This window comes from Roseibium sp., assembly GCF_039982295.1.
Taxonomy (GTDB): Bacteria; Pseudomonadota; Alphaproteobacteria; order Rhizobiales; family Stappiaceae; genus Roseibium.
The window spans coordinates 1-57,671 of the sequence record NZ_JBDWYP010000078.1 but is presented as its reverse complement, the minus strand read 5'-3'; the positions used below and the strand labels follow the sequence as shown (position 1 = coordinate 57,671).

Here is a 57,671-nt window from a genome sequence, read left to right as displayed (position 1 = left end):
CCGGATTGACCGTGCCGCGCGGTGTGGAACCGGCAGAAAACGACTGGTAGCGATCGCTGGCAAGATGACGAAGCAAGCCTTCACCCAGGACAGACCGAGCGGAGTTCGCCGTACAGACGAAGAGAACATTGCGCATTTGAAAATCAAGGCCTCACGTGGCGAAACAGGTCAGTCAATCGGGCGAGCCGGAGGAGGAAGGTTCACACGCAATGATGTTCAACAGCGGCGCACAGAGCTCTGGATTGCCGCCACAGCAATCTTGAAGAAGATATGTCACAAGCGATTGCATGCAGGAGAGCTCCGCACGGTATGTGATCGAGCGTCCGTCGCGATTGGCCTGCACAAGGCCGGACCGCGACAAGACCCCCAGATGGGTCGACAGGGTATTGGGCAACACGCCCAGCGCGTCAGATATGGCGCCCGCAGTCATGCCCTCCTGTCCGGCCCTCACCAACAGGCGAAAGACGTCGAGGCGGGTTTCCTGACCAAGGGCTGCCAAAGCATCGAGAGCAACTTCTTTTTCCATAATTCGAGAATAATCGAAATATAAACGATTGCAAGCCGGAATCCAGGCATGGGCAGCCGACATGCGTCAAAGGCTGAGCTCGGGCACATCGGCCAGATCGGGATTTGGCGCAGTCTCTGCCATGGCCTGACCATCGAACATCAAACATGAGAGGAGCGCGCACGGTATCCCCCCTCGCCCAGCCCCAGCATGGTCTGGAAGCTGCCGCATGGCAGAGACATTTCACTCTTGCCAGCAGGCCTGAATGGACGTGATCGTTGGGACTGCCCTAGTGGCCACCGCCAGCAAGGCCGACGCCGGTCACAAGGGCAATCCAGACCTTGATCCGCAGCCCCCAGGCCTTGATGATTCCAAGACCACCCAGGATGTGACCCAAGACACCATGGGGCAGATTGCGGTCATAGGTCTGCACGATGCAGCCACTGCCGTTGACCAGGACATCCTTGTGCTCGGGATAAACCATCTCGAAGAGCACAGCGACTTCGCCCCGCGCAGAAAACTGTGAGGGCTCCAGAAGCCGCCCTGTGGCCGTGACCTGACCAGCGGCGATCTCGGGCTGGATGGCCAGGATCCGCGCAGGCAGCACCGCATTGACCATGCCAACGTTGAAGTTGGTATCGCAGGCGACCTCGGCCGGCATGCCGACATAAAGCACCGAACGGGCAACCTGGGAGAAGCCGGCGAAGACGCGCTTTGGATGAGCCTCGTCGCGGTCTGGAATGATGAGCATCGCCGGGCTGGTTGCGATCTGGGACGCCCGCGCACCGACGTGCAGGGTCAGCTGATCAATCATGCCACTGACCTCCGATCGCACGACAGTCTTGTCCAGCTCGACCTGCGCCTGCTCCAATGACGCGTTGGCGCTGTCGCGCTGGGCGGGAAGGACTTCCTGCAGCTGAAGATTTGCCTCATCAAGGCTGGCCTGCGCTTGCGCAACCTTGGCCTCGCCGGTCTCCTTGTCCGCAACTGCCGCTTCATAGCGTGTCTCGGTGTAGGCAGCAGAATTGCGTCGGCGCAGCTCTTCCTGATCATTATAGACTTCAATGGCCTGACGGAGCGATGCGTTCTCGCGGTCCAGAGAGGCCTGAGCGGAACGGACCTGAGCCTCAGCCAGATCGAAGGATTTGTCGATCTCCTCCAGCTTGAGTTCGGCCGTTCTGACTGCCGCCTGTTCCGTCGCATCGCTGACAGTGAAGAGAAGCTGGCCCGGTTCAACCCGCGTTCCGTTGTCGACCGCAATCCGGGTCACCGTTCCGCCATTCTCACTGACAACAGGTACTGTGCGGAAAGGAACAAAGCCGGTGTAGGACTTCGGATAATAATAAAAGACCGTGAAGAAAACCACGAAGGCCAGAGCGAGCCAGGCAAAGAGCGCCATATGCACGTTGTAAAGCGTGATCGGCATGCCGCGCCAACGCAGGTAAAGGATCCGCAAGACGAACGGGATGGAGGTAACGGTCAACTCAATCATTGTCGGTCACTCCACCGGATTGTGATACTGGCTTTTGAGGTCCTGGCGATGGTGGTGGCGTCTTCACCTCCCTGCGGGGCTCGGCCGGCACTGGCTGCGCCGGAGAGGCCTCCTCCGGAAACGGCGGCACTCGCTGTCCATACCGGTCATGTTCACCAATATGTTCGCGCTGAAGTTCCTCCAGCATCACTCCGTCAATTTCCCCCTTGAGGGTGTGCTCCTTCACCGGCTCGAACCAGAGCATGAGATCGCGCGCAAGCGCCGTTGCGATCAGCGAAAGCGGCAGCAGAATGCTGAAATGGCTCAGAGGTGGAAAAATCTCATAAGCAAACGCGACCATAAGAAGCGTCGGAACGGTGGTCTGCAACGGTGTTCCCTCGTTGTGCTTCTCGGCAAAGCGATCGAAGCGCGCATAGAGGTGAAAGACACCAAATATCAGTAAGAACAAGAGAACGAGAGCAGAAAACGCCGTCGTGTCGGTCTCGCCGGGAGCAGTCCACCAAGGCGCCGTCTGACCCTCGGACACCGTGCCTTCAGCCATCGCGGGCAGCGGAGCCATCGACACGAGAGCCGGGAGAAGAAACAGGCTGGTCGATCGGCTTCGTTTCATCATATGCCACTCTTCAATCAGATTTTGCCAAAGGACCGCCCAGGCCCGCGCAGTTGATTGATAGGCTGACCCTACGGGAAATGAAAGCCGTAAACGCAAACAAAGACAGGCATTTCGGGCACACGCCACGCCCGGACCTCTTCGGAGCTGCAGACCCCAAAGCAAGAAAGCGCGGACCCGCCGCGCTTTCAAACACTCAGACCTGCAATCGCCGGCCTCAAGCGGCCTTCGCCGCCAGCCTCTTGCGAATGCTGGCGACATCCGCCTGGGGCGTCGCTGCGAAAAGCGTCTTCGTATAGTCGTGCTGCGGGTTCTCGAAGACAGCCTCGCGGGTGCCGTATTCCACCACCTCGCCGAAATACATCACCATCACCTTGTCCGCGAGATAGCGGACGACCGAAAGGTCATGACTGATGAAGACATAGGTGAGGCCCATCTCGTCCTGAAGGTCCTTCAACAGGTTCAGGATCTGTGCCTGGACGGAGAGGTCCAGCGCCGAGACCGGCTCGTCGAGCACCAGCAGCTTGGGCTTGAGCATGATAGCCCTCGCAATGGCGACACGCTGGCGCTGACCGCCGGAGAACATGTGCGGATAACGGCCATAGTGCTCCGGCTGCAACCCGACCTTCTCCAGCATGGCCAGGGCCATGTCCCGGCGCTCGGCCGCACTCATGTCCGTGTTGAGCAGCAAGGGCTCTTCAAGCACGTGACCAATCTTCTGGCGGGGATTGAGCGACCCATAGGGATTCTGGAAGACGATCTGCACCTTTTGGCGCATGTCCCTGGAAATGCCCGTCTTCGAAATGTCGATCGGCAGACCGTCGACCTCGATGGATCCGGAGGTCTGTGCGTCGATCATGGTCAGCATGCGGGCGAGCGTAGACTTGCCGCAGCCACTCTCGCCAACGACAGCGAGTGTCGAGCCGCGCTCAACATCGAAGCTGACACCCTTGACCGCGGCCAGCTGGCTGGCCTTCTTGAACAGGCCGCCGGAAATATCATAGGTCCGATAGAGATCACGAACCTTCAAAATGGCATCGCCGCTCATCAGAAACCTCCCGCGTCTGCAAAATCACTGACAGTCGGCAACCGGTCGCCCGTGGCGTTTTCCGGCAGAGCCGAGAGCAGTGCCTTTGTGTAGGCATGTTGCGGATTTTCGAAGAGGGAGAGCACATCCGACTCTTCCATCTTGCGACCCTTGTATTGAACGATGACCCGATCGGCTGTCTCGGCAACCACGCCCATGTCATGGGTGATCATGATCAGTCCCATGCCGCTTTCCTGCTGCAGCTGAACCAGCAGATCCAGGATCTGCTTCTGGATCGTCACATCAAGCGCAGTGGTCGGCTCGTCCGCAATCAGAAGCTTCGGCGAACAGGCAATCGCCATGGCGATCATGACACGCTGGCATTGGCCTCCGGACATCTGGTGAGGGTAGGCGCTGACGCGGCCTTCCGGGTCCGGGATGCCGACCGCCCGCATCAGCTCAAGCACCCGAGCCTTGCGCGCAGCGCTGTTCAGGTCCGTGTGGATTTTCAAGGTCTCGGCGAGCTGGAAGCCGATGGTGAAACACGGGTTGAGGCTGGCAATCGGCTCCTGGAAGATCATCGAGATGTCTTTGCCGATGACCTTGCGCCGTTCTCTGGAAGACAGGGTCCGAAGGTCCCTGCCCTCGAATTCCATGACATCTGCCGTGATGGTCGCCGTATCGGGCAAGAGCCCCATCACCGCGAGCATGGCCACCGACTTGCCCGAACCGGACTCGCCGACAATGGACAGAACTTCGCCCGCATCGACCGTGTAGTCGACCCCATCCAGCGCCTTGAAAGCGCCTTTCGCGGTTTCGAACTCGACCTTCAGGTTACGAATTTCAAGAAGCGGCATGGGCTCAGCTCCTCTTCAGCTTGGGATCAAGCGCATCACGCAGACCATCGCCGACCAGGTTGATGGCCAGAACGGTGATCAGGATGGCAAGACCGGGGAAGGTCACGACCCACCAGGCCCGCAGGATGAACTCACGCGCTTCGGCCAGCATTGTGCCCCACTCGGGCGTTGGCGGCTGCGCACCCATGCCCAGGAAGCCGAGTGCTGCCGCATCAAGGATCGCGTTCGAGAACGACAGCGTTGCCTGGACGATCAGCGGAGCCAGACAGTTCGGCAGGATGGTCTTGAACATCAGCCGGAAATGGCCCGCACCGGCGACCTTCGCGGCAACCACATAGTCCCGGGATCTTTCGGCCAAAACCGCGGCGCGGGTCAGTCGGACGAAGTGAGGCTGCAGCACGATGGCGATGGCGATCATGGCATTCATCAGCCCCGGCCCGAGGATGGCAACAAGAACCAAAGCCAGAAGCAGGGACGGAAACGCGAGGATGATGTCCATCACACGCATGATGAATGTGTCGACGAAACCACGCATGTAGCCGGCCACGAGACCGATGACGATGCCCCCGACCAGAGCGATGGTCACGACAACGATCCCGATGAAGAGCGAGAACCTTGCGCCAAAGATCAGGCGCGAAAGGATATCGCGTCCAACCGCATCCGTACCAAGCAGAAAGGCAGCCTTGCCCCCCTCCAGCCAGACAGGCGGAACCAGAAAGCTGTCGCGATACTGGACGTCAGGATCATGTGGCGCAACGAGAGGCGCGAAGACCGCGACAAGAACGAGCAGCACAAAGACGGCGAGGCCGAGCACCGCGCCCTTGTTTTGGGAGAAATAGTACCAGAACTCCAGCAGCATCGCCTTTGTGGCGTTGCGGCTTTCCTGTTCCAGCTTGACTTGGGCGGCCGCTGCGACCGGGGTGTTTTTTGTCATTGTCTCGTCCCTCGGCTCAATTGTGCCGAATGCGCGGATTGATCAGGCCGTAAAGCAGGTCGACGATCAGGTTGACCAGCATGATGATGCCCGCGATCAGCAGCAATCCGCCCTGAACCACGAAGTAGTCGCGCCGCGAAATGCTATCGACCAGCCACTTGCCGATACCTGGCCAGGAGAAGATTGTCTCGGTCAGGATCGCCCCCGCCAGAAGCACTCCGACCTGAAGGCCAATGGTGGTGATCACGGGGATCAGCGCGTTGCGCAGCGCATGAAAGCCGATGACGCGGAAGGGAGGCAGGCCCTTGGCACGCGCCGTCCGCACATAGTCTTCACCGAGAACTTCCAGCATCGCCGACCGGGTCTGCCGCGCAATCACCGCCAGAGGGATCGTCGCCAGAACCACAGACGGCAGGATCAGGTGACGCACCGCCGACAGGAAGGCGCCCTTTTCACCCGATAGCAGGCTATCGATCAGCATGAAGCCGGTCACCTGCGGAAAGAAGAACATCAGCGAAATACGTCCCGACACCGGGGTCCACTGCAGGATGCCCGAGAACAGGATGATCAGCAGCAGGCCCCACCAGAAGATCGGCATGGAATAGCCGACAAGGGCCGTTCCCATGATCGCCTGGTCAGCGACAGAACCGCGCTTCACCGCAGCGAAGATACCCGCCGGGATGCCGAGGCAGACTGCAATGATGATCGCGCACAGCGCCAGTTCCGCCGTCGCGGGAAAGAGCGTCAGGAATTCGTCCAGAACGGGCTTCTTCGAGGCAAAGGAAGTGCCGAGATCGCCCTGAAAAATGTTGAGCAGGTAGTCGAGATACTGCTCCCAAAGCGGCCGGTCGAAGCCCATCTGGGCCATCAGCTGAGCCTTGCGTTCGGGGTCGATCCCGCGCTCGCCGGCGAGAAGGTCAAGCGGATCACCCGGCAGAAGTCGAATGAAGCTGAAAGCCACCAGCGTGACCCCGAAGAACGTCGGGATCAGAAGGCCAAGACGGCTGAAAAGAATGCGAAACATATCGTGGGTCCGGATATGACGAACCGGCGGATCTTGCCAGGAAACAGCAGGATGATCGCCGGTCGAATAGACAAAGGCGCCGGCGTTGATCACGCCGGCGCCTGATTTTCAGGTCCGTTTACTCGGCGATGTCGACACCGTCAAACCAGTGACCACCGAGCGGGTCCATGACGTAGCCGGTGACCTTGGAAGACATCGGCATGAAGACGACCGAGTGAGCAATGGTGCCCCAGGGAGCTTCTTCCTTGAAGACGACCTGAGCCTCTTCGTAGAGCTTGGTGCGCTCTGCCTTGTCGGAAACCGTCTTGGCTTTCTGGATCAGGGCCTCGAACTCGTCGTTACACCACTGGGCACGGTTGGAACCGCCAACGCCGTCACAGCCGAGAAGAACGGCCAGGAAGTTGTCGGGGTCGCCGTTGTCGCCGGTCCAGCCGAGGAGCACGGCACCGTCACGATCTTCTGCCTTCGAACGGGACAGGTACTCACCCCATTCGTAGGAAACGATCTCCACGTCAACGCCAACCTTGGCGAAGTCCGCCTGCATGACTTCAGCCATACGACGGGCATTCGGGTTGTACGGACGCTGCACCGGCATTGCCCAGATCTTCATGGACAGGTCGGAAACGCCGGCGTCAGCCAGCATCTTCTTGGCCAGTTCCGGATCGTAGGCATCGTCTTCGATCGCGTTGTTGTAGGACCACATCGTCGGCGGGATCGGGTTCTTCGCAGCCTGGCCGGAGCCCTGGAAAACCGCGTCGAGGATCGCCTGCTTGTTGATCGCGTGATTCAGCGCCTTGCGAACGTTCTTGTTGTCGAACGGAGCAACCTTGGTGTTGTAGGCCAGGTAGCCGACGTTCAGGCCCTGCTGTTCCATCATGGTCAGGCTGTCGTCAGCCTGGATGTCCGCAATGTCAGCCGGAGCCGGGTAAGGCATCACATGACATTCGCCAGCCTTCAGCTTCTGCAGACGAACCGCCGCATCCGGCGTGATCGCGAAGATCAGGTTGTCGATTGGCTGCTTGCCACCCCAATAGTCGGCGAAAGCGTTGTAGCGGATGACCGCATCTTTCTGGTAGCCAACGAAGGAGAACGGGCCGGTGCCGACAGGCTCCTGGTTCAGCATTTCCATCTTGCCGTCAGCTTCCAGCTTGTCGGCGTATTCAGCGGACAGGACAGAAGCGAAGTCCATTGCCAGGTTCGCCAGCATCGGCGCTTCCGGACGGTTCAGGACGAACTTGACCGTGTGATCATCTACCTTGACGATTTCCTTGATCAGGTCCGGCATGGACATGCCGTCGAAATATTCCCATGCAGCACCGGCAGTGTACTGGTTCCAGGCATGGTCCTTCTTGAGCTGGCGCTCGAAAGAGAAGACAACGTCATCGGCGTTGAAATCGCGCGACGGCGTAAAGAAGCTCGTGGTGTGGAACTTCACTCCCTTGCGCAGGTTGAAGGTGTATTCCAGACCGTCTTCGGAAACTTCCCAGCTCTCGGCCAGACCCGGCAGAACTTCCGTGGTTCCACGCTTGAACTCGACAAGACGGTTGTAGAGCGGCTTGGAAGAGGCATCGAAGGTCGTGCCAGCGGTGTAAAGCGCGGTATCAAACCCTTCTGGTGACCCTTCAGAGCAGTAAACCAGTGTCTTTGCGGACACACCGGTCGCCGCGATGGTCGCAAGGCTGACACCGAGTAGGGTAGCCTTCAAGGCTTTCGTCATTTTCATCAAACTGTTCTCCCCTTGATGAAGAATCCGGACACGTTGCCATCATGAAATGTGGCTCGGAGGTGTCTTGGACCGGGGCAAACTAAGGCCGTTCTTTCCGTAAAATCAACAGCAGAAAAATTTCGAATTTTAGGCCATTTTCGAAATATTTTTACTAGGTAAGTGTCACTGCCGTAATAAAGACTACTCGGAACCTTGTTCAGGCAGAACAGGCTTCCCTTATGGAAACCTGTTCGCCACTGACAATTAAACGGTTGTATTTATTGGCATTATACCAAGTTGCGTGAGATGGCGGGCCATCACGTTTCCGAAGAGGTCGAGCGCGTTCGCCGAACGGCGTCGCGCCAACCGGCAAGAAGATGATCACGTTCACTTTTCGCCATGACCGGGGAAAATCTTCTGTCCAGGCGCCATCTTGAGGAGAATTCCTCCTGCCCGGGCCAAACACTTGCTCGTGATCCGGCCAGCCAGGCCGCTCCAAGCGCTGTCGTTTCGGCCACACTTGGCCGATCGACCGGCGCTCCGAGAATGTCGGCGAGGAACTGCATGGTCCAGTCCGAGGCGGTCATGCCACCATCGACGCGCAACACAGTCTCGCCCTGAGCGCTCCAGTCTGCCTGCATGGCATCAATCAGATCGCAGGTCTGATAGCCAACGCTTTCGAGCGCGGCCCTTGCGAAATCTGCTGGCCCCGTCGCGCGGGTCAGGCCGTAGATCGCGCCGCGCGCATCTGCATCCCAATGAGGGGCACCAAGACCGACGAAAGCCGGCACCATGTAGATGGGCTGTTCCCGATCCGCCCTTTCGGCAAGTCCCTGCGTCTCTTCCGCCGACGAGATCAGCCCCAGGCCATCACGCAACCACTGAACAGCCGCGCCTGCAACGAAGATGGATCCTTCGAGCGCATAGGTCGGCTTGCCATTCAAACGATAGGCAATAGTGGTCAGGAGCCGATTGCGCGACGCCACCGGACTGTCACCTGTGTTGATCAAGGCGAAGCACCCGGTGCCATAGGTCGATTTGACCATGCCCGGCTCGAAGCACGCCTGACCGACCGTAGCTGCCTGTTGGTCACCGGCAACGCCCAGGATCGGCAAGGGCTTGCCAAAGAGATCCGCGCGGGTCATGCCGAAATCATCGGCGCAATCGCAAACCTCCGGCAACATGGACATGGGAACGCCGAGCAGCCGGCACAGGTCCTCGTCCCAAACGTTGTCGTGGATGTTGAACAGCAGCGTTCGGGACGCATTGGTCGCATCCGTGACATGACGTTCGCCGCCCGTCAGATGCCAGATCAGCCAGCTGTCGACGGTCCCGAAGGCCAATTCGCCGCGCTCTGCACGCTCTCGAACGCCCTCGACTTGATCGAGGATCCACGCCACTTTGGTGCCGGAGAAATAGGGATCGAGCAAGAGCCCGGTTTTTTCCGTGAACAGTGGTTCATGGCCTTCCTTGCGCAACTTTGCACAGAACTCCGACGTCCGGCGATCCTGCCAGACGATGGCGTTGTAAACGGCCTTGCCTGTCTTGCGGTCCCAAATGACAACGGTTTCGCGCTGATTGGTAATGCCGATGGCCGCGATGGCCGCGACGGACACATGCGCTCGCTCCAATGCCTCGCGGCACACAGCAGCGGTCGTCGACCACAGGTCTTCAGGGTCATGCTCGACCCATCCCGATTTTGGAAAATGTTGCTTGAATTCCATCTGGCCGACACTGATCGGCTGAAAGTCACTGCCAAACACGATCGCCCGGCTGGACGTGGTTCCCTGATCGATGGCCAGAATGGCACCCGCCATGGCAACTTCTCCCTATGTGGATGGGGACCTGTCGCCAAATGCGCAGATCACCTCTGTCTTGTTGGTTTTATGCAGCAGCTTCTGCTTTTTCCGCAAGATAGCGCTTGATGAATGCCTCAAGAACAGCTGTTTCGGTCTCGGAGAAATGCAGACCCAGCTTCGACCGGCGCCACAGGATGTCTTCGGCCGCGCGCCCCCATTCCCGATCAATCAGCCAGCGCACTTCGGGCTCGTACAGATCCGCTCCGAAACACGTTCCAAGATCCTCTGCCCTTTGAGCGTCTCCCAGCAATGGGCTCGCATCGGTTCCGTATGCCCGAACCAGGCGCTCGGCATGGGCTTTGGCAAGGAAGGGGAAATCGGCCTCGAGCGAACTCACCTGCGCATCAAAATCAAGCGGCCCGAAATCACCGCCCGGCAGCGGTGCATAGGCTGTCCAGACACCACGCTTGAAAGGCAGGAACGGCTCGAGTTTCTCAAGCACTTGCTCCGCCAGTTTCCGATACGTGGTGATCTTGCCACCGAAAACTGAAAGCAGGGCTGCGCGGTCGCCCTCGCCGCCCTCAAGCTCCAGCACATAATCACGTGTTGCCGCCTTGGCGTCTTCTGCACCATCGTCATAAAGCGGACGCACACCCGAATAGGTGTGGATCACGTCTTCCGGCGTGACTGTCGAATCAAGATACTCGCTGACTGACTGGCAAAGGTATTCCACCTCTCCGTCCGAGATCTTCACGTCGCCTGGGTCGGCGTCATAGTCGACGTCTGTCGTTCCGATCAGCGTGAAATCGCGCTCATAGGGAATGGCGAAAATGATCCGGCCGTCACCATTTTGGAAAATGAAACAGCGGTCGTGATCAAACAGCCGGCGGACCACGATGTGGCTGCCCTTGACCAGACGCACGTTGGAGGTCCGGTTAGCACCGACGACACCCGACAGCATGTCGGCAACCCACGGCCCGGCCGCGTTGACCAGGGCCTTCGCCGTCACCGTACGTTCCTCTCCGCTTTCAAGATCGCGGAGGACGACTTCCCACAAGCCGCCTTCGCGGCGCGCATTGACACACTTGGTGCGCGTCAGGATTTTTGCGCCCCGGTCGGCTGCATCGCGTGCATTGAGGACCACCATGCGCGCATCCTCGACCCAGCAATCGGAATACTCGAAGCCTCTTTTGAACATGGCCTTGAGACCATGGGAGAACGGTGGCTGGTCCAGTTTGACCGTTTTGGTCGCTGGCAGGAGCTTGCGGCCACCAAGATGATCATAGAGGAAAAGACCCAGGCGCAGCAGCCAGGCGGGACGCAGTTCCTTGTGATGGGGCAGGATGAAACGCAACGGCCAGATGATGTGCGGCGCAGCCCTCCAAAGAACTTCGCGTTCCTTCAACGCTTTGCGCACAAGGTCGAATTCGTAATATTCAAGATACCGCAGTCCGCCGTGGATCAGCTTCGTTGACGCGGAGGACGTCGCACCAGCGAGATCGCCCATCTCAGCCAGGAGAACCGATGCTCCACGGCCAACCGCGTCGCGCGCGATGCCGGTGCCATTGATCCCACCGCCAATAACCACGAGATCATAATCGGGCGTCATTCATTTCTCTCCCGGAATTTTTTGCTCGCGCCCACAAACGCGATTTATCCTTGAAAGCGAAAATAAAACGAAACTTTACGAAATTCAATCAAACAAAAACCGCCACTGGCATCCAGCGGCGGTTTTTCTACTCATCAATGCATGCATTATTCGTCTGGTGCGATAGAAGTATCCAGGGCGGGGATATCAGGCGCCTTGCCCGGCCTGGTCTGCGCCGGGCTCAGCCCCCCTTTTTCGGCAGATGGGAGAGCTCCCGCTTCGGCAGGAGCCGCTGGCACCGCTGAATGATATGTCACCTGCGGGAACGGGATCTCGATGTTCCACTCATCGAAGACCTCTTTCACAAACTCGTTGTAAGCGCGCCCGGTCGACCATTGATCACCTGGCGTGGTCTTGATCCGCACGCGGATGTCAATCGCGCTGTCGCCGAAATTCGTGACGCCATGCATCTCCAGATCGCCAATGATCCGGCCGCCGTATTCACTTTGCTGCAAGCGCTGAAATGCCTCCAGAAGCGCCGCCTTGGCATGCTTGATGTCTGTGTCGTAGGAAACGCCGATGATCGCGACATGGTAGGAAAAGTCGCGCATGAAATTGGAGACCATATCGACAGACGAGAACGGCACGATGTGCGTCGTGCCTTCCAGATCGCGCATGCGCACGGAACGGACCGTCAGTCGTTCAACGGTCCCCGTGACACCACCGACCGTAACCACATCGCCCTCGTTGATGGCGTTTTCGATCTGGATGAAGGCACCCGTAATGATGTCCTTGACCAGGGTTTGTGCACCGAACGAGATTGCAAGACCCACGACACCTGCACCGGCGATCAGCGGAGCGATATCAATCCCGATTTCCGACAGGGACAGCAACGCAGCCATCACGATGATCACCACCGTGAACGCATTGCGGAACAACTGGAATAGCGTTCGAACGCGCGCGGTCACCACATAGCCCGCATGTTCGCGCAGCCGAAGGTCGACCCACGACATGACCGCAAGCCAGATGGCGAAGCCAACCAGAAGCACCAGCGCTGCCGAACCGTAGCGTCCCAGTAGATCAACGCCGCTCGGTGAAGCAACCCAGTTGCTCAAGCTCAAAACGCCCCAGATCTCGAGCAGAACCAGAACCGTCACGACAAAGACGACAAAACGCAAAATCCTAAGGATCCGCGGCAAGAAGGTATTCAACCGCGTCTCAAGCGCAGGAAGGTTCGTGCGCAGGTCTTCCGGAAGCCTGATGCCCCCGGTGATGGCTCGCGTCATGGCCAGTGACACCAGGAACCCGCCCATGATCGTCAAGATCGAATAGCCCGTTGCCTGCATGACAATGGCAACTGCATCAAACGGGCGGGACATCCAGACACCAAGCACCATCAGGATGTAGAGATACGCGAGCCAATGCCAGACATCGGCCAAGCCGACCAAAACACGTTGCGCCAGATCGCTGGACAGGTTCTGGGCGTAGGTCTTGATGCCTTGCGCAACATCGCGGCTGTTTTTGCGAACGAGCGCGAAGAGGAACACCGCAGCGAGAAGCACCACGAGAACCCGAACCGCGTTGCCAACGACGAAGGACACGGTGAGGTTGGCCACCGGAACACCCAGCATCTGTCCGTAGCCGAAGAAGGCCACGACAAAACCGAGGCGTTTCGCCCAATACCGTGCAGACTCATCATCAAAAGGCAGAAGCCGCAGCATGGGTCGCTCCGGCGCAAAGACAAAACGCAGTCCGGCCTTGGCAATGCCCGTCACCAGAAACGCGTTCAGTGCCAGGCTTTCGAGGAGAGACGCACCGCTCTCAAGGCCTCCGAACGTGAAAAGCGCAGCGCTGTTGCCGGCGGCCCAGCCTGCCCCAACCGTTAGAAGGTCGGCAACCGTCGTGACCACCAACAGTAAGGCCCGCATGACCACACCGCCATATTGCGCCTTGAGTACGTATCGCTGGAAGATCATGTGAAGCAGGCGCTGCCCGATCAGGAAAGCGACGAAGGCAACCCCCAGCACAAGGACCACTTCAATCGTCGCCTGCCGGGCTTTCTCCCAGCGCACTTGAACCTCGCCATTGGCCAGAAGCACCAGACCGTTCAGAGCGTGACGGACGCGTGCGAAACTCGCGCCTGCGCTGTCGACCGCAGACCTCGTATACTGCCCTAGGCGAACGGCAAAGGTTTGATCATCGCCTGCTGCAGCGGCGCCACCATCTGATCTGGAGGCGCCGGCTGTTGCCTCACCGCCAGATTGCGCATCATCACTTGCGCTCGTCTCGTCGGATTGATCTGAAGGCAGCTCTTTCAAACGCTGGATCAGCGCGTCGCGGCTTTCCGGGTTCTGTAGAACCTTGATCAAGGCCTCACTGGCCGCATCCAGCGATGGCTCCACATTCGCAGTTTCGCTCGCATCCCCGGAACTGTCAGAGGACGCCGCAGAACCGGGAAGCGGTATATTTTGCGCAAAAGCAGCGGACGGCTGCACCGAGCAGACAAACAGAAGAAATACGAATGCAGAAATGCGGGCAGAAACGGTCATTCATCCAAATCCGGTTGTTTGTCTGGTCGGAGCGTCTTGCATGGCTCTGTTCAAGCGCTGCAATACCCCGTTTTTAACGCACAAGGTAGCGCTACCGTTCCATGCACAAACAGAAAAGGGCGCATACTCAATGCGCCCTCCCCCAACTCTAACAGGACATTTGCCTTCAGGACCGCTTGCCGTTGTCCAGACGCGGGGTGTCCGCTCCCTCCACAAGGGCGTCCGGCAACATGTCAGACAGGAAATTCTGGTAGGAAACCGGCCGCAGGAAGCGTTCGATTGCTTTTGTGCCAACCGACGTGGAGCGCACATCCGTCGAAGCCGGATAGGGGCCGCCATGCATCATTGCGTGACTGACCTCGACTCCGGTCGGGAAGATGTTACGGATCAAACGTCCCGCCTTCCGCTCGACGATCGGAAGCAGAGGTGAGACTGCTTCCAGATCATCATCATCCATAATGAAGGTCGCGGTTAGCTGTCCCTCGAGTGCTTCCGCCACCTTGGCGACCGACGCCGCATCCGCACAGCGCACGACAACCGCCGCCGGTCCGAATACTTCATCGTGAAGGGCAGGGTTTTCCAGCCACACCTCGGAGCTGACGTCGAAGACCACCGGAGCTGCATCGCAAGCGCCACCAGCGCCCTCGCCTTTCATTGCCACTGTCGCCTTGCCGCTTTGTTCGCGTTCGGCAATTGCACTTGCATAAGCCTTGGCTATTCCCGCCGTCAGCATGGTCTGGGCCGGCACATCGCCAAGCGCTTTGCAGGCCGCGCTCAGGAAAGCATCCAGATGCGGTCCATCGAGGGCAATGACGAGACCAGGATTGGTGCAGAACTGACCAACACCCATCGTCAAGGACTGAGCCCATCCGGTGGCAATCTCGTCCCCACGGGACGCCAGAGCCTGTGGCATCAGGAAGGTCGGATTGATCGATCCGAGCTCACCGTAAAACGGGATCGGTTCCGCCCGTGATGTAGCCAGGTCGAAGAGCGCCCGGCCGCCGCGCAAGGATCCGGTGAAGCCAATGGCCTTGATCAGCGGGTGCGTCACCAGAGCACCGCCGGAGGTCTGGCTTGCGCCTTGGACAAGACCGAATGCACCGCTTGGCATACCGGTCTTTTCAATCGCGACACGGATCGCTTCGGCGACAATCTCAGCCGTGCCCGCATGGGCCGGATGCCCCTTTACGACCACCGGGCACCCGGCAGCCAGAGCCGATGCCGTATCCCCGCCTGCGGTCGAAAACGCCAGGGGGAAGTTCGAGGCGCCGAAGACGCCGACAGGACCGATGGGCTTCAGCATCAGCCGGATGTCCGGCCGCGGCAGGGGCTGGCGGTCCGGCATCGCCCGGTCAATCCGCGCATCGAAACAGCTGCCTTCCTCGATCCAGTCTGCGAACAAGCGCAGCTGGCCGGTTGTTCTGCCTCGCTCGCCGTTCAAACGCATTTCAGGAAGCGCCGTCTCCTTGCATCCTGTTTCTGTCAGGTCAGCTCCGCGCGCCTCGATCTCGTCCGCAATCGTCCTGAGGAAATTCGCCCGATCTGCAGTCGACGTACTGCTGAAGCCTGCAAACGCGCGCTCTGCGGCTTCGGCGGCCTTGGCAACCGTTTCTGCATCGGCATCTTGAACGGTCGCCTGCAAAACCTCACCGGTTGCCGGATTGACCGTCTGGAAAGTCCCGCCACCTTAGACCCAGGCCCCATCGATCAAATGCTTACCGTTCAGCATGGCTTTTCCTTCCCAATTTCACTCTTGATACCGCGCGCAGGCGGAGTCGCCAGACACTTGCAAGGGCTTTTCACGCCGTGCCGGCAAATGCAAGCCGCGATCGCGTTGAACCGCGTGCGGAAGTTCCGGTCGAAACCAAAAATTCACCATGTTTCATAACGTAGTTCTAACAAGGTCAGTTGTACTGTTCCGCCAATGGGGGACTGGATGTTTTATCAGCTGCTTGAAATGGCCAAGGAAAACACAGCTGAAGCGCGCGGCGCGCTGATGCTTGGCTTGGCAGATATTCTCGTCCACGACATCGAGAAACGCTCCGAAGAGGAGCTAAAGATGTTCGGCGAGATCGCTGTGTTGCTGTACCGCACAGCGCCCAAACCTGATCGCATCCAGTTGTCGCGCAAGGTCGCGTCCGAGCTCCGGACGCCGGTCAACCTGGCCATGACACTTGCGAGTGATGACATCTCTATCGCCTTGCCGGTACTCGAGAAATTCCCGGCTTTCACCCCGGAGAACCTTCTCCGGCTCGCAGACGAACTGGACGACGAACATCTTCAGGTTCTCGCAAGGCGCGCGGATATCAACACCAAGGTCTCCGACAAGCTGGTTCGGCGCGGATCAAAGGTGGTTCACCGCATACTGGCCGGCAACCGGGAAATACGCCTTTCGCAAGTCGCGTTGAAAGCTCTTGTTCGTCATGCTGTTCAGGATGTCGTGCTGCGTGAGGATCTGGCCCTTCGCTCCGACCTTACCCCGACCGTCTGCACCATGCTCATGCCTCATGTACGAGGAGCAACCCAAAAGCGCCTGCAGAAGCTGATTACCGGGGCACTGTCCAAATCGGACCTGGACAAGCTTGCCCGGCTGCGGGAACTGCGAAAGGAACACGGCACCCATATTGACCAGCTGGACGGCAAGCCACTCTGGAACTACGCACAAGCAAACGAAATCTCGTTGAACGAACTCGTCGTTCTCATGCTTCAGGATGAACGCCTCGCCCACGTGGCTGATCTTCTCGGCCAAAAGGCGCGTGTTGCGGTCGGCACGGCTCGCGACGCGGTCTTCAAGGGCAATGTCGAACGGATCGTCGCCATCGCTCAATCAGCAGGCCTTTCGACCGATGCCTTCTCGCTTCTGGCAAAAGCGCGCTGCAAGCATTTGCGGATTCCCAGTTCCAAGGCCGCCGAATGGATTTCGGCCTATGTAGCTGCTCAGACTGGCAACACCACCAATAAAAAGCGCCGCGGCGACGGAGCATTTGCAGCCAAGCGCAAGATTCGCCCCCCGCGCGATGCGGCCCGCCGCCTTGCCGCTATTTGAGTGTTTTCCGGCGCGCGCACAGAAAGGCGGCCAGCGCCGTTGTGAGTGTGGCAGCTGCGTAGAACCATAGGCCGGGCAGCACACTGGCTGCCGCCAGACCGCTCGTCTTGGCAGCAAACAACACCAGCGCGACCAGCATCACATCAAGCATGGACCACTTGCTGACCATGCTCAGAAAGTGAAGCGATCTGCTCGCCCCGCCTGACAGCGCCGCTACATGGGTCAACAGGATTTTCAGGGCCGGAAATCCGATCGAAACCGCTCCAATCACGATGGCCAGTCCATGCTCCTGATCACGCCAGAGCACCAGAACCATATCCACCAGCGACGGTCGATCCTCCAGGATGAACAGTCTTTCGAACCGCATGAGCGGCAGGGTCAGGCCGAGAGCGAAGGAGAACGTTGCAATGGGCAGCAACAAGGCAATCGCAAAACGCATGCGCGAGTAAAAACCTTCTCAAGGTGGAGCGCGACCCATCCGCGGATCGGCACAACAGACAAAAGTCCCTTGCCGCAGAACCTATACGACAGCCCAGGCCTCGCCAAATCATATCCTGTCTGCGTTTCGCCCCCTGCCTCCAACTTGATGGCCCAGGCGCGACCTTCATTGAGCCAGGCAGCATAAAGGCCCGAACCGGTTTCCCGCTTCGAGCCTTTATGAAATGTCACATCCGCCAGGAGAGCAGAAAAAGATTGATCAGCGTGCCCGGGCGCGGGCCGCAATCTCGTCCAGCTGATCCTGTTCGGCAATTTCCTGGGCCGTGCGCTCACGTTGCTGATCGCGCTCTTCCAGTTGCTCGAACTTTTTCAGTTCTTCGATGGCTTCATTCAGCTCATCGCGCGCGCGCTCAAGTTGCTCATCCAATTCCAGTGCGGAATTTTTCAGATTGTCACGGCGTGTTGCCGCAGCCTTTGCGAACGTCGGATAGGCAAAATGCCCCACGTCGGTAATGCCGACACGTTCCTGCTCACTCCGGATCTGGTCGTCGAGTTCGTCGGCCATCCGGTTGAATTCTGCGATCATCGTCTCGATCTGAGACAACTGCCGCCGTTTGTCATCGACCTGAAAACGCTTCAGGCGAATTAGACTGTCTCGGGTTTTCATTACTCAATACTCCCCTAGCAGAGCGATACTACCCCGGAGTCATTTCCAAAAGGTTGGCAAGCTGCAAATAACCATCCTGAAGTGAGGTTGCCTCGTCCTTGCCTTGGTTCAAAAAGGCCTCCATCGGCTCGAAACGGGCAATCGCCTCATCCACAACTGGATCAGAGCCCTTCCTGTAGGCGCCAAGCCGGATCAGCTCTTCCATGTCGGTATAAGTGGACAGAAGCTGCTTGGCACGGCGCAGGACGGGCAGATTTTCTGACGGCACACAGCGCGGCATCGTTCTGGAAACCGACTTTAGCACATTGATGGCCGGATAGCGCCCTCGCTCGGCGATCCCTCTCTCCATCACCACATGGCCGTCGAGGATACCACGAACGGCATCCGCGACCGGCTCGTTGTGATTGTCCCCTTCCACAAGCACCGTGAAGAGACCGGTGATTGCACCACTCCCGACTTTTCCCGGGCCCGCGCGTTCAAGGAGTCGCGGCAACTCAGTGAAGACCGTTGGCGTATAGCCTTTCGAGGTTGGCGGCTCGCCAATTGAAAGGCCGATTTCCCGTTGTGCCATGGCAAAGCGGGTAATTGAGTCCATCATGCAGAGCACGTTTTGGCCTTCATCGCGAAAATGTTCGGCAACCGTCATGGTCAGATAGGCCGCCTGCCGGCGCATCAGGACACTTTCGTCAGATGTGGCCACGATCACCACCGAACGGGCGAGGCCCTCTTCACCCAGATCATCCTCGATGAATTCCTGAACCTCGCGGCCACGTTCACCGATCAGCCCAATGACAGCGACATCACAATCCGTATTGCGCGCCAGCATCGACATAAGCACGGATTTACCGACGCCAGAACCGGCAAAGATGCCCATGCGCTGACCTTCGCAGCAGGTCACAAAGGTATTGAGCGCACGAACGCCAAGATCCAGAGGACCGCCGACTCGCGCACGATCGGATGCCGGCGGCGGCGAACTTCGCAATTTTCTGGGAACCTCACCGCCAGGCAGATCGCCCTTGCCGTCGATAGGTTCCCCAAGGGCATTGACGACCCGGCCCAGCCAGCCGTTCGCCGGATGCACAACACTGTCACGCGCAGTGATCACGGCCTTGCAGCCCATTCGGACGCCTTCAAGACCCGAGAAAGGCATGCACAGAGCATGGTTATCCCTGAAACCCACAACCTCGGCCGGGACTTTTGGGTTGTCTTCGCCACTGTCGATCATCAGTCGTGAACCCACGCTCATTTCGTGGATAGGGCCGGCAATTTCCACCAAAAGCCCCTGTACCGCGGCGACCCGACCGTAAATTTCAGTCGCCATAAGCGAATCAATTTCGGCAAAAAGCGACTTCAAATCGAATTCCTTTCAGGAGTTAACGGTTTTGGTAACCTATCGTTTACGTCTCTGCTTAATCTTAATGAACGGAACGTTGACAGGCGAGAGCCATTTCAGGGTCCAGCAGTTTTGTGGAGAATGAATCTGAACGGAGTCGGTTAGCACCGCTTCCTAATGTAAAACATTAAGCCTCTTGATTCCGGAAATTTTCTGCGGACTCAAGAACTTGCTGTTTTTCACAGATTACTTCCCCTGGAGCTTGCCGCTGCGAATTAGATTTTGTTAACCATAAACGACTAGCTTTGGGTCGGGGTTAACAACAGTCCTACGTAGCAGGCACCGACAGAGCCGTTGCGACTTGCCCAGGAAAGGCAACATAAGGGGATTGGCATGCGTGTATTGTTGATTGAGGATGACAGTGCGACGGCACAGAGCATTGAGCTCATGCTGAAGTCTGAAAACTTCAACGTCTACACGACAGATCTTGGTGAGGAAGGTATCGACCTCGGCAAGCTGTACGATTATGACATTATTATGCTTGATTTGAACCTGCCGGACATGTCCGGTTATGAGGTTCTTCGCACCTTGCGGGTCTCGAAGGTCAAGACGCCGATCTTGATCCTGTCCGGCAATGCCGGCATCGAAGACAAGGTTCGCGGTCTCGGCTTTGGCGCCGACGACTACATGACCAAGCCATTCCACAAGGATGAGCTTGTCGCACGTATTCACGCCATTGTCCGTCGCTCGAAGGGTCATGCCCAATCGGTGATCGTGACCGGTGACCTCAAGGTCAACCTGGACACCAAGACCGTCGAAGTCGGCGGCCAGCGCGTTCATCTGACCGGCAAGGAATACCAGATGCTCGAGCTGCTTTCCCTACGCAAGGGCACGACCCTTACCAAGGAAATGTTCCTCAACCACCTCTACGGTGGCATGGACGAGCCAGAGCTGAAGATCATCGACGTCTTCATCTGTAAGCTGCGCAAGAAGCTCGCCGCAGCAACATCAGGCAAGAACTACATCGAAACTGTCTGGGGCCGTGGCTACGTGCTGCGCGAACCGGAAGTCGAACAGGCTGCCTGATCCCAGGACCTGGCGGTCCTGATGCTATTTCAAGCCCCCGCCCCGGCGGGGGTTTTTGTTTGTCCGGGCGATCGCAGATAAAAAAACGGCCAGGTCATCAAGACCCGGCCGCTTGGCGCCTCTAATGTTGAATGGTGGGGCCACTCATTAGAGACTAAGCTGATAACTTTCCGCGACATACCGGAAGTTGTCGCCATCCGCCTCGACGTATCCCACTGCCGGGAACGGCATGTGATAGCCAACGAATGGCACCTTGTCGCTTGCGAGCATTCCAAGAACCTTGCGGCGCGTCGCAGCAGCAGCCCCCTTGTCCATGTCGAAGCGCACTTCCCAATCAGGATGCGCCAGTGACCAGACGTAGTGGTTGGCAGTGTCTGCGGCCAACAGAAGCTGCTTGCCCTGACTTTCGAGCATGTAGATCATATGCCCGGGCGTATGACCGCCAGCTGCCATGGCCGTAACACCTGAGACGACGGAACCACCATCTTCCAGGAAGGTCATTTTCTCGGCCAGCGGCTTGACGTTCTTCGCCATAAGTTTGGTCACGCCATTGGCTTCCGGATCCATCTTGGACCAGAAGTCATATTCGGCCGCACCCGTCACATAGCGGGCATTCGCAAATGCCGGCTGGCCGCCTTCCATGAGGCCGCCGATGTGATCTGGATGCATGTGGGTCAGCACGACGATATCGACCTGCTCGGGCGTGTAGCCGGCGCTTTCGACCGCCGCACGCATGTTACCGCGTGCCGGGCGACCACCTTCACCGACGCCGGTATCAAACAGAACCAGCTCTGTCCCTGTGTTCACCAGGGTCGGGGTGAAAAAGGCCTTGAAGCTGTCAGAAGGAATAAAATTGTCCGAGGACACAGCTTCGAACTCGGCTGCCTCCACACCCATTCCGAAGGTCTTCTGCGGGTCACCGGCTGGCACGACACCGTCAAGCAGGGTGTTGACCTCGAAGTCCCCGACACCGTAGCGCGCAACCGGATTGGACAGACCGCCCTGCTTTTCGGCAGAGGCAAAAGCCGGGCCCGAGCCCGCCAGAACAGCACCTGCAGCAGCGCCACCTGCACCCAGAAGTGCGGCGCGGCGGGAAATCTCGACCTTCAGATCGCTCATGTCATTCTCCTGATTTTCGTCAAGGCCCCTCCCGAAGTCATTCTACTGTTTCGAAAACAGAATGAGGCAGCGTCGGTCGGCTACCCGCCTCCACAAACCCGTCAGGGTAAGAGAGGCGGGCGGTCCGCCGCAGGACCGGATCAAATTCCATAGGAGAATGTGGCACCCTGGGCTGTTTCGGAAAGTGGCCCACCCGTTTTCTTCACGAAATGCGCACAAAAAATAAAGCAAGCGCTTTTTATTATATCTGACAATACGTTAGAACGCACCTCCCATTCATGCATCTTAGATGGTAGGGTGAAAATCACACCATCGGAGGCGATTTTGGTTCCATTACCCCTGAAGGAGTTGTCAATCCTGAGCGGCCTGAGTGCCGTTTTGATTGCTGCTACCCAAATTGCCGTGCCAAACGGATGGCATCTTCTCGGCGCCTATGGCTACTGGCTCGTCCGTATTGCACTGGAGGCAGCCCTGTTTGTCGGTGGCCTTCAGGTCGCCGTTCAGATCGCTGGCGTGCAGCGCCATCGCTTTGCTCTGGTTCTCGCAACCTGCCTGACAACGCTCGTCCCGTTTGTTCTTGCAACCACGGCCATGGACATCATCTTGGGTCTCCCGGAACTCGAACGCCTGCCAATGGTCGGTGTTCCCTTCGAGGGCCCGCAAAATGCACACCCGGTCGGCGACAGACTGGTCATCTTTGTTTATGAGCTTTGCTTTCTGCTGGACAACCATCTGGCACTTTGCTTGCTGATCACCGCCCCCTGGATCCTTCGGCAAGGAGCGGAGACGGAGGCCAGTGCCGCAAAAGCTTCTTCTGAGAAGCCGCAAGGGGCAGGACTTGAGGGACACGGCCAAGCCCCCCCGGGCACCCCCGCTGAAGGCGAGTTAGCCTCCGGCGAGGCTACGTCACCACCAGCAACGCCTTTCCTGCAACAACTCGAACCGGCGTTTGAAACACGTCTGCTGCGAGCGGAGGCCCAGGAACACTATGTCCGGCTTATCGGCGAGAGCGAAACCCGCATGATCCTGTTTCGATTTGCTGATCTGATGAGACTGCTTCCCGAAGAAATGGGCAGCCAGGTCCACCGAAGCCATTGGGTCGCCCATGACGAGGTCAAGCATTGCTACAAAGACGGCAGCAACCTGCGCCTGAAGATGAAGGATGGGTCGACGGTCCCGGTGAGCCGCAGCAACGCCAAGAGTGCCATGGAGCGCTTCGGCGCGAGCGCCTGAAAAGCAAACGGCGACCCGTAGGTCGCCGCTGTGTTTTCAGTCATGACAATTGCCTGGTCTTCAGCGCGTGGATGCACCTGCAACCAGTCTCGGGGCAACTGCTCCCGGCCGTGCCGCGGCCTGCTTGCGCTGAAACAGTCCACGCTTGCCCGGGACAGGCTTGAACGCGTCAGTCAGCCCAACGACCGTTTCCGCTGCACCGAGAACCAGGAACCCGTCATCTGGCACCATCTTGGCAAGACGGTCGAGGATTTCCGATTTCGTCTGCTGGTCGAAGTAGATCAACACATTGCGACAGAACAGGATGTCGAATTCGCCGAGATGGCTGAAATTGTCGAGAAGGTTCAGCTTCCGCCACTCGATCATCGCCCGCATTTCCGGGTTGATCTGCCACATGTCGCCCTTCTGATCGAAATACTTCAAAAGCATCTGGATCGGGAGGCCGCGCTGAACTTCGAACTGGCTGTAAAGGCCGGCCTTGGCCTTTTCCAGAACCTCGTTCGACAGATCCGTACCGAGGATGCGCGTGCGCCAGCCTGCCAGCTTCGGGCCGGCTTCCTTGAGGCAAATGCCCAGGGAATAGGGTTCCTGACCCGAAGACGCCGCAGCGCACCAGATCTTCAGCGCACGTGTACGTGCCCTTGCTTCCAGGAGCGCCGGCAGCATGGTTTCGTTGAAATGGTCAAAGGGCGTCTTGTCGCGGAAGAAGAACGATTCATTTGTCGTCATCGCTTCGATGACATCGTTTTCCAGCTTCGAGTTACCACCGCGTTGCATGTTGCCGATCAGGCCACTCAGCGTATCGAGCTTCGCGGTTCTTGCGATTGGCAGCAAGCGGCTTTCAACCAGATATTGCTTGTCGTTGGACAGGACCAGACCAGACTTGTCCTTGAGAAATTTCTTCAGATACTCGAACTCAGCCGGGGTCATCGTGCGTTCCCCTTCAATACGCGCGCTACTTTGGGACCAATTTCAGGAAGCGGCAACACGTCGCTGCACATCCCGGTGTTTGCGGCGGCACCTGGCATACCCCAGACAACGCTCGTGGCTTCATCCTGGGTCAGAACGCTGCCGCCACCTGCAGCAATCGTCTTGACGCCAGCTGCGCCATCATGCCCCATTCCGGTCAGGATAAGACCAAGGGTCGCCGAACCATAGATCTTGGCGACGCTGTCGAAGAGTGGGTCGACAGCCGGCTTACAGAAATTCACAGGCTCACCATCCGTCAGACAGATCTTGACCGCTCCGGCGTCCTTTTCGAGGATCATGTGCTTTCCACCCGGGGCAACGTAAATGTTGCCCGGCTGCAGGACATCACCATGTGCACCCTCTTTCGCGGGACGCATGGCCGCCTTTCCGACGTGTTCAGCGAGAATCGCAGTAAAGGTCGGCGGCATATGCTGAGTGATAACGACCGGAACATCCTGAATGGCCGTTCCAATGTCCTTCATCACCTGCTGAAGTGCCTGAGGCCCGCCGGTGGACGACCCGATCGCGAGGATCCTCGGCTTGACCGCGGCGTAGGGACGAAGCTTGAAGGCGCCAGCCGGGGCCGCAGCCGCACCTGTTCCGCCCTGCGCCATCCGCAGCGGTTCACGTGTATTCGCCAAGCGGCCGACAGGAGCCTGGGAAACCGCCCGTCCTGCATTTGTTGCAGCCCGCATGGTGCGTCCAGGTCCACGCATCCGCCGAGCGCGAGTGCCCAACGCCTTGACCTTGTCGATCAATTCGCGGCGGAAATCGACAGAGGTTGTCACCTCAGAATTTGATTCCGGTTTTGGAACGTAGTCTGCAGCCCCAAGCGACAGGGCCTTCAAGCTGATTTCCGCATTCCGCCTGGTGAGCGTGGAGGCCATTATGACCACGAGGTCACGCTTCTTCGCCAGCATCAGCGGCAGCGCAGTCATGCCGTCCATTTCCGGCATTTCAATATCAAGAACAACCACGTCCGGGTTGCTCTTTTCAATGTCTTCAACGGCCAGCTTGCCGTTTCTGTGTGATCCGACGACTGAAAGTCCGGGATCAGAGTCCAGCCAACGAGTCAGCAAACCTCTGATAACGACGGCATCGTCGACAACCATTACGCGGATGGGGTCCGTGCCCGGGTTGGCCCCGGTCGTCATATTTTGTTGTGCAAAGGCCATTTACAGGGTCCAGTCGCAATTAGATGAGGCCGACTTCCTGAAACTTTGCTTCGACGATTTCGCGGTCGAAGGGCTTCATGATGTACTCGTTGGCACCCGCGCGGATCGCACGGGCGATATGAGCCACGTCGTTCTCCGTCGTGCAGAACACGACAATTGGCTTTTCACCACCATCTTCACCGCGAAGACTGGTCAGGAATTCCAGACCATCCATGACCGGCATGTTCCAATCCAGAAGGATTGCATCCGGCATGCTCTTCCGGCATTCGTCCAGAGCCTGCTGGCCATCTTCCGCTTCGGTAATATCGAAATTCATGTCTTCCAGGATGCGGCGGGCCACTTTCCGGATGACACTTGAATCATCGACGACAAGACATTGTTTCATCTCGTTTGTCTCCGTTGAACGGCCGGCAAAGCCGGCCGATTATCACGCTGCTGCCGCGGCCATTGGCTCTGGGAACATCGTGCCAAGCAGGCGGGCCACATCCAGAATGACCATCAGCTTGCCATCGAGGCGATGCACGCCACCTGAGATCTCGGCCCAACGCTTGTCCAGGTTGGACGGGTTGGATTCTGCGGAACTGCCCGGAAGGTTGAGCACTTCGCCAACAGAGTCGATGACGAGACCGTAGCTTTCCTGCTTGTACTCGATACCGACAGCCATCATCTGACCATCTTCCTGAGGCGGAAGATGGAGACGGCGGCGCATGTCGATCGCAGTCACAATCCGTCCACGGAGATTCAGAACCCCCGCAACTTCTGGAGCAGACAAAGGAACGCGCGTCACGCTTTCAGGCACAAACACATCGTGAACCTGGGAAATCGGGAGGCCAAACAGCTGGCCCCCAATCACCACGGTGACATACTGAATTGTGTCACCACCAGCCGAAACATTGTTTTCGATCATGGTCATGCGGCAACTCCCATTTCACCAGAGAACACATCCTTGAGCGCAGCAATGAGGCCGGGGCGGTCGAACTTGGCGACATAGTCGTCAAAGCCGGCCTGGCGTCCCCGTTCAATCGACGCCGGTGTGACCATGGCCGAGAGGGCCAGGACCGGCATGTTCCGGAAGCGCGGATCCCTGCGAAGGGCTTCGCAGAACTCGAAGCCGTTGATCTCCGGCATCTCGATATCGCTGACGACGGCGTGGAACTGACGTCCCTCCTCCAGCAGATCGAGAGCCTGACGCGGGCTGTTACAAGTGGTCACATCGTAACCAGCTGCCTTCAGAACCGGCGTCAGCATGTTGCGGAAGAACGAGCTGTCATCGACGAACAGAACCTTTTTGGTGAGGGCCTGAATGTCCATTTCCTTGCGCATGAACCAGTCTTCGAAGGCCTGCGGGAGATAGTAACCGAGATCGATAATCTCTGTTGCACGGTCCTTGATGACAGCCGAGCCAAGAACGCCTGGACGTTCGGATCCAACTTCAATGTTCATGTTGTCTTCGACAATGTCGACGATCTCATCGACAACGAGGCCCATGGAGCGACCGCTGTCAGAGAAGACCAGCATGGGCTGGGTTCCCTCGAGCTTATGCTGATCGCCGTCGTTGATGTAGACCAGCGGCATCAGGGCACCGCGATACTGAACCAGATCGCGACCATTTGAGCGCTCGATTTTCGAGACCTCGAACTCTTCCAGGCGTGTAACCAGGGAGAGCGGCACCGCTTTGGGCTCTGGAGCACCGGCACGGAACAAGAGCAGCGAAATAGACGACTGACTTGTATGTGCCTTGCGTGTCAGATCTTCGGCCTCTTCTTCGCTCTGCTCGGCAACCGCACTGGAGGCATGGCTGGCCATCGCGCTTGCGACACCGTTTGGATCGATGATCATGATAACCGAGCCATCACCCAAGATGGTGTTGCCGGAGAACATGTTGAGGTTCCGCAGCATGGTGGACATGGGCTTGACCACGATTTCTTCCGTATGGAAGACGCCGTCAACGACAACACCGAAGGTCTGGCTACCGACCTGCATGACAACGATGAAACCGTTATCGTCGTCGATCGCCTTCTCGATGTCCTCGCCTTCATAGATGCCCAGAAGCTGCGACATATGCACAAGCGGCAAGAGCTTGTTGCGAAGACGCAGGACTGGTGTGTCCTTGATCCGCTCGATACGATGTTCGGAATTGTGCTGAACACGCACCAACTCAACAACCGACAGCTGAGGAATTGCGAAGCGGTCGCCAGCGGCCTCAATGATGAGGGTCGAGACAATCGCCAGCGTCAGCGGGATCTTGATGATGAAGCTGCTGCCCTTGCCCGGCGTGGAGCGCAGGTCAACAGTACCACCGATCAGCTCGATGTTGTTGCGAACGACATCCATGCCGACGCCACGTCCCGATACACTCGTCACTGCTGCAGCTGTAGAGAATCCAGCGGCAAAAATGAACTTGTGGATCTGCGCGTCCGACATCTTGTCGATTTCGGCTTCGGTCGCGAGGCCGCGCTCAAGGACCTTGTCCTTGATCTTGTCGACATCCAGTCCCTTACCATCATCGCGTACTTCGATGATGATGTGACCGCCTTCATGGTAAGCAGCAAGGGTAATGGTACCCTTGTCTTGCTTACCGGCTTCGCGGCGCTCGGCAGGCATTTCGAGACCGTGGTCGGCAGAGTTCCGGACCATGTGGGTCAGCGGATCCTTGATCATCTCAAGGACCTGGCGATCCAGCTCGGTGTCGGCACCGATCATTTCAAGTTCGATCGGCTTCTCAAGTTCCTGACTGAGATCGCGAACGATACGTGGAAGCTTCTGCCAGGCGTTGCCGATTGGCTGCATCCGGGTCGCCATCACGCCCTCTTGCAACTCGGCTGTCACGTTGGACAGGCGCTGCAGAGGAACCTTGAACTCGCTGTCTTCATGACGGCGAACAATTTCCAGAAGCTGGTTGCGTGTCAGCACCAATTCGGAAACCATCGTCATCAGGTGTTCGAGCGTATCGACCGCAACGCGGATCGACTGATTGGAAACGGAAGAACCACCGGCTTTCTTTTCCGCCGGTTCGTCCTGTGCCTTTTCTGCCTTTTTGGCAGCTGGCTTGGCCGGTGCCTCAACCTTGGCAGGTGCGGCAGCTTCGACTGGCGCGGCTGCTTCTTCAGCAGCTGCAGGAGCCTCGGCTTCTCCGTCAGCAACCTCGACCTCAATCTCGGTTTCGCGGAAAGCACGCTCTAGATCATCCAGAGACACTTCACCAGGACGCAATTCGCGTTCCATGGTCTGCTCTGGAAGCACGTCGGCGGCCGCTTCCGGCTCTTCGGCTGGCGCAGCAGCTTCACCACCACTCACGGCAGCTTCTGCACTCATCGACATGCGCTCGAGTTCAGAGATCAGATCGCTGTCGTCGCCTGTAGGCTCTTCGCCTTCAGCCGCTTCCAATTCGCCAAGAATGTCCTTGATGCGATCAATCGAACTCAGGATAAGGGAAACCGCCTCGGGAGTGACCGGCACCCCTTCGCGGAACTTGCCCATGAGAGTTTCGGCGGCATGCGCGATCCCCTCAAGTCGGGGCAGGCCCAAAAAGCCGCATGTTCCTTTGATCGTATGAACGAGACGAAAAATGTTGTTCAAGATCGTCGCGTTGTTGGGTTCCTGCTCGAACTTAACGAGCTCTACGTCAACAACATCGAGACTTTCATTTGTCTCAGTTATAAATTCCCTGAGGAGGTCGTCCATGGCCTGCGCTCACCCGACTTGGTTACTGGTTCCGCGCCTACTGGAGGCGGCTGGACCGGGATGTCCATGTCAGTGAGGTTGGGCCGAAACAGTTAAGATACGCTGAAGCACCCCAAGACTTTTATAAAGTATGTCTATGCAGCCTTTTGAGCGGTGATGCGTACTGTGTCTTCTTCCTTCGACATGGCCAGAGACATTCCGCATTCGCGCGCAAGAAGAACGGTATAAATCGGCTGAACTGAATGGGCGTCAACACGCTCAGGCTCTTCGCCCGAAAGAGTTTCCTGCATGCCCAGAGGGATGCGCGGGTTCAACCCTTTCGCAGTCAGAATAAAGCTCGGGTTGCCCGGCTCGCCTTCCATAAGGACAGAAATCTGACCGCCGCGCGGCACGCACTGGTTTGCGATGAGAATAAGATTGAGCAGAAGTTTGACCAGGTTTTTCGGCATCAGGTGCCGCGCAACCTGCCAATCCAGATCCGACTTCTCATTTTCCATGAAGCCGGTCGCGACCACCTGCGCATCACCCAGGTCAATCTCGGCTCCCGCTGAACCCGCAGCGCCAAACGCAAGACGAGCAAACTGTAACTTTGCGGAAGCTTGGCGCGCACTCTTGCGAATAAGGTCCATGGCGAACTCGCGCATGTCCTCAGAGCCTTCCTCGTCCAGAACCTCGAGGCCATTGGTGATCGCTCCGACCGGACTGATGATGTCGTGACACACACGACTTGCCACCAGAGCGGAAAGATCAAGCGAGGAAAGTTCTTTGAGTTCGGACATGGCGTTTCAAAGCTCTTCAAGGGCGCAGGGCCGACAGGGTGATTCGAATGACAGTTAATTCAGGGATACACACGACAGACTACGCTGCCAAGCCGGAGGCGGAACTTACAAAGCAGGTTTACACCCGGTTTTCTGCGCGTGGACCTCGGCATCGGCCATTAGCTGCTTGGCATTTACGACAAACAAGAAACGATTGACGACAGAGTGGAAGAAAACGAGCTTTCCATCGACCAGCGCGAAAATGAAGGGATTGCCGGCCGTAGCGAAACCTTCCGACAGGGCATAAGCCCCACAGCCTGCGAACAAGGGAGCGTAAGTATCTGGGGCCCTTTTAAAAGCCTCCATATTGCCCTTGTTGACGAAAACCCACTCGGCACCACCCCATTTGAATTCCAGCTTGCGGCTTCCCTGACGCGGCTGCCGGTCCACGAAGTAGGCAACCGGATCGTGCCCGCCAATCGCATAACCGGCAATGGGATCGGGAATAAAAATCTGGGGACGTGCGAAACTTTCGCCAAGGATCATGATGCCAAGGCACGTCACTGCGGACATCAGCCACACACATGACCTATTTACAATACACTTTGGCATTGATTCGCTTCCTGATTCTTCCGATCGACAAGGCGAATCATCGATCGAACCCAGTAGACTCTACATCATCATGGCGCACTGTCCCGCGCCCCGGACGTAGCGAAACGCCTCTGCACAGGAGACCGGCTTAATGAATTGGCTCGCAACTACCTTCGCACAGAGAGCTCTTTTGGCTCTTTTCGCGCTTGGCGTCCTTTCCGCCACCACTCTGGACGGGCGAGCTGATCAGGGAAGCACGCTGCCGCCGCAAACCTACGGCGAAGATGAAATCGTGACGGCAGGCCATCAGTTCTTTGGATCGGTCTCAGGCGGACTTGCCTCGGTTGTCGAACGGGCCTTCAGTCAATTTGGCGAACCCAATGGCTACATTCTGGGGGAGGAAGGCTCAGGTGCCTTCGTCGCTGGGGCACGTTTTGGCGAAGGCAACCTTTATACCCGCAACGCCGGCACCCATAAGATTTTCTGGCAGGGGCCTTCGGTGGGCTGGGATTTCGGCGGCGACGGCGCACGTACCATGATGCTGGTTTATGATCTTCCCTCGATCGAGGCGATCTACAACCGCTTTCTCGGCGTCAATGGCTCAGCCTATCTGATCGGAGGTGTCGGCATGACCGTGCTAACGAACCACGACATCGTCGTCGTGCCGGTACGGGCCGGCGTTGGTGCTCGCCTGGGCGTCAACATGGGATATCTGAAGTTCACCGACAAACCGACCTGGAACCCCTTCTGAAGCAGCAAAACCAAATTAGCGCGACGTTAGAACTTGGCTGAATTGACCGGCTCGTCTATTGATGGGATGCTTTTGTATTCTTGAACAATTGACGGAGCCGGTCGTGATCGAAGCGGCAATGTATATTGCAATCGGTTTTTTCCTCGCCACATTGCTGGCGGCTGCGATCTTTCCCGCGATCTACAAGCGCGCGGTACGCCTCACCAAGGAGGCGATGAAGGCGGTCAATCCGGCCAGTTTCATTGAAGTTCGCGCAGCGCAAGACGTCGAGCGCGCCAAACATGCTCTGGCTCTGCGAAAAGCTGAGCGATTGGCCGAGACCGAGCGTCAGAAAAGCGCTCAACACAGACTGGAAGCCGGCAAACTGACCACTGACATGGTCAAGATGCAGACAGCGCATGCACAGGAACTGTCTGCACTTAAGGCCGAACTTGAAGCGGCACAGCAAAAAGCAGGCGGTCGAAAGGCAAGATCAAGCGCCCTTGCAGCAGAGTTGGAAAAGACCCGTGACCGTCTTGCTGAAACCGAAAAGGCTCTTGCTGCTGCGCGAGCCGATGCCGACCTGCTGAAAAAGGCTGAACCGGTCGCTGCATGGGCTCCCACTGACGATATGGTGGCTTTGACCACTATCACCGGCCTTGAGGCACAAATTGCAACATTGAAGGGGCAATTGGCGCAAACCGAGAACGGTGCACGCACCGATCAAACGCCTGACCCGCTGCTGCAAACCAACGAGACTGAACTGCGAGCCATGGTGACCAGGCTCGAAGCCAATCTCGTTGACGCCGAGACCCAGTACATCTCCGCACAGGCCGAGGTGACCCGACTGTCCCTCATCCTTGATCAGAGCAAAGAGCCAGCAGACGACCAAATCCGTGAACTTCGGCGTGATCTCAAATGGGCCGAGAATGAAAAAGCCAGGCTGACTGCGATTGTTCATGACCGCGAGAGAACCCTCGAACGCGCAAGGGCCCAGGTTGGCAAGTTGCGCCAGGATTTGAGAGCAGCTCCGGAACTTGCAACCGTTCGCTCTGAATTGGCCGCGTTAACCGCCCGAATTTCCAGCGGCGGGAAACCTGCGGCGCCAGGAAAGGCAAAGCCGACCAGAACTGCAAACAAACCGGTAAGCAACAAGGTTGCCTCACCCAGCTCTCCTGCTGCGGCTGACCAAACAGCAAAACCAGCGTCCCGACCATCAGACGCAGCCATTGCCAACGCAAATGCACTGATGAACCGGATCGTGCGCTCAAGCCGCGCCAACGCTGTCCGGTCAGATACATCTGCTGCGAGCGCAGCTCCCGCCCAAAAGACGTCCAGTGCCGTACCTGCCCAACAGAAGGCTTCAACCAGAAAGTCCGAAAAGCCCGCTGCCAGCCCCTCCAAGGAAGCTGGCACTATGGCCAAGACAAAGACGGCCGCCAAGCCCGCCCCTGCGAAACGGCCCGGCACACCTGGAACCAAAAAACGGGATGTTGCCTGAAGCTCCCCCCCAATAACGCCAAGCCCACCGTGTCAGGTCATCGGCCAAGGAAACTACATCACTAATGCTGATTGCCAGACACAATGCCATTTTGGAAATCGCACGTCAGACCGGCCGGGTCAGCGTTGATGATCTGGCAAAACGCTTCGATGTCAGCCCCCAGACGATCCGCAAGGACCTGAACGAGCTTTGTGAACTTCGTCTGCTTGCAAGAACACACGGCGGCGCATTGCTTTCCTCGGGCATCGAGAATGTAGGCTACGAGGCAAGGCGGATTATCTCCAGCAAGGAGAAGGCAGATATCGCCTCGAAGGTCGCGGACGTCATTCCCGACAACGCGTCGCTCTTCATCAACATCGGCACGACGACCGAAGCGGTTGCACAGGCACTGCTCCAGCATCGCGGACTGATGGCCATTACCAACAACATCAATGTCGCCAGTCTGATGCGCGGCTATTCCCAAATCGAGGTGGTCGTCGCCGGCGGCGTCTTGCGCCATGCAGACGGGGGCATCGTGGGTGAAGCGGCCGTCGACTTCATGCGTCAATTCAAGGTCGACTTCGCCATTGTCGGCGCGTCAGCCATCGATCCTGACGGATCACTTCTCGACTATGACTATCGCGAAGTTCGGGTGACACAGACGATCATGGAAAATGCCCGTCACGTGATCCTGGTGGCGGACAGCACCAAGTTTGAGCGCACAGCCCCTGTGCGCGTCGGGCACCTGTCGCAGGTCCACACCTTTGTCACGGATCAATGCCCATCAGAGCGGATCCGGCAGATTGCCAATGAAAAAGAAGTCGACCTGATCGAGACTGGCGAAGTCGACGAGAACTGATTGCGATCGCGCTGATGGGTGCGGGTGGCATCAATCCGAACCACACTGACAGGCAAAGCCTGACAACCAGAAAATCGCAGATAAAACTTCAAAGGGGAAAATGGTACGCCCAAGGGGAATCGAACCCCTGTTTTCGCCGTGAAAGGGCGACGTCCTAACCGCTAGACGATGGGCGCACATTTTGCTCGCGAGCAATGTCTCGAGCTGAGGATTGCGCGTATAAAACCATGGACGGTTCCGCGCAAGTCCCTTTTTGCAATTTACCGCACAGGCCTGTTTATAACTGCAAGTCAGCGCGAGACGAGATTGGTACGGCCGAGCAGATTGCCAGTGGCTGTATCAAAGTGAAGAAGTGCTGTTGCATCGCCTTCGCGGACAAGAACAACCAGTCGTCCATCGACGAGTTCCATGTCCTCGACAACCGCCTTGGGGCCAATTGCGATGCTTGAGGCGATTGTTCCCTTGGGAACGCTGCCATCAGAATAGTTGATCTTGTAGAAGATTGCTGCGAAGACTGCGATAAATCCCGCAAACATGACAAGGGACGATCCCGCCAGCAGACGCTTTAGCCGCGTTTGCACACGCAAGGTCGCCGGATCAAGCGGTTGATCCTCAGGCCCCTGGCCCCCTTTGCCGTCGAGCTCAGGTTGATTCATGAACGATATTACTCCGGAAGACACGGCCAACATGGACGCGGACTTCACCTATCAGGTTGATGCAGAAGACACCAGCAAACGCCTGGATGCCGTCCTGGCGGCACAGCTGGATACTTTGAGCCGTAATCGCGTGCAAGCACTGATCCGTGCCGGCGAGGTCACCGTGGACGGCGCCAAGATACTGGAGCCCAAATTCCGGGTCAACGAAGGGCAACTTTTGGCCCTGACCATTCCGGAAGCTGATGATCCCGAGCCGCAGGGAGAAGACATTCCTCTCAGCATCATCTACGAGGATGATCATCTCATCGTTGTCGACAAGCCGGCCGGGCTTGTGGTTCATCCGGGCGCCGGAAACTGGACCGGCACACTGGTGAACGCGTTGATCCATCATTGCGGCGACAGTCTCTCTGGCGTTGGCGGTGTCAAGCGCCCCGGCATTGTCCACCGCATCGACAAGGAGACCAGCGGCCTGCTGGTCGTCGCCAAGACCGACGTCGCACATCAGGGCCTTTCCGCGCAATTCGCCGATCATGGCAAGACCGGTCCACTTGAGCGCGCTTATTCAGCGCTGGTGTGGGGCGCGCCCTCAAGTCTCAAGGGAACGATCGACGCGAATCTCGCGCGCTCAAATGTCAATCGGCAGAAAATTGCCGTTGTCAAAACCAGTGGTCGGCACGCCATCACCCATTGGCAGGTGAAGGAACGGTTTGGTTCCGAAGATCAACCCGCGCTAGCCTCTCTCATGGAGTGTCGTCTGGAGACAGGCAGAACTCATCAGATCCGGGTCCACATGAGCCATATCCATCATCCCCTGATCGGTGATCAGGATTATGGAGCGGGATACAAGACCAAGGTCAATCGTCTCGAAGAGCCGTTGAAGAGTGTCATAGCAGACTTTTCCCGTCAGGCGTTGCATGCCGGACTATTGGCATTTGCCCACCCCGTGAGCGGAGAAACACTCCGATTTGAGAGCCCATACCCCTTTGACTTCGAAGAGCTTTTGCAAGCATTACGAAAATTTTAGGATAGCTTTCTCCTCTCGAGCCATGCAATCGTCGAATTGATACTTATATTAAAGTCTACGGCGGGCCGGGGAACGGCCGCCGGTAAGGTGCGTTTGCCTCGAGAATTGAGGCTTGGTTTGCGTGGGGGATCTGCGGGACCTGGCTGTCCAGAGGGAACGTTTACTCGGGAGAAAGGGGGCGCATTCGATGGCCCGGAATGTACCGACGTTGACTGCCGGGGAAGGCGGACTTAGCCGCTACCTCGACGAAATTCGCAAGTTTCCAATGCTCCAGCCGCAGGAAGAGTTCATGCTCGCCAAGCGCTACAAGGAGCATGAAGACCCGCAGGCTGCCGAACGCCTGGTGAATTCGCACCTGCGTCTCGTTGCAAAGATTGCCATGGGATATCGCGGCTACGGCCTGCCGATCGGAGAAGTCGTTTCCGAAGGCAACGTGGGCCTCATGCAGGCCGTCAAGCGGTTCGAGCCGGACAAGGGCTTCCGCCTGGCCACATATGCGATGTGGTGGATCAAGGCAGCCATCCAGGAGTATATCCTGCGCTCATGGTCCCTCGTAAAGATGGGCACCACAGCCAATCAGAAGCGCCTGTTCTTCAACCTGCGACGCCTGAAGGGCAAGATCCAGGCTCTGGACGAGGGCGATCTGAAGCCGGATCAGGTCAATCAGATCGCGACCACTCTTGGCGTCAGCGAGGAAGAGGTCGTGTCCATGAACCGCCGCCTTGGTGGAGACGCGAGCCTGAACGCGCCGGTACGCGCCGAGGCTGACGCAGGCGAGTGGCAGGACTGGCTGGTTGACGATGCCGAGAGTCAGGAAACCATGCTCGCCAATCAGGAGGAGCTGGATGTACGTCGCAAGCTCCTGACTGACGCCATGGATGTGCTGAACGACCGCGAGCGCCGCATCTTCGAAGCGCGCCGCTTGACCGAGGACCCAATGACCCTGGAAGACCTTTCAGGCGAATTTGGCGTCAGCCGCGAGCGCGTTCGTCAGATCGAGGTCCGTGCTTTTGAAAAGGTTCAAAAAGCCGTTCGCAGCAGCGCACGTGAATTTGAGCGCCCAAGCGCCTGATCTGAGACCAAGACAAAATTCAAAACCGGGCGCCAACAGGCGCCCGGTTTTTTCTTTGCTCCGCGCTATTCAGATAGATGCTCTACCTAGCGAATTTCGACTGCGTAGCTCTCAACCGGAACCACCTCATCAATAAGCCCGTTAGCCGCCATGAACTCGGCGAAACGCTGATAGCGTCCTTCATCGAGCGTTGACGGCCGCTTGGCAAAGCGCGGCAACGTGTCGGCCCAGGCACGGCTGTTCAACTCATCATCGAGGTTCGGATAAGCCTTGATGAAAGCTTCCCAGGCATCGTCAGGGTGATTGGTGAGATAGATGGTTGCTGCCTCGATCGCCGCCATGAACTTGGTATAGCGTGGGTCTTCGACCTGATCCTGGTGGACGACGTAAATCAGTTCGTCGAACACCGGCACGCCATTTTCTTCAGGATAGAACGCCTTGCCTTTCTTCCCCTCGATCTCGATCTGCGTCAGTTCAAAGTTCCGGTAGGCGCCGATCACGGCGTCGACCTGGCCTGACATCAAAGATGGAGACAGCGCAAAATTCACATTGATCAGTTCAACGTCATCAAAGCCGAGACCGACGGACTTCAACATCTGGCCAAGCATCGCGTCCTCAAACCCCGAAACGGAGAAACCGACCTTCTTTCCCTTGAGATCGGAAAGCTCTTTGACCGGACCGTCTTCCAAAACAATGACGGAGTTCAACGGCGTCGCGACCAGAGTACCGATGCGCTTGAGAGGCAATCCTTCATGGATCTGCGCGTGCAAGGTGGGTTGGTAGGAGATGGCAATATCGCCCTGCCCTGCCGCCACGAGTTTCGGCGGCATAGCCGGATCAGCCGGTTCGATCAGCTCAACATCCAGCCCTTCGGCTTCGAAGAAACCCATGGTTTTTGCCGTGATCACCGGCGCATGGTCCGGATTGGTGAACCAGTCCAGTAGCACCGTCAGCTTTTCGGCGGCCGTCGCGGGCGTTGCTGCCAGCAAAGCAGCCGCTAGAAGCGATGAAAGTAAGGTTTTCAAGGCATTTTCTCCAAAAAAAGGCAGAACTAGTCCTCGCGCTGCCAGGGAACGAGCCGCCGCGTGAGAGCGTCGACGGAAAAACGAAGAGCTAGCACCATGAGCGCAAGCAGGATCAGGGCAGCGAACATCACATCCGTCTGCATCCGCGCATTGCTCTGAAGCATGATGAAGGCAAGGCCACCCTTGGCCCCAACCCACTCCCCGACGATCGCGCCAATCGGTGCGAAAACGGCGGCAATGCGAATGCCGGATGCAAGCGCCGGCAATCCGGCGGGAATGCGGAAGTAGAGCAGCTCCTTGAAGCGGGAGAGCCGATAGAGCCGCGCAAGGTCGGCAAGTCCGCTGTCGGCGCGGCGCAGACCATCATAAAAGGCTGAGGTTACCGCGAAGAAGATCACCAGAACCGCCATGACGATCTTTGACGTCAGACCAAACCCCAGCCACAGGACCAAGATCGGCGCAATGGCGAAGACCGGGAGAGCCTGCGTGACAAGAACCACCGGCAAAACTGCCCTGCGAGCGAGCGGCGACAACCACATCAAGATCGCCAATACCGATCCCGCCAGAACGCCGAAGAAAAACCCGATAAGCGTCTCCGACGCCGTCAGAGCTGCATGTTCTAGAAGAAACAACCAGCGTGCCTGGAATGCAGAAGCAACCCGCATTGGGCCCGGTAACATATAGGGCGGAATGTCGAGCAGCCGGACGAGTAGATCCCAAGCCAGACCAAACAGCAAGAGGCCGACAGCGATGCGAAAAGCAGAAAAAAACGCCGCGACGATCATACTGCACACCTCGGCGAACAGCCGCCGGCAGCGCAGGATGCTTCATGTTTCAGCGGCAGCGCGCGCGCGAACGCACGGGTATTTCTCAACACAAAAGGATCTCCCGTCTTCGGACAAACCGAAACCGACAATGGAGATCCGGGAAAGGCTAAAGGCTTCCGTCCCTTCGCCGGCATGACCCGGATCAGGTTCTAAGGGTTCGGCGCTAAGCCATCTCAGTTCCTGTTCAGGAACACCCCTCGGACCAAAAATGAAAATGCACCGGCGCGTCAGAAAAGACAAGCCGGTGCATTTAAAAAATCAGATGGTCTGGAAAGAGAGCGCGCTAACCAGCCTGCCAAGCCGCGATCGCCTGTTCTACAGCCGAGCTTCCGGCTTCGCCCTTCTCAAGGGTCAGGATACCGCGCTTGCCGTTGTCGTAGAGCATCGGGATATCGATCCAGCCCCTCTCGCGCAGAAGCCCCATATTGCGTTCCATCTCGCTGCTGATGCTGGAAAGTGCGATCCAGAAGTATCCCGGCGAAACCTTGACTGAAGCCCCAATCAGAGCGTCACCGCGGGCTTCTTCGGTCGGTTTCATCACAAGCCCAGGAACATTCACCACATCTCCCGCGGAGAAGGTCTCCGGGAAATCATACTTGATCTCAACGAGATGGCTTGCGGGAAGAGACACGTCATCATTCGGTTTGATCCGAATATCCACGGCAACATTGCGCTCCGGAATGCGAACGACTGCGCTCAGCACGCTTTGTGCATTGCCTTCAAGGTCAGTCTCCTGATCGATGGACCAAACGACCTCACCCTGGGACGCCGTTCCGGCACCATTGGAGTTCTCACCCTCTTCATAGAGGATAGACTTCTGGACACCGGGCGTGGCGTCTGCAGGCGGCGTGGACACGATAGATGGCACGCGATCCTCGGACGTCACCGTGGGCGCGACCACCGGCTCTTCCGGCGCCGTCTCTGGCTGCCCGGCTGTTTCCGGCGTCTCAGCCTCGGATGGAGTGCTGCGCGGCACACTGTCCTCGCCCGGCGTGATCAACGTGGTGGTAACACTTCGCGCATCGGAAGCAGCCGCGGGCTCACCATCCCCACCAAGCAAACGGTCCTCATTCTTCGATGCGTCGTCCGCTTCGGACGAATCTGCAGTGTCAGTCTGTGCCGCAGTCTCGGCCGGTTGCTCATCTTCGACAACAGCTTCGGTCGGATTTTCGGTGGCCGCCGGATCGGATCCCGCCACGATGCCGGAGACCATATCCCTTTGCGAATACAGGACCGCCGCGATGCCGAGCGCGATGATCACCAACGCGCCAACCAATGCCATCGGCAAGATGGAAGACTTTCCGTCTCCCTTGAGCGCTGCCGACGCGCTCTTCCGTTCGCCAGATTTTCGTCGTGACCTGGATCGCTCCGTCTGATCCTCAAGGGGCGGCGCGATCGCATCTACAGGTGCACTCTCGTCCAACGCTTTCCCGTCGGCCGTGTCGAGTGTTTCTTCACCCGAACCAAAGAGTGGTTCCAAGCGTTCCGTAGAACGGTCCCCGACCATCGCATCTTTGGTGTCCTGGACCGCCTTGTGCGAAGCCTCACCAAGGTTTCCAGCTTCTTCCACCACATCTTTCAGCGGCGAAGACGTCGATGGTTCCGGCAAAATTGGTTCGGTTCGAACCGGTTCCGAAGTCCTATTTTGCGGAGCGGACGGAATTTCGGGCGCAGAACCAACAGGGTCGGCGACTGTCGCAGCCGGCGCAGGAGCTTGGGCCGCTGGCGCGGCCGCAGGTTCGGCTGACGGCGACCCCTTGGCTTTCGATGTCAGACCAAGGCTTTCGCGCGCAGCTTCTGCCTCAACCTTCCGAATGGCTTCTTCAAGCCGCAATTGCTCCGAAGTGATCTCGGAGGGAGACAAAGGCGGCTCATAGGCCTTGAGTTGATTGACGATTGCGTTGCGGGCGCGGCTGTAAACACTTCGCCGCGCTGCTCCGTTGTTTTCCGGCAGCGATGCGATCGTCTTTTTCAAAATGGAATAGTAGTCAGCCATCTTCCTGCCCGTCGGATGTACGCCCGGTCAAATCTCTTGTGTCTTAAGACAGGCTTATACCAAACTCTTGCGCAGGCGAAGCCCTTGTTGGCGTTCACAAGTCCCGTGATCCCGACACGCCTCCCGCGCAACTCTTTCGAGTTCTGAAATCATCACGGGCAGCAGCTTCGCATTGTAACCCAAGCAAAAAGAAAAGCGCCGCCTTGTTCCTTCCGGAAACAAAGCGGCGCCGGTCCCAAGCATTTGCAAAACTTGAAAAATCAGCCCTGGAAGGGGTTTTGAACCAGGATTGTATCGTCGCGTTCCGGGCTGGTCGAAAGCAGCGCGACCGGAGCACCAATCAGCTCTTCGACATGACGAACGTATTTGACGGCCTGTGCGGGCAAATCGGCCCAGGTACGTGCACCTTCTGTGGATTCTTTCCAACCCGGCAAGGTTTCGTAAATCGGCACGACCCGTTCCTGCGCACCTTGAGACGCGGGGAGATAATCGATTCGCTCACCGTCGAGCTCATAGCCAACGCAGATTTTGATCTCTTCCAGTCCATCGAGGACGTCGAGCTTGGTCAGCGCTATGCCATTGATACCGGAGGTGCAAACAGTCTGACGAACCAGCACCGCATCAAACCAGCCACAACGCCGCCGACGACCAGTTACCGTGCCGAATTCATGGCCGCGCGTGCCGAGAAACTCGCCGACTTCGTTCTGTTGCTCGGTCGGGAACGGCCCCTCGCCAACGCGCGTCGTGTAGGCCTTGGTGATGCCAAGCACATAGTCGACGGCGCCCGGGCCAAGACCACAGCCGGTGGCAGCCTGACCGGCGACCGTGTTCGAAGACGTCACGAACGGATAGGTACCGTGATCGATATCCAGCAGAGCACCCTGAGCGCCTTCGAACAGGATACGCTTGCCAGCCTTGCGCTGCGCATCGAGCAGATACCAGACGGAGTCCATGAAAGGCAGCACATTGTCGGCAACACTCGACAACTCGTCATAGATCGCTTGTGCCGAAATTTCGTCCTGTCCAAGACCGCGGCGCAGGGCATTGTGATGGGTCAGCAAACGATCGATCTTTGCCGGCAGCGTCGACAGGTTCTTGAGGTCCATCAAACGGATCGCGCGACGGCCGACCTTGTCCTCGTAAGCCGGACCGATACCGCGCTTGGTGGTGCCGATACGTGTTCCGGTGTTTGAATTCTCGCGCAGGGCGTCCAGCTCACGGTGAAGCGAAAGGATCAGCGTCGAATTCTCTGCAATGCGCAGGTTCTCCGGCGTGACAACAATGCCCTGGGACTTGAGGCGCGCAAGTTCGTCCACAAGAGCATGCGGATCCAGAACGACACCATTGCCGATAACCGAGAGCTTCCCGCGCACAACGCCTGACGGCAGAAGGGACAACTTGTAGCTGACGCCATCAATCACCAGCGTATGGCCGGCATTGTGGCCACCCTGGAAACGGACAATCACATCGGCTTGCTCGGACAACCAGTCAACGATCTTGCCTTTGCCTTCGTCCCCCCATTGCGATCCGACGACAACCACATTGGCCATGGAATAAACGCCCTCCTGAAGCGGCATTACAGGCGCCTTTTGAATTAGGCGCAAACACATCAAGCCCCGAACAGGTATCCGAGGCAAACGCGGCGGACTATAGCCATTTGGTCATCAAGTTGCGAGCCCCGGATCCGCTTTTTCGCAAACGCATTAAAAGGCGTTCAATATCAAAGACCTAACCCAGCATGATCCATATCTTGCGGCTCATTTCCAGTCCTTGACGATGAATATCAGACACTCAACCGGAGTTGTCTCTAAGATCGGTTTTCGGGTGTCCCCCGCTGCCGACAGCTGTTAGTGAGCGCGTTCCAACAACCCGCAAGGACGGATACATCCATGACAATGGCGAATTGGTTCTTGCTGTTTCTGCTCGGTACGATCTGGGGCGGTTCCTTTCTATTCGCCAAGCTGGCAGTCGCAGAAATCCCACCGCTCGTTCTGGTCTTCCTGCGAGTTTTGATTGCAGGCGTGGCCCTTCATATCGTTCTGCGGCTTCGCGGCATCTCCTTCCCGCTTTCTCCCGGACTCATCGTCTCTTTTCTCGTCATGGGACTGCTGAACAATGCAGTTCCCTTTTCGCTCCTCTTTTGGGGACAGACCGAAATATCTGCAGGACTCGCGTCGATCCTCAATGCAACGACGCCGATTTTCACCTTTGTCATTGCCGCAGTACTTCTCCAGCAGGAGGCCGTCCAGTTTCATCGAGCTGCAGGTGTTGTTCTGGGCATTGCCGGTGTTGCTCTGATGCTGCTACCGAATTTGACGGGAGCAGGTCACGATCCACTTTGGGCTCAACTCGCTTGCCTGGGTGCGGCTTTGTCCTATGGACTGGCTGCCGCTTATGCGAAGCGCTTCAAGGACCTGCCACCTATCATATCAGCGACCGGCCAGCTTACCGGCTCAAGCCTTATCATGTTGCCGATCGCCGTTCTGTCGTCAGGCACCTGGGCGGTGACCAGTGTTTCTCTCGAAGTCTGGGCCAACGTCCTGGCACTTGGGCTGGTCGCAACAGCGGCGGCCTACCTGATCTATTTCAGGGTCCTTGCAGACGCAGGCGCTACCGATGCATCGCTGGTTACCCTCATCGTACCTGCAACCGCGATCCTTTTTGGCGCAATAGTTTTGGATGAGAGCCTGACAGGCTTCCAGATTGGCGGACTTGGCTTGCTGCTTTTGGGGTTGCTGGTCCTCGACGGCCGCATCCTTCGCCGCCTCGGTCTGGCCTAAAAAAGAAAAGGCGGCCCAAAGAACCGCCTCTTCAACAAATTGGCTCGATGCCCGCTCTCAGAACGACAGAGACTTCACCTGCTTAACATGGGAGACAGCAGCCAAACGATCCATCACCTGCTGGGAAACCTTGCCGTCGACTTCAACAAGACAAATCGCATCCTGCCCAGCTGCATTGCGTCCGAGATTGAAGGTCGCAATGTTGACGCCTGCACTCCCAAGCTCCATGCCCAGATGACCAATGAAACCGGGTTTGTCCTCATTGGTGACATAGAGCATGTGAGAGCCAAGTTCGGCTTCCATGTTGATGCCTTTCACCTGGATGATCCTCGGCTTGCCATCTGCGAACACGGTGCCCGCGACAGAGCGCTCCTGATGCTCTGTGACCAGGGTCAATCGGATGTAGGTCTCATAAGCACCTTTTTTCTCTCGGCGAATTTCTTCCACTTCAATCCCGCGTTCACGGGCCATGACAGGCGCAGACACCATGTTCACAGTCTGAAGCAGAGGGGTGAGAACACCTGTCAGCGCGGCTGAAGTCAGCGCCTTCGTATTAAGATCGGCAACCGCCCCTGCATATTCCAGACGCACCGTCTTGATTCCGCTCTCCGTAAGCTGCCCCGCGAAGGAACCCAGCTGTTCGGCCAATTGGACGAATGGCGTCAGTTTGGGAGCTTCTTCAGCCGATATCGATGGCATGTTGAGCGCGTTGGAAACCGCCCCCTCCAGCAGAAAATCGCACATCTGCTCTGCGACCTGCAGCGCAACATTTTCCTGCGCTTCGCTGGTCGACGCCCCGAGATGCGGCGTCGAGACAAAATTGGGAGCACCGAACAGGGTGTTTTCCTTTGCCGGCTCCTGAACGAAGACATCAAAAGCCGCACCGCCTAGCTTCCCTTCGTCCAATGCTGCTCGAACGGCCGCCTCATCCACCAAGCCACCACGGGCGCAATTGATGATGAACGCACCGGACTTCATTTTCTCAATCGCTGCAGCGTCAATGATGTTGCGGGTTTTGTCAGTCAGAGGCGTATGCAACGTAAGAAAATCAGCACGGCGCAAAAGCTCGTCGAGCTCGACTTTCTCAACGCCCAAAGCCACAGCACGCTCGGGCGTCAGAAACGGATCAAATGCCACCACCTTCATCTTGAGCCCGATCGCACGGTCAGCGACGATGGAACCGATATTGCCGCAGCCAATCAGACCCAGTGTTTTCGCCGTGATTTCCGTTCCCATAAACCGGGACTTTTCCCATTTGCCAGCCTGTGTCGACACATCCGCGGCTGGAATCTGCCGCGCGGCCGAAAACATCATCGCAATTGCATGTTCCGCGGTGGTGATCGCGTTGCCGAACGGCGTGTTCATGACGATGATGCCGCGTGCGGTCGCATGCGGGATATCAACGTTGTCGACGCCGATACCGGCTCGACCAATCACCTTGAGGTTATCGGCTGCAGCAATGATCTTTTCCGTGACCTTTGTGGCCGATCGAATCGCGAGACCATCATAGTCGCCAATGACGGCAAGGAGTTTCTCCTTGTCCTTGCCAAGGTCAGGCTGGAAATCGACGTCGATCCCGCGATCCTTGAAGATCTGGACGGCGGCAGGCGACAGCTTGTCTGAAATCAATACTTTCGGAGCCATAAGGCGCACTCCTCAATTGTGTTGAAGAGGGCTCGGCCGGGTCACCGGTCGAGCACATTTTCCATGTCACTTGAAGGATTTCGGCTTTTAGAGCCGCGCTTTCTGCTCGGCAAAAGCCCAGTCAAGCCAGGCAACCAGTGCCTCGAGATCAGCCGCTTCGATCGTCGCTCCAGACCAGATTCTCAGACCGGATGGGGCATCGCGGTACGCACCGATGTCATAGGCAACGCCTTCCGCATCGAGCGCGGCAACCATCGACTTGGCAAATGCTGCCTGAGCATCCCCAGGAAGCGCCGTCACGTCCGGGTCTACCACCTTGAAACAGACCGACGTATTGGATCTCGTCGCCGGATCCACAGCCAGAAAATCGACCCAGTCGGTCTTCTCGACCCAGTCCGCAAGAACTTTCAAATTGCCATCAGCGCGAGCCCGCAGGCCTTCCAAACCACCAATGGACTGGGACCACTTCAGCGCATCGAGATAGTCTTCAACGCAGAGCATCGACGGTGTGTTGATCGTCTCACCCTTGAAAACGCCTTCGATCAACTTGCCGCCCTTTGTCATGCGGAAGATCTTGGGCAAAGGCCAGGATGGGACATAGCTCTCGAGACGCTCGACAGCCCGCGGGCTCAAGATCAAAACCCCGTGAGCAGCCTCGCCGCCAAGCACTTTTTGCCAGGAGAAAGTCACAACATCGAGCTTGGTAAAATCCAGATTCTGCGCAAACGCAGCAGAAGTGGCGTCACAGATGGTCAGACCCTCACGATCGGCTGGAATCCAATCCGCATTCGGAACTCGAACGCCGGACGTCGTGCCATTCCAGGTGAAGACCACATCGTGGGAAAAGTCGACACTGGCGAGATCGGGCAGTTCGCCATAGGGCGCTTCGATCTTGCGAGCATCGTCTAGCTTCAGCTGCTTCAGGACATCCGTGACCCAACCAGAACCAAAGCTCTCCCAGGCAAGCATGTCGACCGGACGAGCGCCGAGAAGTGACCACATGGCCATTTCGACAGCACCGGTGTCTGATGCAGGGACGATGCCGATACGGTAGTCGGCAGGAACCTTGAGCACTTCGCGTGTCAGGTCTATCGCCTCAGCCAGTTTGGCTTTGCCAACCTTGGCACGATGAGACCGGCCAAGCGGCGCATCGGCGAGGCCCTCAAGGGACCAGCCAGGTCTCTTGGAGCAGGGTCCGGACGAAAAATTGGGATTGGCCGGACGCACGTCCGGCTTCGAGATTCCTATAGTCATGTAATCTACCCTCACAGATAGGAGCCCCTCGTTGGGGAGGGGTGGCCCACTGATGGGGATATGACTGTTCCGGCATTTCGTCAATTCAATTCGAGACAATTGCCACGCAAACAGAAAAAGCCAACCCAATGGGCCGGCTTTTTCGAATCGCTTGCGAGGACCAGCTTAGAAGTTGCTGGTGATCGGCTGTGCCGGATAATAGCTTGGAGCTGCCGCATAGCTATCGAAGGTATAGCGAGCACCCAGACGGAATTCGTGGGCAGTCAGATCCTCGAATTTTACACGAGTGTTCCCAGAATCGTGAATTTTCACAGATTTGCCGGTACCGAGGTTTCTATATTGATACCCGGCGTCAATGCTCCAGTTGTTCGTGACCGCGTAAGATGCCCCAGCCATTAGCGCCCAGGCGAGATTCCACTCACCATTCGAGCCATCATAACTTGGCGTCGTTCCATTCGGATTCACAGAATTGTATCCACTGACGTTCACGTAGGACGCACCGATGCCCGCACCAACATAAGGCGTGATATTGTGCCATGTTCCAATGTCGACATAACCGTTCAACATCACAGTCCAGACATCGATATCAGCCTTTTCGACCGAATAGCCTGGCGCCACACAAGCACACGGCGCACGGCCGGAGTACTCGGCCTTTGTTTCATAATCGATGGTCAGGTCGCCACGGAAATAGTCCGTAAACTGATAACCAACACCAACGCCAATCATCCAGGCATCATCAAGCTCTTCGCGATCATATCGCAGCAGCCCTGAGTTGCCGTTGAATGTGGTATTCGGCTCATTGTAAAGCTTGTAACCGATATCACCACGCAGATACCATCCGCCGGATGCTGGAACTTCGGGAATATGCTCGATGACCGGGGGCGGCAGATCAGCCGCCATGGCCGCAGATGACAGAACCACTGCGGCGCCGGTCAAAGACAATCGCTTTAAAAACATGACCATGTCCTCGTCCTTCAGGTCAGGCGTCCGCATAAACCTCTGCGGGTCGCGCTAGATACATCAAGGGAAGATTGGACAAAAAATATTAAGGTCGACTTAACCCTGTTCTTTAACGTCGTTTTTTTACCTTAACATATACTTAACGGCACTAGCTTCCATTAAGGCATACGAAAGAAAGGCACCACTGAGAAAGTGATGCCTCTTCGTGAATGCATATATTCAATAGTACTTGTGAGGCTGTCAGGCGGCCGTCCTGGCAACAACATCGGCGATGTCATTGACGACCTGCTTGACAAGGCCGGCGTCATCTCCCTCCGCCATGACGCGGATAAGCGGTTCAGTTCCAGATGCGCGAATGACGAGGCGGCCAGAATTGCCAAGCCGGTGTTCACCCTCTTCAATGGCAGCCTTGACGTCAGCCTGCTCAAGAGGGGTACCTCCACTGTAGCGCACGTTCTTCAACAGCTGGGGCACTGGATCGAACCGTCGGCAAACCTCCGAAACCGAACGCCCCATGTCTTTCACGCAGGCCATGACCTGAAGCGCTGCGATCAAGCCGTCTCCCGTCGTCGCAAAATCGGACAGAACAATATGGCCGGACTGCTCACCGCCAACATTATAGCCCTGCGCTCGCATATGCTCGACCACATAGCGGTCACCAACCTTGGTCCGGGCGAGAGACAACCCTAGGCCTCCAAGATAACGCTCGAGGCCAAGGTTTGACATAACGGTCGCAACAATACCTGGTTGGGAAAGACGGTTACGGGCCTGCCAGGACTGGGCGACGACGGCCATCAACTGGTCGCCGTCAATCACGTTACCGTTCTCATCCACGATGATGACCCGGTCCGCATCGCCATCAAGAGCGATGCCTATATCGGCGCGCACCTCATGAACCTTTTTGGCAAGCGCATCGGTAGAGGTCGATCCACAATCCTTGTTGATGTTGAACCCGTCAGGAGACACTCCGAGGCTCACAACATCCGCGCCCAGCTCCCAAAGCGCCTCCGGGGCAACCTTGTAGGCGGCGCCATTGGCACAATCGATCACGACGCGCAGACCCTCGAGGCTCATCTCGCGCGGCAAAGTACGCTTGGCAAACTCGATATAACGTTGCTGCGCACCTTCGATCCGCCTCGCTCTGCCGAGCTCTCCCGAACCGGAAAGACGGCTGGTCATATCACTCTCTGCCAGCGCCTCAATCTCAAGCTCAATGCCATCACTAAGCTTGAACCCGTCCGGCCCGAAAAACTTGATGCCATTGTCGTGGAAGGGATTGTGAGACGCGGAGATCATCACGCCGAGGTCGGCCCTCAGGGATCGGGTCAGCATGGCAACGGAGGGTGTGGGCATCGGGCCAAGGAGGAATACATCCATACCAACGGACGTAAACCCGGCAACAAGCGCATTTTCGATCATATATCCTGACAGCCGCGTATCCTTGCCGATCACCACCCGGTGGCGATGCTCACCATTCTTGAAGGCAAGCCCTGCAGCCATCCCGACCTTGAGTGCCATTTCGGCCGTCATGGGAAATACATTTGCACGGCCGCGGATGCCGTCCGTTCCGAAGAACTTGCGCATGAGAATTGATGTCCCTGTAAGTGTTCGTCGCAGGTCTTTTGAGCCCAGACCTTAACCCGGATCATCCAACAATACGGTTCAAAAATTATGAGCGAATGTTACGGATTTTTGCCAAGAAAAATGCCCGGTCAAGACCGGGCATTTCAATCAACCAACTATGGTTTCATCAGGCCTGCGGTTGAGGCTCCATGCCGCCGCTTGGCTCATCACCACCACGCTTGACCCCTGCCGAGGGCACTGCCGAAGACCGCCCGATAGGCTGATCGTCATCGGTGTCGCGCACAGGTGGCTTGCCATTCAGAAGATTCTTGATCTCGTCACCCGACAGGGTTTCGTACTCAAGAAGCCCCTTGGCGATCGTGTGCAGCTCATCCTCATAATCGCCCAGAACCTTCTTTGCGGTCTCATAGCCCTGATTGACAAAGGACTTGATCTCCGCGTCGACGATCTTCTGAGTTTCGTCGGACACATGCTGGTTCTTGGCAACAGAATGACCAAGGAAAACCTCTTCCTGGTTTTCACCATAGAGCAGCGGTCCGAGCTTGTCGGACATACCAAACTGCGTCGCCATAGCCCTGGCAAGTTTGGTCGCCATCTGGATATCACCAGACGCGCCGGAGGTAACTTTCTCATAGCCGAAGATCATTTCCTCGGCCACGCGTCCACCCATTGCAACAGCGAGGTCGGCCTTGCACTTAGCACGCGTCAAAGAGACCTGATCCTTCTCCGGAAGGCGCATCACCATTCCAAGCGCACGTCCGCGCGGAATGATGGTTGCCTTGTGGATAGGATCGGAAGCTTCCTGATGAAGTGCGACCAGTGCATGGCCGGCTTCATGATAGGCCGTCAGCTTCTTCTCTTCTTCGGTCATGACCAGGGTGCGGCGCTCCGCGCCCATCATCACCTTATCCTTGGCATCCTCGAACTCGGCCATGGTCACCAGACGCTTGGAACGGCGAGCTGCCAGAAGCGCGGCTTCGTTGACCAGGTTCATCAAATCTGCGCCAGAGAAGCCAGGCGTTCCGCGAGCCAGTGTCTTCACATCGACATCAGGCGCGAGCGGCACCTTGCGCATGTGAACCTTGAGGATCTTCTCGCGGCCAGTGATGTCGGGATTCGGCACGACGATCTGACGGTCGAAGCGGCCCGGCCGAAGGAGCGCGGGGTCCAGAACGTCAGGACGGTTGGTCGCAGCAATGATGATGACGCCTTCGTTTGCTTCAAAACCATCCATCTCCACCAGCAACTGGTTCAATGTCTGCTCACGCTCATCATTGCCGCCGCCGAGACCGGCGCCGCGGTGACGTCCAACAGCATCGATTTCATCGATAAAGATGATGCAAGGGGAGTTTTTCTTCGCCTGCTCGAACATATCGCGGACACGACTCGCACCCACACCGACAAACATTTCGACAAAGTCAGAGCCGGAGATGGTGAAAAACGGCACATTCGCCTCACCCGCGACGGCCCGTGCAGTGAGCGTTTTACCAGTTCCTGGAGGACCGACCAGAAGAACGCCGCGCGGGATCCGGCCTCCAAGGCGCTGGAATTTCTGCGGGTCGCGCAGGAACTCAACGATCTCCTGAAGGTCTTCCTTGGCTTCATCAATGCCGGCAACGTCATCAAATGTAACGCGCCCATGAGCTTCGGTGAGCAGCTTGGCCTTGGATTTGCCGAAGCCCATCGCCTTGCCGCCTGCTCCACCTTGCATCTGGCGCATCACAAAGATCCAGATGCCAAGAATAATCAGCATTGGCAGCCATGAGAAAAGTGCGCCAAGCAGAGAGAAATTCTCTGACGGCGGCCGTGCGTTAATCAGCACGCCCTTCTCGCGGAGCAGGTTGACATATTGCGCGTTTTCCGGCGCGTAGGTCTGGAACGAGCCACCGCTGTTGTAATGACCGGAGATCTGCTGCTCCTGAATGGTCACGTCGCGGACTTCCCCGCGTTCGGTCTGGTTCAGGAACTGCGAGAAGGCGACCTCATTGGTCGCACTCCGCTGGCCTGGGCTCTGGAACAGCTGAAACAAGGCGATCAGCAGCAAGGCAATGATCACCCAAAGTGCGAAGTTGCGAAAATTTGCGTTCATTTCGATCCCTTTACCGCCAAGGGCGGCAACGTGCGCGGGTTTGTACTTGATCCCAAGATAGGTCGCAGAGAGCCCTCTGCCAAGGCGGTGCGCCATTCTTGCGCAACTGCACTGACTTTTTTCTTAAATCTCGAAGTGAATCAGGTGCTTTTTTTCTTATCCACGACAAAGCCGGCAAAAAATCGGCGAAATTTTTACGCTTTTACGCCTTGCGCCGGGACAATTCTCGCACGTGCTCCACTGCGAGCGACGCCTCAATCTCCGCATCAGAATGAAAAAGACCCGGAACCAGCAAGAGCTTCTCGCCCCGCCAAATTGCCGGACATGTCGTAAAAGCCTCCTTCGGCATACTGTCAGGAAAGGTGAAGTCGACGTCGGCAGCAGGTGCAGCAGCCAATGGCCCGATCACCAGGTCCTCCTCGACCCTTTCGCTCTGCGCAGCCGAAATACGAAAACGACCATCCCAAACCAAAACGTCCAGCCCTTGAGAGCTTATGGTTTCGGGCAAGCGTCTACCCGCTTCCTTCCAGAAACAAAAACGCTCGCCAAAGCGCACGATCTGCGCACCGCCCAAGGTCAAACGAACCTCGCCATTGGTGCAAAGCGCAAGATCAAGGGCCTCAAGCTTGGCGAGCCGAGGCGGATACGCACTTCCTGTCACCCTGAGAAACAGGCGTGAAAGCAGCCTGAGCCGAACCTCCTCCGGCAATCCTGAATAATGCTCGCAGTGCAAGGCGAGTGGGCCAGCAGAATGTTCCTCAACATTGTTCTGCAAAACATGGTCAACCCAAGTATCAATCGCATCCCCAGCCCGCCGAAGCCTGCCCGCTGTCTCAACCAGCCGCGCAACATCCAGCCCTTCAGCAGCGAGTTCCGCCGCCAGGTGCCTCAATCGCACGCGCTTGTAGGCCGTACTGTCGTTTGAAGGGTCTTCGCGCCACCCCTGCCCCATTTGCTGCAAGGTCGCCTGCAGCTGCGCTTTTGAAACGTCAAGCAATGGCCGCAGGAGTCGCAATCCCTCTGGACCAGAGCGCTCGTCGGCACGCATTGCACCAAGACCATAGACGCCACTGCCACGCGTGAGCCGGTCCAGAAATGTCTCGACCTGGTCATCCATATGATGAGCAAGAACAAGCGCTTCCGCGCCAAACTGTGACATTGCCTCGGCAAAGAGCCTGAAGCGAGCTTTTCGAGCCTCGTCCTGAAGGTTTGATGTTGGCTTGGCAGACACCCAGCGAAGCGTCCTGTGGTCGACGCCAATCTTGAGGCAGAGATCACCTACGAACTTCGCTTCCTCTGCACTTTCTTGCCGAAGACCATGATCCACTGTCAAAACAAGAAAGCGGCCGGGCCAGCGCGAGCGTTGTTGCCAGTCATGCAGCAGACGAAGAAGGGCAAGTGAATCAGAGCCGCCTGACACGCCGATCGCGAGACAGGAAAAGGCATGAAAATTCTTGAAGGTCAGATCGATCTGAACTGGGCTTAGAACCTGACAGCAGGCGTCCTGCTCAGGAGCACTGCGCACGGCTACGTTCTTCCCGCGCCTGGCTGAGAACGGCGGGCGCAGCATTCGGGAACTTGCTCAAGAGCTCGGCAAAAGTCGCGCAGGCGGCGTCCCCTTCGCCAAGGCCGTTCAGGGAAAGCCCAAGCTTTAGGAGGCTGTCGGGGTTTTTGTCGCTTCCCGGATTATCTGTGTAGGTCTTCAGAAAGGCATCGGCAGCATCGCGGTAATTGCGTTGCGCCAGGAGGCTCTCGCCCAACCAGAACTGTGCATTGGGGGCCAACCTGTCGTCAGGATAAGTTTCGATGAAGGCGCGAAAACCTTCTTCCGCCGCCGCATATTGGCCATTGACGGCATAGCTGTAGGCCCGGTCGTAGTCCTCACGCGGGTCACCGCTTGCACTCAGACCGGCAAAAGTCTGCGCCGACTGGGTCGTCAGCGGGTCCTTCGGTGCGTCGAGACCTGTAGGGCCGGATGGAACGTCGGCAGCCCCGCCAGCGAGTGCCGACAGGTCAATTGGTCCGTTGGTTGGCAAGTTCGTTGTGCCGTTTTCATATCCGCCGGTCGCCGACCAATCCGCATCTCCCGAGCCAGGCGCTGGCAAAGTTCCGAGCGGTTTTGGCGCGCCTGAGAACTCCTGCGCGCCATCTGTTTGGGAGGGTGCAACGTCAGAGCGTTTGCCCGGCGTACCGCCTTCGAGCTGCTGGAAGCGATACTCGTTGTCTTCCTGCATGCGCCGCATCTGATCCTGCAGTTCGCGCATTTGGAACGACAGCTGCTCGATCTGGCCGGTAAGAACTCTCAAACGCTCCTCCAGTTCATTGACACGAACTGTTGAATCGTCTTTCTTCCTACCGAAGAGCTGCGCTTCGGAAGGCGTTGCCAACACAACGGCCAGTCCCAACGCTGCCAAGAGGACCGCAAGTCCTCGAAATGTCACCATACTATCCTCCTCGTTATCTCGGCATGCCGCCTGAACCATCGGTATCGCTGGATACCACAGGGCGCGCCGACTTCGGCCAAATTTTGGCAGATGCAACAACAATTACCAAGGCTTGGGGTCCGCGAAAACGAAAAAAGGGTCGGAAATATCCGACCCTCTGTTCTACTCTTTGATCCCGGAATCAGTTGGTCACATTGTTCAAAACCGTGACAGCGCGACGGTTCTGGGACCAGCAGCTGTTGTCGTTACACACAGCGACCGGGCGTTCCTTGCCGTAGGAAATTGTCTTGATGCGTGACGCCGAAACCCCACGCGACACAAGATAGTCCCGGGCTGCCGCAGCACGTCGAGCACCAAGTGCGATATTATACTGGCGTGTGCCGCGCTCATCCGCATGGCCTTCAATCGTGATCGTGTACTTGGAATATTTCGCGAGCCATTGAGACTGCTTGTCCAAGGTAGCCTGCGCCTGCGCATTGACCGTCGATTGATCCTCTTCAAAATACACTCGATCACCGACGTTCACGACAAAGTCCTGACCAGTTCCGGGCGCGACATTGCCTTTCAGGCCGTCAGGCTGGGTCTGGGCACAAGCTGCAACAAACAGCATGGCGCCGATCGCCAGCAACATTTTTGCGCTTCGCGCATACTTCCCCAATTCCAACATCTTCATTCTCCTATCCCCACCGGCCCCGACAGGGTGAACGATCTCTATACAAAGCTGGTTAAGACGACCTTGGCAAAGTTGGTTAGCAAGACGTTAACACAGACAAAAACTAAATCCGTCAATCGATCAAGGGCGACCAGGACGGATCCGACGCGAAGGCAGGTGTCGCAACACGCTGCTCATTGTATCCGGTCAGGTCGACGGTCCAGACCTGAGGTCCGCCATTCGCGCCCGGCGTATCGCGGAAGAACACCAGAACACGGCCATTTGGTGACCAAGCCGGCCCTTCGTTGTGATAGCCCTCCGTGAGGATCCGCTCGCCCTTACCATCAGGTTTCATCACACCGATCATGAAGCGGCCCTGATGCTGTTTCGTAAAGGCGATCAGATCGCCGCGGGGCGACCAGACTGGCGTGGAATAGCGGCCCGGCCCGAATGAGATGCGCTGCGCATTGCCGCCGTTGGCATTCATGACATAGAGCTGTTGTGACCCACCCCGATCGGATTCAAACACGACGCGCTTGCCATCGGGTGAGAAAGACGGGCTTGTGTCGATCGCCGCGGAATTTGTCAGGCGCGTGGTTTTCCGGGACCGCAGATCCATCGTGAAGATGTTCGCGTTCGCACCCTGCTGCAGGCTCATAATGACCTGCTGCCCGTTGGGCGAGAAACGCGGGGCGAAGGTCATGCCCGGGAAATTCCCGACGATCTCACGTTGGCCAGTCTCGATATTGAGCAGATAGACGCTCGGATCGGCGGCCCCGTAGGACATGTAAGTGATTTCCTGGCTTGTCGGAGAAAATCTAGGCGTCAGAACAAGGTCGTCGCCACGCGTCAGGTAGCGAACATTGGCGCCATCCTGATCCATGATGGCGAGCTTCTTGACCCGCTTGTCCTTCGGACCGGTCTCGTCAACAAAGACGATGCGCGTATCGAAGTAGCCTTTTTCACCCGTCAGCCGCTCGTAGATCGCATCAGCAATGATATGCGCCAGACGACGCCAGTTTTCTGGGGTTGTATAAAATTGCTGTCCGAGCATCTGCTCTGAAGCGAAGACGTCCCACAGACGGAATTCTGCACGCAAGCGTCCATCAGCCTGCTTGGTCACCGAACCGCTGACCAACGCCTGTGCGCCAATTGTGCGCCAATCACCAAAACGCGGCGTGGTGTTCACATTCATGTTTTTCTGAATGAAACTGGCGGGATCGAGAGGATTGAATAGACCTGAACGTTTCAGGTCAGCGGCAATCACAGCCGCCATGTCCTGCGAAAGCTTCGGATCGCCACCTTCGGCACCGAACGACGGCAGGGCAACAGGCATCGGCTCGATCTGGCCTTGCGTCACATCGATTTCGATGAGTGCAAGAGCTGGTGCGGCCGGCAGGGCAGCAGCAACGGTCAACAGGCAGGCAGCTGCCGCCGTTTTCAAACGGGACAGGAAACGGGCATAACTCGGCACGTCGCGCATCTTCAGCAAGGCTCCTTGTTTCCTCTGTAACGTATTATCCGCCAACAAGTTCGCGCGGATCAAAATTGATAATCACTTCCTGCCATGCGTCGTACTTGGCCGCCGGCAGATTGTAGGGAGCGCACCGCATGACTGCGCGCACCGCGCTGCTGGACGCCGCACGAAAAGCCGGATGAGAACTCGACGTCAGCACTTCTGGACTGCCCGAGACCTGCCCCGAACGATCGAGACCGAACTTGACCCTGACCTTGAGCGTCTCGGCCCCAACAGCACCGACGGGCGGGCTCCAGCATCTTGCGATCTGGCCGCGCAAGGCATCAAGCTCGGATTGGCTCATGCGAACATTTTCTGCACCCTGGCGACTGCCGAGTGATGCCGGGTCCTGTGTCGTAGACGTGCTGCCACCAGCTGGCTCAACCTTGTTGAGAAGAGCCGAGATCTGGTTCGGATTGAAATTCTCATCCTGCGGCTTCTCGGCCGTCTGCGTCGGGCGCGGCGGTGTCGGCTTGGTCCTAGGCGTCACATTGGTGACCACGGGCTTGGGCTCTTCAACCGGCGCGGGCTCTGGTTCAGGCTCTGGTTCTGCGGCAGGCGTGGGCTCTGGTTCGGGCGCAGGCTCCGGTTCCGGGCTAGGCTCAGGCTCCGGCATGGGTTCTGGCTCTGGTTCGGGTTCTGGAACAGGCTCGGGTTCGGGGGCCGGCTCAGGTGTCGGGGCAGGAGCCTGTTCAGCGGTCGCATCGCCGGGCTTTTCTTCGGGCTGAGGAGCTTCCCTGGGTGGTGCCTCTGTCGGCGTAAGTGCCGCTACGTCACGAATCTCGGTTTCGGTCTTCTCGCCCTTCTGCAACCTGGTCAATTCTTCGACAGGCACGAGTTCGACAGGAAGCGAGTCTACCGGGCTGGTCGAAAAGGTCTCGGCATCCGGAAGGGCAACAAGCCCCCAGACCAAAACGGCCGTATGGCCGGCCAAAGACGCAATGAGACCAGCACGCATTGTGCTCTATGAATCCTGTTCTTCGAGAGTCACAAGGCCGAGACGCTTGAAACCGGCCGCATTTATTCGGCCCATGATCTTCATCATGACGCCGTAGTCAGCATCCTGGTCACCACGCACATAAATGCGCTCGTCATACCCGTTGGCTGCGATCGCCTCGAGTTTGGGAACAACCTCATCGATGGCGATTTCCGTATCCTGAATGTAGATCTGTCCCGCAGAATTCACGGAAATCGTGAGCGGCTCCGTATCACCTTCCAGGGCCTTGGCCCGGGTTTCCGGCAAATCGATCGGAACGCCGACGGTCAGCAACGGCGCCGCCACCATGAAGATGATAAGAAGCACCAGCATCACGTCCACGAAGGGCGTGACATTGATTTCGCTAACCAGCTGATTCCGGCGACGACGGCGGCCGCGTCTGCCACCTCCGCCTTGACCACCTCCGACCTGCATGCCCATGGCTCAGGTCCTTTCGTCGATCTGACGGGACAAGATGGCCGAAAATTCGTCTGCGAAGCCTTCCATGCGGCCAACGGCCTTGCCCACATCAGAAGACAGCTTGTTATAGGCAATAACAGCGGGAATAGCGGCCAGAAGGCCAAGCGCTGTTGCAAAGAGCGCTTCTGCGATCCCTGGCGCGACAACGGCAAGGTTGGTGCTCTGCGAGCTGGCGATCGCCTGGAAAGCGGTCATGATACCCCAAACCGTACCGAAGAGCCCGATGAAGGGCGCGGCGGAACCAACGGTCGCAAGGATAAGAAGTCGGCTCTCAAGCCGATCGGCCTCGCGCTGGATGGTTACATCCATGACCCGGTCGATCCGCTGCTGAAGGCTTCCAATAGCAGGGCGCGCGCCCTCGTGACTGCGCTTCCACTCCCGCATGGCCGCAACAAAAAGTGCAGCCATGGAATGGTTCACACGGTTCTGGAGCGTGCCGTAAAGCTCCTCCAAGGACTGACCGGACCAGAACACCGTTTCAAAACGGTTCATCTGGCGCTTGGTGCGCCCATAAAGCAGCGTTTTGTCGACGATGATCGCCCAACACCATACGGAAGCGCCGATCAGGCCGAGCATGACGATCTTGACGACGATATGTGCTTCCCAGAAGAGGGCGAAGAACGAAATATCGCCTTCCTGCGCCGCCAACGTCGACTGGACAAGTTCATTCATGAAACAAAAGACCTCTTGGGCGAAAGACTGTACCTGTTCAAGCGAACCGAATGTCGGCGCGCCAAATTGCCCCTAGTGCTTGGGTGTCAGGCTCACTCGTCTCTGTGACTGCCGATTTTGGCGAAACTGGGACTGACACCTAGTCCTGGGGCCAGCATTCAAAAGAATCAATTATGGTTACCGGACAATTAAGAATTGCCGTGAACCTTAAACATTTTCAGGAACTATGCCAGATCGCCGGATATTTCTGCCGCGCTTCCCAGTTGTGCAAGACGTTGCGCAATAGGAAGCGGCAGACGGGTTGGACGTCCGTCTTCCGTAATCACGGCCACCAGGACGTCGGCCGAGACGAGCAAAATCCCTTCCCTCAAGATTTCCTGGCGCAGGGCAATGCGAGCGCCCTTCTGCTCGGCGAGAGTGGTTCTGACTTCAAGGACATCATCGATCGTCGCAGGTTTGAAGAACTCGATGTTCATCTTGCGAACAGCAAATGCGAGGGATGCGCCATCCACACCCGCCTTCAGTTCGGAGTGATGAATGTTCGCAAGCCGCAGAAAATCGGATCGCCCCCGTTCGAAGAACTGAACATAGGCGCCATGGTAGACGATCCCGGTAAAATCCGTGTCTTCATAGTAGACGCGAACCGGCAGCACATGTTTGCCATCCAGAATTCGGCCGGAAAGGTCGGGCCAGGTCGTCACGCGCATATCCTCTGCGTTTGTCATCTCAGCCCCAATAGCAGACGGCCCGGCAACAAGACAA

Annotated in this window: 50 protein-coding genes, 1 tRNA gene, 1 pseudogene and 1 riboswitch (1 of these 53 running past the window's edge); of the genes and pseudogenes, 9 read left to right on the top strand and 43 right to left on the bottom strand. The window is 57.5% G+C overall.

All coding sequences use genetic code 11. The features are described from left to right. From ABJZ52_RS15835 to ABJZ52_RS15775, 13 genes and pseudogenes are all read right to left on the bottom strand, one after another. Nucleotides 1–136, bottom strand: the 5' portion of a protein-coding gene (locus ABJZ52_RS15835; RefSeq protein ID WP_348184764.1) for an arsenate reductase ArsC. The gene continues 353 nt to the left of window position 1, outside the view; the window shows 136 of its 489 coding nt (coding positions 1–136); its start codon is at nt 134–136; its stop codon lies off the left edge, out of view. Between the two features lie 36 nt (nt 137–172). Continuing rightward, nucleotides 173–526 (bottom strand): metalloregulator ArsR/SmtB family transcription factor, encoded by a 354-nt coding sequence (locus tag ABJZ52_RS15830; protein ID WP_348184762.1) that lies wholly within the window; start codon nt 524–526, stop codon nt 173–175. 268 nt (nt 527–794) lie between these two features. Then, the gene (locus ABJZ52_RS15825; RefSeq protein ID WP_348184760.1) at nt 795–1,997 is read right to left on the bottom strand and encodes an HlyD family secretion protein; all 1,203 of its coding nucleotides are present in this window, start codon (nt 1,995–1,997) and stop codon (nt 795–797) included. Beyond that, nucleotides 1,990–2,610 carry a hypothetical protein gene (locus tag ABJZ52_RS15820; RefSeq protein ID WP_348200098.1) on the bottom strand — a complete coding sequence of 207 codons (621 nt, stop codon included), beginning with the start codon at nt 2,608–2,610 and terminating at the stop codon, nt 1,990–1,992. Before ABJZ52_RS15820 ends, ABJZ52_RS15825 begins: the two co-directional genes overlap by 8 nt. A 214-nt stretch (nt 2,611–2,824) precedes the next feature. Then, nucleotides 2,825–3,655, bottom strand: coding sequence for a dipeptide ABC transporter ATP-binding protein (locus ABJZ52_RS15815; protein WP_348184756.1), 831 nt, complete (start codon nt 3,653–3,655; stop codon nt 2,825–2,827). Next, entirely contained in the window at nt 3,655–4,491 is an 837-nt protein-coding gene (locus ABJZ52_RS15810) for an ABC transporter ATP-binding protein (RefSeq protein ID WP_348184754.1), read from the bottom strand. Before ABJZ52_RS15810 ends, ABJZ52_RS15815 begins: the two co-directional genes overlap by 1 nt. Nucleotides 4,492–4,495: 4 nt before the next feature. Beyond that, entirely contained in the window at nt 4,496–5,350 is an 855-nt protein-coding gene (locus tag ABJZ52_RS15805; RefSeq protein ID WP_348184801.1) for an ABC transporter permease subunit, read from the bottom strand. Nucleotides 5,351–5,441: 91 nt separating this feature from the next. Further along, on the bottom strand, nt 5,442–6,449 hold the full coding sequence (locus ABJZ52_RS15800; RefSeq protein ID WP_348184799.1) for an ABC transporter permease subunit: 1,008 nt from the start codon (nt 6,447–6,449) through the stop codon (nt 5,442–5,444). A gap of 118 nt (nt 6,450–6,567) precedes the next feature. Continuing rightward, nucleotides 6,568–8,172 carry an ABC transporter substrate-binding protein gene (locus ABJZ52_RS15795; RefSeq protein ID WP_348184752.1) on the bottom strand — a complete coding sequence of 535 codons (1,605 nt, stop codon included), beginning with the start codon at nt 8,170–8,172 and terminating at the stop codon, nt 6,568–6,570. A 299-nt stretch (nt 8,173–8,471) separates the two neighbouring features. Further along, a complete protein-coding gene (gene glpK / locus ABJZ52_RS15790; protein ID WP_348184750.1) occupies nt 8,472–9,971 on the bottom strand; it encodes a glycerol kinase GlpK in 1,500 nt (499 codons plus the stop codon). A gap of 67 nt (nt 9,972–10,038) precedes the next feature. Continuing rightward, the gene (gene glpD, locus ABJZ52_RS15785; protein ID WP_348184748.1) at nt 10,039–11,562 is read right to left on the bottom strand and encodes a glycerol-3-phosphate dehydrogenase; all 1,524 of its coding nucleotides are present in this window, start codon (nt 11,560–11,562) and stop codon (nt 10,039–10,041) included. Between the two features lie 146 nt (nt 11,563–11,708). Further along, entirely contained in the window at nt 11,709–14,090 is a 2,382-nt protein-coding gene (locus ABJZ52_RS15780) for a mechanosensitive ion channel domain-containing protein (RefSeq protein ID WP_348184746.1), read from the bottom strand. A gap of 166 nt (nt 14,091–14,256) precedes the next feature. After that, nucleotides 14,257–15,819, bottom strand: a pseudogene (locus tag ABJZ52_RS15775) (aldehyde dehydrogenase (NADP(+))). A 207-nt stretch (nt 15,820–16,026) separates the two neighbouring features. Between ABJZ52_RS15775 and ABJZ52_RS15770 the strand changes: the two are divergent. Beyond that, nucleotides 16,027–17,136 (top strand): DUF2336 domain-containing protein, encoded by a 1,110-nt coding sequence (locus ABJZ52_RS15770; protein ID WP_348184744.1) that lies wholly within the window; start codon nt 16,027–16,029, stop codon nt 17,134–17,136. Here ABJZ52_RS15770 and ABJZ52_RS15765 read toward each other — a convergent pair. From ABJZ52_RS15765 to fliI, 3 genes are all read right to left on the bottom strand, one after another. Beyond that, nucleotides 17,129–17,575: a paraquat-inducible protein A gene (locus ABJZ52_RS15765; protein WP_348184742.1), complete on the bottom strand. Its 447-nt coding sequence runs from the start codon at nt 17,573–17,575 to the stop codon at nt 17,129–17,131. The two genes, ABJZ52_RS15770 and ABJZ52_RS15765, sit on opposite strands and share 8 nt — an antisense overlap. A gap of 258 nt (nt 17,576–17,833) precedes the next feature. Then, nucleotides 17,834–18,241 (bottom strand): flagellar export protein FliJ, encoded by a 408-nt coding sequence (fliJ, locus tag ABJZ52_RS15760; protein ID WP_348184740.1) that lies wholly within the window; start codon nt 18,239–18,241, stop codon nt 17,834–17,836. Nucleotides 18,242–18,269: 28 nt separating this feature from the next. After that, nucleotides 18,270–19,595, bottom strand: a complete 1,326-nt coding sequence (gene fliI / locus ABJZ52_RS15755; RefSeq protein ID WP_348184738.1) for a flagellar protein export ATPase FliI — start codon at nt 19,593–19,595, stop codon at nt 18,270–18,272. 372 nt (nt 19,596–19,967) lie between these two features. Between fliI and ctrA the strand changes: the two genes are divergently transcribed. Then, entirely contained in the window at nt 19,968–20,660 is a 693-nt protein-coding gene (gene ctrA / locus ABJZ52_RS15750; protein WP_153771958.1) for a cell cycle two-component system response regulator CtrA, read from the top strand. A 147-nt stretch (nt 20,661–20,807) separates the two neighbouring features. On the opposite strand, the gene ABJZ52_RS15745 is transcribed toward ctrA, so the two are convergent. Next, nucleotides 20,808–21,779 (bottom strand): MBL fold metallo-hydrolase, encoded by a 972-nt coding sequence (locus ABJZ52_RS15745; RefSeq protein WP_348184736.1) that lies wholly within the window; start codon nt 21,777–21,779, stop codon nt 20,808–20,810. 324 nt (nt 21,780–22,103) lie between these two features. Between ABJZ52_RS15745 and ABJZ52_RS15740 the strand changes: the two genes are divergently transcribed. Further along, complete coding sequence (locus ABJZ52_RS15740; protein WP_348184734.1) at nt 22,104–23,012, top strand: LytTR family DNA-binding domain-containing protein; 909 nt, start codon at nt 22,104–22,106, stop codon at nt 23,010–23,012. A 60-nt stretch (nt 23,013–23,072) separates the two neighbouring features. Here the strand turns inward: ABJZ52_RS15740 and ABJZ52_RS15735 are convergent, their stop codons facing one another. The 7 genes from ABJZ52_RS15735 to ABJZ52_RS15705 form a co-directional block, all read right to left on the bottom strand. Beyond that, nucleotides 23,073–23,942, bottom strand: coding sequence for a protein-glutamate O-methyltransferase CheR (locus tag ABJZ52_RS15735; RefSeq protein ID WP_348184732.1), 870 nt, complete (start codon nt 23,940–23,942; stop codon nt 23,073–23,075). Continuing rightward, the gene (locus tag ABJZ52_RS15730) at nt 23,939–25,156 is read right to left on the bottom strand and encodes a chemotaxis response regulator protein-glutamate methylesterase (RefSeq protein WP_348184730.1); all 1,218 of its coding nucleotides are present in this window, start codon (nt 25,154–25,156) and stop codon (nt 23,939–23,941) included. Before ABJZ52_RS15730 ends, ABJZ52_RS15735 begins: the two co-directional genes overlap by 4 nt. Before the next feature lie 19 nt (nt 25,157–25,175). Beyond that, entirely contained in the window at nt 25,176–25,541 is a 366-nt protein-coding gene (locus tag ABJZ52_RS15725; protein ID WP_348184728.1) for a response regulator, read from the bottom strand. Between the two features lie 42 nt (nt 25,542–25,583). Further along, nucleotides 25,584–26,069: a chemotaxis protein CheW gene (locus tag ABJZ52_RS15720; RefSeq protein WP_348184726.1), complete on the bottom strand. Its 486-nt coding sequence runs from the start codon at nt 26,067–26,069 to the stop codon at nt 25,584–25,586. Further along, nucleotides 26,066–28,840: a hybrid sensor histidine kinase/response regulator gene (locus ABJZ52_RS15715; RefSeq protein WP_348184724.1), complete on the bottom strand. Its 2,775-nt coding sequence runs from the start codon at nt 28,838–28,840 to the stop codon at nt 26,066–26,068. The genes ABJZ52_RS15720 and ABJZ52_RS15715 overlap by 4 nt, the downstream gene beginning before the upstream one ends. Before the next feature lie 134 nt (nt 28,841–28,974). Next, on the bottom strand, nt 28,975–29,619 hold the full coding sequence (locus ABJZ52_RS15710) for a histidine phosphotransferase family protein (RefSeq protein ID WP_348184722.1): 645 nt from the start codon (nt 29,617–29,619) through the stop codon (nt 28,975–28,977). A gap of 105 nt (nt 29,620–29,724) precedes the next feature. Continuing rightward, nucleotides 29,725–30,171 (bottom strand): YHS domain-containing (seleno)protein, encoded by a 447-nt coding sequence (locus ABJZ52_RS15705; protein WP_348184720.1) that lies wholly within the window; start codon nt 30,169–30,171, stop codon nt 29,725–29,727. Nucleotides 30,172–30,340: 169 nt separating this feature from the next. Here ABJZ52_RS15705 and ABJZ52_RS15700 point away from each other — a divergent pair, with 169 nt between their 5' ends. From ABJZ52_RS15700 to ABJZ52_RS15690, 3 genes are all read left to right on the top strand, one after another. Next, complete coding sequence (locus ABJZ52_RS15700) at nt 30,341–30,940, top strand: DUF1134 domain-containing protein (protein WP_348184718.1); 600 nt, start codon at nt 30,341–30,343, stop codon at nt 30,938–30,940. Nucleotides 30,941–31,043: 103 nt separating this feature from the next. Beyond that, nucleotides 31,044–32,420: a hypothetical protein gene (locus ABJZ52_RS15695; RefSeq protein WP_348184716.1), complete on the top strand. Its 1,377-nt coding sequence runs from the start codon at nt 31,044–31,046 to the stop codon at nt 32,418–32,420. Between the two features lie 64 nt (nt 32,421–32,484). Further along, nucleotides 32,485–33,258, top strand: coding sequence for a DeoR/GlpR family DNA-binding transcription regulator (locus tag ABJZ52_RS15690; RefSeq protein WP_348184714.1), 774 nt, complete (start codon nt 32,485–32,487; stop codon nt 33,256–33,258). A 101-nt stretch (nt 33,259–33,359) separates the two neighbouring features. Here the strand turns inward: ABJZ52_RS15690 and ABJZ52_RS15685 are convergent. Together ABJZ52_RS15685 and ABJZ52_RS15680 are read right to left on the bottom strand one after the other, a co-directional pair. Next, nucleotides 33,360–33,434 (bottom strand) — tRNA-Glu (locus ABJZ52_RS15685). A 114-nt stretch (nt 33,435–33,548) separates the two neighbouring features. Next, nucleotides 33,549–33,914, bottom strand: coding sequence for a hypothetical protein (locus tag ABJZ52_RS15680; RefSeq protein WP_348184712.1), 366 nt, complete (start codon nt 33,912–33,914; stop codon nt 33,549–33,551). Between ABJZ52_RS15680 and ABJZ52_RS15675 the strand changes: the two genes are divergently transcribed. Then, nucleotides 33,913–34,938, top strand: a complete 1,026-nt coding sequence (locus ABJZ52_RS15675; protein ID WP_348184710.1) for an RluA family pseudouridine synthase — start codon at nt 33,913–33,915, stop codon at nt 34,936–34,938. The two genes, ABJZ52_RS15680 and ABJZ52_RS15675, sit on opposite strands and share 2 nt — an antisense overlap. Nucleotides 34,939–35,125: 187 nt before the next feature. Beyond that, nucleotides 35,126–36,010 (top strand): RNA polymerase sigma factor RpoH, encoded by an 885-nt coding sequence (gene rpoH / locus ABJZ52_RS15670; RefSeq protein ID WP_348184708.1) that lies wholly within the window; start codon nt 35,126–35,128, stop codon nt 36,008–36,010. A gap of 86 nt (nt 36,011–36,096) precedes the next feature. On the opposite strand, the gene ABJZ52_RS15665 is transcribed toward rpoH, so the two are convergent. From ABJZ52_RS15665 to ABJZ52_RS15650, 4 genes are all read right to left on the bottom strand, one after another. Continuing rightward, complete coding sequence (locus tag ABJZ52_RS15665) at nt 36,097–37,035, bottom strand: ABC transporter substrate-binding protein (RefSeq protein ID WP_348184706.1); 939 nt, start codon at nt 37,033–37,035, stop codon at nt 36,097–36,099. A gap of 26 nt (nt 37,036–37,061) precedes the next feature. Continuing rightward, nucleotides 37,062–37,820, bottom strand: a complete 759-nt coding sequence (locus ABJZ52_RS15660) for an ABC transporter permease (protein WP_348184704.1) — start codon at nt 37,818–37,820, stop codon at nt 37,062–37,064. A gap of 144 nt (nt 37,821–37,964) precedes the next feature. Further along, a riboswitch (TPP riboswitch) is annotated at nt 37,965–38,070 on the bottom strand. 75 nt (nt 38,071–38,145) lie between these two features. Next, on the bottom strand, nt 38,146–39,858 hold the full coding sequence (locus ABJZ52_RS15655) for a hypothetical protein (RefSeq protein ID WP_348184702.1): 1,713 nt from the start codon (nt 39,856–39,858) through the stop codon (nt 38,146–38,148). A gap of 260 nt (nt 39,859–40,118) precedes the next feature. Further along, on the bottom strand, nt 40,119–41,408 hold the full coding sequence (locus ABJZ52_RS15650; protein ID WP_348184797.1) for an adenylosuccinate synthase: 1,290 nt from the start codon (nt 41,406–41,408) through the stop codon (nt 40,119–40,121). 339 nt (nt 41,409–41,747) lie between these two features. Here ABJZ52_RS15650 and ABJZ52_RS15645 point away from each other — a divergent pair, with 339 nt between their 5' ends. Beyond that, a complete protein-coding gene (locus ABJZ52_RS15645; protein WP_348184700.1) occupies nt 41,748–42,638 on the top strand; it encodes a DMT family transporter in 891 nt (296 codons plus the stop codon). A gap of 57 nt (nt 42,639–42,695) precedes the next feature. On the opposite strand, the gene serA is transcribed toward ABJZ52_RS15645, so the two are convergent. From serA to ABJZ52_RS15580, 13 genes are all read right to left on the bottom strand, one after another. Beyond that, entirely contained in the window at nt 42,696–44,282 is a 1,587-nt protein-coding gene (serA, locus tag ABJZ52_RS15640) for a phosphoglycerate dehydrogenase (protein WP_348184698.1), read from the bottom strand. Between the two features lie 87 nt (nt 44,283–44,369). Then, nucleotides 44,370–45,536, bottom strand: a complete 1,167-nt coding sequence (locus ABJZ52_RS15635; protein ID WP_348184696.1) for a phosphoserine transaminase — start codon at nt 45,534–45,536, stop codon at nt 44,370–44,372. A 165-nt stretch (nt 45,537–45,701) separates the two neighbouring features. Continuing rightward, the gene (locus ABJZ52_RS15630; RefSeq protein WP_348184694.1) at nt 45,702–46,529 is read right to left on the bottom strand and encodes an outer membrane protein; all 828 of its coding nucleotides are present in this window, start codon (nt 46,527–46,529) and stop codon (nt 45,702–45,704) included. Nucleotides 46,530–46,736: 207 nt separating this feature from the next. Then, a complete protein-coding gene (glmM, locus tag ABJZ52_RS15625) occupies nt 46,737–48,080 on the bottom strand; it encodes a phosphoglucosamine mutase (RefSeq protein WP_348184692.1) in 1,344 nt (447 codons plus the stop codon). 166 nt (nt 48,081–48,246) lie between these two features. Beyond that, on the bottom strand, nt 48,247–50,169 hold the full coding sequence (gene ftsH / locus ABJZ52_RS15620; protein WP_348184690.1) for an ATP-dependent zinc metalloprotease FtsH: 1,923 nt from the start codon (nt 50,167–50,169) through the stop codon (nt 48,247–48,249). 202 nt (nt 50,170–50,371) lie between these two features. After that, nucleotides 50,372–51,694 (bottom strand): tRNA lysidine(34) synthetase TilS, encoded by a 1,323-nt coding sequence (gene tilS / locus ABJZ52_RS15615; protein WP_348184688.1) that lies wholly within the window; start codon nt 51,692–51,694, stop codon nt 50,372–50,374. Beyond that, the gene (gene ybgF, locus ABJZ52_RS15610) at nt 51,678–52,613 is read right to left on the bottom strand and encodes a tol-pal system protein YbgF (protein WP_348184686.1); all 936 of its coding nucleotides are present in this window, start codon (nt 52,611–52,613) and stop codon (nt 51,678–51,680) included. Before ybgF ends, tilS begins: the two co-directional genes overlap by 17 nt. 181 nt (nt 52,614–52,794) lie before the next feature. Then, nucleotides 52,795–53,223, bottom strand: coding sequence for a peptidoglycan-associated lipoprotein Pal (gene pal, locus ABJZ52_RS15605; protein ID WP_246542112.1), 429 nt, complete (start codon nt 53,221–53,223; stop codon nt 52,795–52,797). A 175-nt stretch (nt 53,224–53,398) separates the two neighbouring features. Further along, nucleotides 53,399–54,748 (bottom strand): Tol-Pal system beta propeller repeat protein TolB, encoded by a 1,350-nt coding sequence (gene tolB / locus ABJZ52_RS15600; RefSeq protein ID WP_348184684.1) that lies wholly within the window; start codon nt 54,746–54,748, stop codon nt 53,399–53,401. A 34-nt stretch (nt 54,749–54,782) separates the two neighbouring features. Then, nucleotides 54,783–55,739, bottom strand: coding sequence for a cell envelope biogenesis protein TolA (locus ABJZ52_RS15595; RefSeq protein WP_348184682.1), 957 nt, complete (start codon nt 55,737–55,739; stop codon nt 54,783–54,785). A gap of 6 nt (nt 55,740–55,745) precedes the next feature. Further along, nucleotides 55,746–56,198: a protein TolR gene (gene tolR, locus ABJZ52_RS15590; protein ID WP_153771931.1), complete on the bottom strand. Its 453-nt coding sequence runs from the start codon at nt 56,196–56,198 to the stop codon at nt 55,746–55,748. A 3-nt stretch (nt 56,199–56,201) separates the two neighbouring features. Further along, the gene (gene tolQ / locus ABJZ52_RS15585; RefSeq protein WP_348184679.1) at nt 56,202–56,909 is read right to left on the bottom strand and encodes a protein TolQ; all 708 of its coding nucleotides are present in this window, start codon (nt 56,907–56,909) and stop codon (nt 56,202–56,204) included. Nucleotides 56,910–57,133: 224 nt separating this feature from the next. Further along, nucleotides 57,134–57,671: YbgC/FadM family acyl-CoA thioesterase (locus tag ABJZ52_RS15580; RefSeq protein WP_348487817.1), on the bottom strand; the 538-nt coding region annotated here is incomplete at its 5' end.

Bases quoted from the DNA above. Each gene is read 5' to 3' on its own strand.
- ABJZ52_RS15720 (WP_348184726.1), bottom strand. From the start codon at position 26,069: ATGACCATGATCGAAAACAATGTTTCGGCTGGTGGTGACACAATTCAG.
- ABJZ52_RS15630 (WP_348184694.1), bottom strand. From the start codon at position 46,529: ATGCGGACGCCTGACCTGAAGGACGAGGACATGGTCATGTTTTTAAAG.
- glpK (WP_348184750.1), bottom strand. From the start codon at position 9,971: ATGGCGGGTGCCATTCTGGCCATCGATCAGGGAACCACGTCCAGCCGG.
- ABJZ52_RS15700 (WP_348184718.1), top strand. From the start codon at position 30,341: ATGAATTGGCTCGCAACTACCTTCGCACAGAGAGCTCTTTTGGCTCTT.
- ABJZ52_RS15820 (WP_348200098.1), bottom strand. From the start codon at position 2,610: ATGATGAAACGAAGCCGATCGACCAGCCTGTTTCTTCTCCCGGCTCTC.
- ybgF (WP_348184686.1), bottom strand. From the start codon at position 52,613: ATGGTGACATTTCGAGGACTTGCGGTCCTCTTGGCAGCGTTGGGACTG.
- ABJZ52_RS15825 (WP_348184760.1), bottom strand. From the start codon at position 1,997: ATGATTGAGTTGACCGTTACCTCCATCCCGTTCGTCTTGCGGATCCTT.
- ABJZ52_RS15595 (WP_348184682.1), bottom strand. From the start codon at position 55,739: ATGCGTGCTGGTCTCATTGCGTCTTTGGCCGGCCATACGGCCGTTTTG.
- ABJZ52_RS15815 (WP_348184756.1), bottom strand. From the start codon at position 3,655: ATGAGCGGCGATGCCATTTTGAAGGTTCGTGATCTCTATCGGACCTAT.
- ABJZ52_RS15705 (WP_348184720.1), bottom strand. From the start codon at position 30,171: ATGTCCGCAGTGACGTGCCTTGGCATCATGATCCTTGGCGAAAGTTTC.
- ABJZ52_RS15690 (WP_348184714.1), top strand. From the start codon at position 32,485: ATGCTGATTGCCAGACACAATGCCATTTTGGAAATCGCACGTCAGACC.
- tolQ (WP_348184679.1), bottom strand. From the start codon at position 56,909: ATGAATGAACTTGTCCAGTCGACGTTGGCGGCGCAGGAAGGCGATATT.
- glpD (WP_348184748.1), bottom strand. From the start codon at position 11,562: ATGACGCCCGATTATGATCTCGTGGTTATTGGCGGTGGGATCAATGGC.
- ABJZ52_RS15675 (WP_348184710.1), top strand. From the start codon at position 33,913: ATGAACGATATTACTCCGGAAGACACGGCCAACATGGACGCGGACTTC.
- glmM (WP_348184692.1), bottom strand. From the start codon at position 48,080: ATGCGCAAGTTCTTCGGAACGGACGGCATCCGCGGCCGTGCAAATGTA.
- ABJZ52_RS15655 (WP_348184702.1), bottom strand. From the start codon at position 39,858: ATGGCTGACTACTATTCCATTTTGAAAAAGACGATCGCATCGCTGCCG.
- ABJZ52_RS15635 (WP_348184696.1), bottom strand. From the start codon at position 45,536: ATGACTATAGGAATCTCGAAGCCGGACGTGCGTCCGGCCAATCCCAAT.
- ABJZ52_RS15780 (WP_348184746.1), bottom strand. From the start codon at position 14,090: ATGACCGTTTCTGCCCGCATTTCTGCATTCGTATTTCTTCTGTTTGTC.
- ABJZ52_RS15725 (WP_348184728.1), bottom strand. From the start codon at position 25,541: ATGAAACAATGTCTTGTCGTCGATGATTCAAGTGTCATCCGGAAAGTG.
- ABJZ52_RS15715 (WP_348184724.1), bottom strand. From the start codon at position 28,840: ATGGACGACCTCCTCAGGGAATTTATAACTGAGACAAATGAAAGTCTC.
- ABJZ52_RS15735 (WP_348184732.1), bottom strand. From the start codon at position 23,942: ATGACCCCGGCTGAGTTCGAGTATCTGAAGAAATTTCTCAAGGACAAG.
- pal (WP_246542112.1), bottom strand. From the start codon at position 53,223: ATGCTGTTTGTTGCAGCTTGTGCCCAGACCCAGCCTGACGGCCTGAAA.
- ABJZ52_RS15645 (WP_348184700.1), top strand. From the start codon at position 41,748: ATGACAATGGCGAATTGGTTCTTGCTGTTTCTGCTCGGTACGATCTGG.
- ABJZ52_RS15805 (WP_348184801.1), bottom strand. From the start codon at position 5,350: ATGCTGCTGGAGTTCTGGTACTATTTCTCCCAAAACAAGGGCGCGGTG.
- tolR (WP_153771931.1), bottom strand. From the start codon at position 56,198: ATGGGCATGCAGGTCGGAGGTGGTCAAGGCGGAGGTGGCAGACGCGGC.
- tolB (WP_348184684.1), bottom strand. From the start codon at position 54,748: ATGCGCGACGTGCCGAGTTATGCCCGTTTCCTGTCCCGTTTGAAAACG.
- ABJZ52_RS15765 (WP_348184742.1), bottom strand. From the start codon at position 17,575: ATGCGTTTTGCGATTGCCTTGTTGCTGCCCATTGCAACGTTCTCCTTC.
- ABJZ52_RS15830 (WP_348184762.1), bottom strand. From the start codon at position 526: ATGGAAAAAGAAGTTGCTCTCGATGCTTTGGCAGCCCTTGGTCAGGAA.
- ctrA (WP_153771958.1), top strand. From the start codon at position 19,968: ATGCGTGTATTGTTGATTGAGGATGACAGTGCGACGGCACAGAGCATT.
- ABJZ52_RS15730 (WP_348184730.1), bottom strand. From the start codon at position 25,156: ATGGCCTTTGCACAACAAAATATGACGACCGGGGCCAACCCGGGCACG.
- ABJZ52_RS15795 (WP_348184752.1), bottom strand. From the start codon at position 8,172: ATGAAAATGACGAAAGCCTTGAAGGCTACCCTACTCGGTGTCAGCCTT.
- ABJZ52_RS15810 (WP_348184754.1), bottom strand. From the start codon at position 4,491: ATGCCGCTTCTTGAAATTCGTAACCTGAAGGTCGAGTTCGAAACCGCG.
- ABJZ52_RS15710 (WP_348184722.1), bottom strand. From the start codon at position 29,619: ATGTCCGAACTCAAAGAACTTTCCTCGCTTGATCTTTCCGCTCTGGTG.
- ABJZ52_RS15800 (WP_348184799.1), bottom strand. From the start codon at position 6,449: ATGTTTCGCATTCTTTTCAGCCGTCTTGGCCTTCTGATCCCGACGTTC.
- ABJZ52_RS15745 (WP_348184736.1), bottom strand. From the start codon at position 21,779: ATGAGCGATCTGAAGGTCGAGATTTCCCGCCGCGCCGCACTTCTGGGT.
- fliJ (WP_348184740.1), bottom strand. From the start codon at position 18,241: ATGAAAACCCGAGACAGTCTAATTCGCCTGAAGCGTTTTCAGGTCGAT.
- ABJZ52_RS15680 (WP_348184712.1), bottom strand. From the start codon at position 33,914: ATGAATCAACCTGAGCTCGACGGCAAAGGGGGCCAGGGGCCTGAGGAT.
- ABJZ52_RS15650 (WP_348184797.1), bottom strand. From the start codon at position 41,408: ATGGCCAATGTGGTTGTCGTCGGATCGCAATGGGGGGACGAAGGCAAA.
- rpoH (WP_348184708.1), top strand. From the start codon at position 35,126: ATGGCCCGGAATGTACCGACGTTGACTGCCGGGGAAGGCGGACTTAGC.
- ftsH (WP_348184690.1), bottom strand. From the start codon at position 50,169: ATGAACGCAAATTTTCGCAACTTCGCACTTTGGGTGATCATTGCCTTG.
- ABJZ52_RS15770 (WP_348184744.1), top strand. From the start codon at position 16,027: ATGTTTTATCAGCTGCTTGAAATGGCCAAGGAAAACACAGCTGAAGCG.
- serA (WP_348184698.1), bottom strand. From the start codon at position 44,282: ATGGCTCCGAAAGTATTGATTTCAGACAAGCTGTCGCCTGCCGCCGTC.
- ABJZ52_RS15660 (WP_348184704.1), bottom strand. From the start codon at position 37,820: ATGATCGTCGCGGCGTTTTTTTCTGCTTTTCGCATCGCTGTCGGCCTC.